The 53,186-nt window shown below is 72.2% G+C and carries 52 protein-coding genes and 1 riboswitch; of the genes, 30 read left to right on the forward strand and 22 right to left on the reverse strand.

Annotated features, from left to right (window positions below; genetic code table 11):
- Window positions 1-537: 537 nt before the first annotated feature.
- Window positions 538-1,371, reverse strand: a complete 834-nt coding sequence (locus ACWED2_RS42610; RefSeq protein ID WP_449696197.1) for an alpha/beta fold hydrolase — start codon at window positions 1,369-1,371, stop codon at window positions 538-540.
- A gap of 71 nt (window positions 1,372-1,442) precedes the next feature.
- On the opposite strand from ACWED2_RS42610, the gene ACWED2_RS42615 reads away from it, so the two are divergent.
- Window positions 1,443-2,222: an enoyl-CoA hydratase/isomerase family protein gene (locus tag ACWED2_RS42615; RefSeq protein ID WP_449696198.1), complete on the forward strand. Its 780-nt coding sequence runs from the start codon at window positions 1,443-1,445 to the stop codon at window positions 2,220-2,222.
- Window positions 2,223-2,224: 2 nt separating this feature from the next.
- On the opposite strand, the gene ACWED2_RS42620 is transcribed toward ACWED2_RS42615, so the two are convergent.
- The 4 genes from ACWED2_RS42620 to ACWED2_RS42635 form a co-directional block, all read right to left on the reverse strand.
- The gene (locus ACWED2_RS42620) at window positions 2,225-2,788 is read right to left on the reverse strand and encodes a hypothetical protein (protein ID WP_449696199.1); all 564 of its coding nucleotides are present in this window, start codon (window positions 2,786-2,788) and stop codon (window positions 2,225-2,227) included.
- 95 nt (window positions 2,789-2,883) lie between these two features.
- Entirely contained in the window at window positions 2,884-3,708 is an 825-nt protein-coding gene (locus tag ACWED2_RS42625) for a LysM peptidoglycan-binding domain-containing protein (protein WP_449696200.1), read from the reverse strand.
- A gap of 75 nt (window positions 3,709-3,783) precedes the next feature.
- Window positions 3,784-4,545: an aminotransferase class IV gene (locus ACWED2_RS42630; protein WP_449696246.1), complete on the reverse strand. Its 762-nt coding sequence runs from the start codon at window positions 4,543-4,545 to the stop codon at window positions 3,784-3,786.
- A gap of 25 nt (window positions 4,546-4,570) precedes the next feature.
- On the reverse strand, window positions 4,571-5,446 hold the full coding sequence (locus ACWED2_RS42635; RefSeq protein ID WP_449696201.1) for a peptidylprolyl isomerase: 876 nt from the start codon (window positions 5,444-5,446) through the stop codon (window positions 4,571-4,573).
- A 148-nt stretch (window positions 5,447-5,594) separates the two neighbouring features.
- Between ACWED2_RS42635 and ACWED2_RS42640 the strand changes: the two genes are divergently transcribed.
- Complete coding sequence (locus ACWED2_RS42640; RefSeq protein ID WP_449696202.1) at window positions 5,595-6,167, forward strand: MBL fold metallo-hydrolase; 573 nt, start codon at window positions 5,595-5,597, stop codon at window positions 6,165-6,167.
- A complete protein-coding gene (locus ACWED2_RS42645) occupies window positions 6,164-6,793 on the forward strand; it encodes a hypothetical protein (protein WP_449696203.1) in 630 nt (209 codons plus the stop codon). Before ACWED2_RS42640 ends, ACWED2_RS42645 begins: the two co-directional genes overlap by 4 nt.
- On the opposite strand, the gene ACWED2_RS42650 is transcribed toward ACWED2_RS42645, so the two are convergent.
- Both ACWED2_RS42650 and ACWED2_RS42655 read right to left on the reverse strand, forming a co-directional pair.
- A complete protein-coding gene (locus tag ACWED2_RS42650; protein ID WP_449696204.1) occupies window positions 6,780-8,528 on the reverse strand; it encodes a YibE/F family protein in 1,749 nt (582 codons plus the stop codon). The genes ACWED2_RS42645 and ACWED2_RS42650 overlap by 14 nt on opposite strands.
- Window positions 8,529-8,687: 159 nt before the next feature.
- A complete protein-coding gene (locus ACWED2_RS42655; protein ID WP_449696205.1) occupies window positions 8,688-9,665 on the reverse strand; it encodes a GlxA family transcriptional regulator in 978 nt (325 codons plus the stop codon).
- Between the two features lie 205 nt (window positions 9,666-9,870).
- Here ACWED2_RS42655 and ACWED2_RS42660 point away from each other — a divergent pair, with 205 nt between their 5' ends.
- The 3 genes from ACWED2_RS42660 (at window position 9,871) to ACWED2_RS42670 (ending at window position 13,851) form a co-directional block, all read left to right on the forward strand.
- A complete protein-coding gene (locus ACWED2_RS42660; protein WP_449696206.1) occupies window positions 9,871-12,771 on the forward strand; it encodes a BTAD domain-containing putative transcriptional regulator in 2,901 nt (966 codons plus the stop codon).
- 98 nt (window positions 12,772-12,869) lie between these two features.
- Complete coding sequence (locus tag ACWED2_RS42665; RefSeq protein ID WP_449696207.1) at window positions 12,870-13,379, forward strand: hypothetical protein; 510 nt, start codon at window positions 12,870-12,872, stop codon at window positions 13,377-13,379.
- 91 nt (window positions 13,380-13,470) lie between these two features.
- The gene (locus ACWED2_RS42670) at window positions 13,471-13,851 is read left to right on the forward strand and encodes an SPW repeat protein (protein ID WP_449696208.1); all 381 of its coding nucleotides are present in this window, start codon (window positions 13,471-13,473) and stop codon (window positions 13,849-13,851) included.
- Here the strand turns inward: ACWED2_RS42670 and ACWED2_RS42675 are convergent.
- Genes ACWED2_RS42675 through ACWED2_RS42690 form a run of 4 tightly spaced genes read right to left on the reverse strand, consistent with a single transcriptional unit; the run spans window position 13,841 to window position 19,369 of the window.
- A complete protein-coding gene (locus ACWED2_RS42675) occupies window positions 13,841-14,908 on the reverse strand; it encodes a DNA polymerase ligase N-terminal domain-containing protein (RefSeq protein WP_449696209.1) in 1,068 nt (355 codons plus the stop codon). The genes ACWED2_RS42670 and ACWED2_RS42675 overlap by 11 nt on opposite strands.
- A gap of 56 nt (window positions 14,909-14,964) precedes the next feature.
- Entirely contained in the window at window positions 14,965-16,977 is a 2,013-nt protein-coding gene (locus tag ACWED2_RS42680) for an ABC transporter ATP-binding protein (protein WP_449696210.1), read from the reverse strand.
- On the reverse strand, window positions 16,974-18,707 hold the full coding sequence (locus tag ACWED2_RS42685; RefSeq protein WP_449696211.1) for an ABC transporter ATP-binding protein: 1,734 nt from the start codon (window positions 18,705-18,707) through the stop codon (window positions 16,974-16,976). The genes ACWED2_RS42680 and ACWED2_RS42685 overlap by 4 nt, the downstream gene beginning before the upstream one ends.
- Complete coding sequence (locus tag ACWED2_RS42690; protein ID WP_449696212.1) at window positions 18,701-19,369, reverse strand: TetR/AcrR family transcriptional regulator; 669 nt, start codon at window positions 19,367-19,369, stop codon at window positions 18,701-18,703. Before ACWED2_RS42690 ends, ACWED2_RS42685 begins: the two co-directional genes overlap by 7 nt.
- Window positions 19,370-19,728: 359 nt before the next feature.
- Between ACWED2_RS42690 and ACWED2_RS42695 the strand changes: the two genes are divergently transcribed.
- The 7 genes from ACWED2_RS42695 (at window position 19,729) to ACWED2_RS42725 (ending at window position 25,016) form a co-directional block, all read left to right on the forward strand.
- Window positions 19,729-20,982 carry a sensor histidine kinase gene (locus tag ACWED2_RS42695; protein ID WP_449696213.1) on the forward strand — a complete coding sequence of 418 codons (1,254 nt, stop codon included), beginning with the start codon at window positions 19,729-19,731 and terminating at the stop codon, window positions 20,980-20,982.
- Complete coding sequence (locus ACWED2_RS42700) at window positions 20,979-21,416, forward strand: roadblock/LC7 domain-containing protein (RefSeq protein ID WP_449696214.1); 438 nt, start codon at window positions 20,979-20,981, stop codon at window positions 21,414-21,416. Before ACWED2_RS42695 ends, ACWED2_RS42700 begins: the two co-directional genes overlap by 4 nt.
- Window positions 21,417-21,508: 92 nt before the next feature.
- A complete protein-coding gene (locus tag ACWED2_RS42705) occupies window positions 21,509-21,877 on the forward strand; it encodes a DUF742 domain-containing protein (RefSeq protein WP_176177465.1) in 369 nt (122 codons plus the stop codon).
- On the forward strand, window positions 21,852-22,478 hold the full coding sequence (locus ACWED2_RS42710) for a GTP-binding protein (protein ID WP_449696215.1): 627 nt from the start codon (window positions 21,852-21,854) through the stop codon (window positions 22,476-22,478). The genes ACWED2_RS42705 and ACWED2_RS42710 overlap by 26 nt, the downstream gene beginning before the upstream one ends.
- A 17-nt stretch (window positions 22,479-22,495) precedes the next feature.
- Window positions 22,496-23,722, forward strand: coding sequence for a styrene monooxygenase/indole monooxygenase family protein (locus ACWED2_RS42715; protein WP_449696216.1), 1,227 nt, complete (start codon window positions 22,496-22,498; stop codon window positions 23,720-23,722).
- Between the two features lie 95 nt (window positions 23,723-23,817).
- Window positions 23,818-24,693 carry a non-homologous end joining protein Ku gene (gene ku / locus ACWED2_RS42720; protein ID WP_449696217.1) on the forward strand — a complete coding sequence of 292 codons (876 nt, stop codon included), beginning with the start codon at window positions 23,818-23,820 and terminating at the stop codon, window positions 24,691-24,693.
- Window positions 24,694-24,806: 113 nt separating this feature from the next.
- Entirely contained in the window at window positions 24,807-25,016 is a 210-nt protein-coding gene (locus tag ACWED2_RS42725; protein ID WP_449696218.1) for a hypothetical protein, read from the forward strand.
- A gap of 360 nt (window positions 25,017-25,376) precedes the next feature.
- On the opposite strand, the gene ACWED2_RS42730 is transcribed toward ACWED2_RS42725, so the two are convergent.
- From ACWED2_RS42730 to ACWED2_RS42750, 5 genes are all read right to left on the reverse strand, one after another.
- Window positions 25,377-25,532: a hypothetical protein gene (locus tag ACWED2_RS42730; RefSeq protein ID WP_004559113.1), complete on the reverse strand. Its 156-nt coding sequence runs from the start codon at window positions 25,530-25,532 to the stop codon at window positions 25,377-25,379.
- Between the two features lie 133 nt (window positions 25,533-25,665).
- Entirely contained in the window at window positions 25,666-27,126 is a 1,461-nt protein-coding gene (ahcY, locus tag ACWED2_RS42735) for an adenosylhomocysteinase (protein WP_449696219.1), read from the reverse strand.
- 80 nt (window positions 27,127-27,206) lie between these two features.
- Window positions 27,207-27,284: riboswitch (S-adenosyl-L-homocysteine riboswitch) on the reverse strand.
- A 31-nt stretch (window positions 27,285-27,315) separates the two neighbouring features.
- Entirely contained in the window at window positions 27,316-27,798 is a 483-nt protein-coding gene (locus ACWED2_RS42740; RefSeq protein ID WP_449696220.1) for an N-acetyltransferase family protein, read from the reverse strand.
- Window positions 27,795-28,499 carry a hypothetical protein gene (locus tag ACWED2_RS42745; protein WP_449696221.1) on the reverse strand — a complete coding sequence of 235 codons (705 nt, stop codon included), beginning with the start codon at window positions 28,497-28,499 and terminating at the stop codon, window positions 27,795-27,797. The genes ACWED2_RS42740 and ACWED2_RS42745 overlap by 4 nt, the downstream gene beginning before the upstream one ends.
- Window positions 28,500-28,555: 56 nt before the next feature.
- Window positions 28,556-29,446 carry an AurF N-oxygenase family protein gene (locus ACWED2_RS42750; RefSeq protein ID WP_449696222.1) on the reverse strand — a complete coding sequence of 297 codons (891 nt, stop codon included), beginning with the start codon at window positions 29,444-29,446 and terminating at the stop codon, window positions 28,556-28,558.
- Between the two features lie 85 nt (window positions 29,447-29,531).
- Between ACWED2_RS42750 and ACWED2_RS42755 the strand changes: the two genes are divergently transcribed.
- On the forward strand, window positions 29,532-30,191 hold the full coding sequence (locus tag ACWED2_RS42755; RefSeq protein ID WP_449696223.1) for a TetR/AcrR family transcriptional regulator: 660 nt from the start codon (window positions 29,532-29,534) through the stop codon (window positions 30,189-30,191).
- A gap of 32 nt (window positions 30,192-30,223) precedes the next feature.
- Here the strand turns inward: ACWED2_RS42755 and ACWED2_RS42760 are convergent, their stop codons facing one another.
- On the reverse strand, window positions 30,224-31,252 hold the full coding sequence (locus ACWED2_RS42760; RefSeq protein WP_449696225.1) for a DNA polymerase IV: 1,029 nt from the start codon (window positions 31,250-31,252) through the stop codon (window positions 30,224-30,226).
- A 15-nt stretch (window positions 31,253-31,267) separates the two neighbouring features.
- On the reverse strand, window positions 31,268-31,531 hold the full coding sequence (locus ACWED2_RS42765; RefSeq protein ID WP_449696226.1) for a DUF3040 domain-containing protein: 264 nt from the start codon (window positions 31,529-31,531) through the stop codon (window positions 31,268-31,270).
- A gap of 263 nt (window positions 31,532-31,794) precedes the next feature.
- Here ACWED2_RS42765 and ACWED2_RS42770 point away from each other — a divergent pair, with 263 nt between their 5' ends.
- Window positions 31,795-32,856, forward strand: coding sequence for a cobalamin-independent methionine synthase II family protein (locus ACWED2_RS42770; RefSeq protein WP_449696227.1), 1,062 nt, complete (start codon window positions 31,795-31,797; stop codon window positions 32,854-32,856).
- Between the two features lie 27 nt (window positions 32,857-32,883).
- On the opposite strand, the gene ACWED2_RS42775 is transcribed toward ACWED2_RS42770, so the two are convergent.
- Entirely contained in the window at window positions 32,884-33,516 is a 633-nt protein-coding gene (locus tag ACWED2_RS42775; RefSeq protein WP_449696228.1) for a LysE family translocator, read from the reverse strand.
- Between the two features lie 99 nt (window positions 33,517-33,615).
- Here ACWED2_RS42775 and ACWED2_RS42780 point away from each other — a divergent pair, with 99 nt between their 5' ends.
- A complete protein-coding gene (locus ACWED2_RS42780; protein ID WP_449696247.1) occupies window positions 33,616-34,227 on the forward strand; it encodes a GTP cyclohydrolase II in 612 nt (203 codons plus the stop codon).
- Between the two features lie 106 nt (window positions 34,228-34,333).
- Here ACWED2_RS42780 and ACWED2_RS42785 read toward each other — a convergent pair whose 3' ends face one another.
- A complete protein-coding gene (locus tag ACWED2_RS42785; RefSeq protein WP_449696229.1) occupies window positions 34,334-34,864 on the reverse strand; it encodes a MarR family winged helix-turn-helix transcriptional regulator in 531 nt (176 codons plus the stop codon).
- A gap of 96 nt (window positions 34,865-34,960) precedes the next feature.
- Between ACWED2_RS42785 and ACWED2_RS42790 the strand changes: the two genes are divergently transcribed.
- Together ACWED2_RS42790 and ACWED2_RS42795 are read left to right on the forward strand one after the other, a co-directional pair.
- Window positions 34,961-35,923: an MBL fold metallo-hydrolase gene (locus tag ACWED2_RS42790; RefSeq protein ID WP_449696230.1), complete on the forward strand. Its 963-nt coding sequence runs from the start codon at window positions 34,961-34,963 to the stop codon at window positions 35,921-35,923.
- A gap of 4 nt (window positions 35,924-35,927) precedes the next feature.
- Complete coding sequence (locus tag ACWED2_RS42795) at window positions 35,928-37,463, forward strand: FAD-dependent monooxygenase (protein ID WP_449696231.1); 1,536 nt, start codon at window positions 35,928-35,930, stop codon at window positions 37,461-37,463.
- On the opposite strand, the gene ACWED2_RS42800 is transcribed toward ACWED2_RS42795, so the two are convergent.
- A complete protein-coding gene (locus ACWED2_RS42800) occupies window positions 37,365-39,575 on the reverse strand; it encodes a discoidin domain-containing protein (RefSeq protein WP_449696232.1) in 2,211 nt (736 codons plus the stop codon). The two genes, ACWED2_RS42795 and ACWED2_RS42800, sit on opposite strands and share 99 nt — an antisense overlap.
- Window positions 39,576-40,036: 461 nt before the next feature.
- Between ACWED2_RS42800 and ACWED2_RS42805 the strand changes: the two genes are divergently transcribed.
- Entirely contained in the window at window positions 40,037-41,734 is a 1,698-nt protein-coding gene (locus tag ACWED2_RS42805; protein ID WP_449696233.1) for a discoidin domain-containing protein, read from the forward strand.
- A 65-nt stretch (window positions 41,735-41,799) separates the two neighbouring features.
- Here the strand turns inward: ACWED2_RS42805 and ACWED2_RS42810 are convergent, their stop codons facing one another.
- Window positions 41,800-42,801, reverse strand: a complete 1,002-nt coding sequence (locus ACWED2_RS42810) for a LacI family DNA-binding transcriptional regulator (RefSeq protein WP_449696234.1) — start codon at window positions 42,799-42,801, stop codon at window positions 41,800-41,802.
- A gap of 269 nt (window positions 42,802-43,070) precedes the next feature.
- Here ACWED2_RS42810 and ACWED2_RS42815 point away from each other — a divergent pair, with 269 nt between their 5' ends.
- The 11 genes from ACWED2_RS42815 to ACWED2_RS42865 all read left to right on the forward strand — a co-directional run.
- Complete coding sequence (locus ACWED2_RS42815) at window positions 43,071-43,826, forward strand: sulfite exporter TauE/SafE family protein (protein ID WP_449696235.1); 756 nt, start codon at window positions 43,071-43,073, stop codon at window positions 43,824-43,826.
- A gap of 29 nt (window positions 43,827-43,855) precedes the next feature.
- A complete protein-coding gene (locus ACWED2_RS42820; protein ID WP_449696236.1) occupies window positions 43,856-46,117 on the forward strand; it encodes a xanthine dehydrogenase family protein molybdopterin-binding subunit in 2,262 nt (753 codons plus the stop codon).
- Window positions 46,114-46,584: a (2Fe-2S)-binding protein gene (locus ACWED2_RS42825; RefSeq protein WP_449696237.1), complete on the forward strand. Its 471-nt coding sequence runs from the start codon at window positions 46,114-46,116 to the stop codon at window positions 46,582-46,584. Before ACWED2_RS42820 ends, ACWED2_RS42825 begins: the two co-directional genes overlap by 4 nt.
- Window positions 46,581-47,393 carry an FAD binding domain-containing protein gene (locus ACWED2_RS42830; RefSeq protein WP_449696238.1) on the forward strand — a complete coding sequence of 271 codons (813 nt, stop codon included), beginning with the start codon at window positions 46,581-46,583 and terminating at the stop codon, window positions 47,391-47,393. The genes ACWED2_RS42825 and ACWED2_RS42830 overlap by 4 nt, the downstream gene beginning before the upstream one ends.
- A 158-nt stretch (window positions 47,394-47,551) precedes the next feature.
- On the forward strand, window positions 47,552-48,166 hold the full coding sequence (locus ACWED2_RS42835) for a flavin reductase family protein (RefSeq protein WP_449696248.1): 615 nt from the start codon (window positions 47,552-47,554) through the stop codon (window positions 48,164-48,166).
- Between the two features lie 264 nt (window positions 48,167-48,430).
- A complete protein-coding gene (locus ACWED2_RS42840; RefSeq protein ID WP_449696239.1) occupies window positions 48,431-49,273 on the forward strand; it encodes an ESX secretion-associated protein EspG in 843 nt (280 codons plus the stop codon).
- 19 nt (window positions 49,274-49,292) lie between these two features.
- Window positions 49,293-49,763, forward strand: coding sequence for a hypothetical protein (locus tag ACWED2_RS42845; RefSeq protein ID WP_449696240.1), 471 nt, complete (start codon window positions 49,293-49,295; stop codon window positions 49,761-49,763).
- Between the two features lie 8 nt (window positions 49,764-49,771).
- A complete protein-coding gene (locus ACWED2_RS42850) occupies window positions 49,772-51,718 on the forward strand; it encodes a hypothetical protein (protein WP_449696241.1) in 1,947 nt (648 codons plus the stop codon).
- 4 nt (window positions 51,719-51,722) lie between these two features.
- Entirely contained in the window at window positions 51,723-52,067 is a 345-nt protein-coding gene (locus ACWED2_RS42855; RefSeq protein WP_449696242.1) for a type VII secretion target, read from the forward strand.
- Window positions 52,064-52,609, forward strand: coding sequence for a YbaB/EbfC family nucleoid-associated protein (locus ACWED2_RS42860; RefSeq protein ID WP_449696243.1), 546 nt, complete (start codon window positions 52,064-52,066; stop codon window positions 52,607-52,609). The genes ACWED2_RS42855 and ACWED2_RS42860 overlap by 4 nt, the downstream gene beginning before the upstream one ends.
- The coding region (locus ACWED2_RS42865; protein ID WP_449696245.1) for a WXG100 family type VII secretion target at window positions 52,603-53,186 on the forward strand (584 nt) is incomplete at its 3' end. The genes ACWED2_RS42860 and ACWED2_RS42865, both read left to right, overlap by 7 nt.

A 53,186-nucleotide genomic window follows, 5' to 3' on the forward strand; every position in this document is an offset into this window, starting at 1 on the left:
CGCGACGGAAATCCGGTCAGACATTCAGGTACGCCTCCAGCCCGGTGTCAAGGCACGCTTTCCCGCCTTGACAAACCCGACCGCCGACTGAAAATCCCACCGGAGGGGCGGGGGAGGTCGGACCCGATCTGCCGCGGGTTCGCTCGGCTGCGGCAGACTCCTGCCGCAGCTTTCCCCTGCCGCGGCAGCCTTCTACCGCAGCAGACTCCTGCCGCGGCAGCCCTCTACCGCGGCCGATGCAAAGACAGAACAAGCCTGGAACTTCTACCGCGGCAAAAAGACAAAAGAATGTCCTCGCCGGACGGCAGGCTCCGGGATGGCCACAACTACCGCTGTCTCCTCGGCTTCTGGAGGTGGGCCGCGGGGTGGTCATCCCGTCGCCTGATTGAGGCCTATCACTTTGAGCCGGGCCCGCAAGCTCGCGTCGTCGGGTCGCGTAAGTCTGTTGGTTGCGGGCCCGGCTCAAAGTGATTTCACGGCCTCAGGCGACGGGATGACCACCCAGCTCCTAGGTCGATGAAGGGCGCGCGGAACCCGCTAAAGGAACTTCCGCAGCAGTTCGTTGACCTCGTCCGGGCGCTCCATCGAGGGCAGGTGGCCGGTGTTGGCCAGCTCGGCGAATTCGGCCTGCGGCAACGATTTCGCCAGGTGCGCCGACAGTTCCACCAGCCCCGGCGCGTCCGACGTGCCGATCACCACCAGGGTGGGCGTGGTGATCTCGGTGAGCCGGTGCCGGGTGTCCGGGATGCTTTCCGTCCACTGTGGAGCCGTCCAGTCGTGGCGGTACACCTGCTCGCACATTTCCCTGACCAGCTCCAGCATCCCGGCCGGCAGCACGGAGACGTCGCGCGCCGGTCCGGCCACCAGGTAGCGGATGTTGGCCTCCGCCATGGCCCGGACGTCCGCCGGATCGAGCTCGCGTGCGCGGGACTGGTAGCGGACCAGGCGGTCGTCGGGGAAGATCTCCGCCGTCAGGCGGGTGATGTCCGCCTGCATGTGGTCCGGCCAGGGGTGCCCGGTGAGACCCGAGCCGAGCAGCACCAGCCGGGTGATCCGCTCCGGCGCGGCGAGGGCCGCGTCCAGCGCGCACGCCCCGCCCATCGACGCCCCGACCAGCGCGGCCCGCTCGATCCCCCAGGCATCGAGCAGGGCCAGCAGGTCCTCGTAGTGGGCGTGTTCGCCGGATTCGCCGCGGGTCTCCCCGAACCCGCGGCGGTCGTAGCGGATCACCCGGTGGCGGGCGGCGAGCTCGGTGAACTGCGCGTCCCACATCCGGCGGTCGCCCAGCGCGGCGTGCAGCAGCACGACGGCGGGCCCCTCTCCCGCTTCGTCGTAGCCGAACGCCGTCCCGCCCACCTCGATCGCCGCCATGGCCCCAAACTAGCCACCCGAACGCGTCACACACCGCCCGTTTCGCTGAGGGCGAGCACTATCGTGCGGGGATGACCGACGGATTCGACCTGACGCGCGACGGCGAAATCGCCCGCCTGACGCTGACCCGGCCGGAGAAGATGAACGCCATCACCTACGGCATGTGGTCGGCGATCCCGGACGTCGTCGCCGAGGTGGAGGCCGATCCGGCGCTGAAGGCACTGGTGATCGCCGGGGCGGGCCGGCACTTCTCCGCGGGCGCCGACATCAGCGAGTTCGGGGAGCTGCGCACCACCGCGGAAGGCGCGGCGAGCTACGACAAGGCCGTCGAAGGCGCGGTCGCCGCCCTCACCGCGATGCGCAAGCCGTCCGTCGCGATGATCCAGGGCAACTGCATCGGCGGTGGCTGCCAGGTTTCGGTCGCCTGCGACTTCCGGTTCGCCGCCGAGGGCGCGCGGTTCGGCATCACCCCGGCGAAGCTCGGCATCGTCTACCACTTCGATTCGACGCGCCAGCTCGTCTCGCTCGTCGGCCCGGCCCACGCCAAGTACTTCCTCCTGTCCGGCGAGCTGATCACCGCCGTCCGCGCCCGGGAAATCGGCCTGCTCAACGACGTCTTCCCAGCCGAGGACCTCGAAGCTTCGACGCTGGCGTTCGTCGAGATCCTGTGCTCGCGCTCCCAGGCGTCCGTTCGCGGGATGAACCGGATCATCGAAAAGATCGTGGCCGGGCAGGAGACCTCGGACGCCGAGGTCGAGGAGATCCGCTCGGAAGCCCTGCACGGCGAGGACTACGCGGAAGGCGTCGCCGCTTTCCTCGAGCGGCGCCCGCCGCGGTTCACCTTCCGCTGACCTCAGCCGTCCAGGTAGGCGTGGAAGTGCTCGGCGACGACGTCGGTGACGCCGGCCGGGTCGAGCTTGCCGTCGATCTCGATGACGCGGATGCCGAGGTCCCGCGCCGCCCGCACGGCGTGGGCGGCGAGCATCCGGTCGCGCGTCAGCCGGGTGCGCTGCTGCGGGATCGCGGGTCCGTCCGGCCGGTGCCGGAGCTGGTGCTGGCGGAACAGCTCGGTCGGCACCAGCACGACCATCCGGCCGGGCGAGTCGACGAGCGGCGCGACGAGCTCCGGCCGCAGCCCCCGCCCTTCGGCGAGGATCGGCCGGGGCGAGGTCAGCGCGCGCAGCTCGTCGAGGGCGCAGCTGAAGCGGTGCCCGAACTCGGCCATCATCGCGGTCAGCTGGTCGCCGGCCGGGAGGTCGTCGGGCAGCGGGGTGCCGGGCCGGGCCCGGTCGTCGTGGTGGTAGGTCGTCAGGCCGTGCCGCTGGGCCAGCAGCCGGGCGACGGTGGACTTCCCCGTCCACGGAGCGCCGCCGATCCACAGCGCCTTGCCCACGGTGCCGAACGGATCCCAGGTCATGAGACGACTATCGCGGGCCCGGCGGCCCGATGGCCAGAGTTCCGGCGCCGGTTGATCCGTTCAGCGCAGAGTGACGCGACTGGCACGCGCCGGGGTCAGGGCCGGTCGCCCTCGCCGTCGACCACGAGCACGGTGGAGGAGTCCGCGAAGTCCGGCTGCGGGCCGATCCGGAAGTGGAACCGCGAGCCGGGCCGGACCGCGGCGATCACCTGGGTGTCGGCCGTGTCGAGCACGATGATCGCGAGCTCGGTGGTCTTCGGCTCCGGGGGCAGCACGACGTCGGGCCGCGGTTCGGGGACCACGACCGGGAGCGGCAGGGTGCCGCTGACCGAGCCGGCGCCGAAGTCCTCGTCGTCGCGCGCGGCCGGCTCGAACGGGGCCGGCGGGAGCAGCTGCGGGCGACGTCGCCACCACAGCCCGGCGAGCAGGCCGGTCAGCAGGCCGCCGGTACCGCTGACGGCCGAAGCCAGCCCGACGCCGAGCCCGGACGTCCCTTCGGCCGGGGGAGACTGTGCGGCCGGGGGAGACGGCGTGACCGGCGCGGGTGGGGTCGACGGCAGCGGGCCGAACTCGACGCCCGGCTGCGGGGCGGCGTCGTCGGGCAGCTGGAGCACCTGGCCGGGCTCGATCGCCGCGGGATCGGTGAACGGCGTGCCGTCCGGCCGCAGCCGGCCCTGGTTCAGCCGGAAGATCTCGGGGAACCGGCGCCCGTCGCCGAGCGCGCGTTCGGCGATCTTGAACAGCGTGATGTCCTGCGGGTTGTCGGCGTGCGGCACGATGAAGTACTTGACCGGTGGCGGCGGGTCGGCCTGCGCGAGCGCGGGACCACCGGCGAGCACGGCGAAGAGGACACCGGCGCAGCCGGCCTGACCGGCCCGCCCGAGGACGCGGCGGACCGCGGGAACCCGGTTTTCGACCATGGTCGGCACCTCTCCCCGGCGACCCTCGGCGGATCTCCGGTGTCGCCCGTTACACGGGCCGGGCGCGACCGCGGTTCAGATCTCGTCCCACGGCACGGTTTCGTACGCCTCGGCGAGCAGGGCCACGGCGCGGCCGGCGGGCGGCAGCACGAGGTCGTCGACGGACGCCACCGCGCGGCCGGACGTCTCGGAGTTCGTCAGGACCATCGCGTCGAAGCCGCGCAGATCGGGCGGCCGGACCTCACGCGTCTCCTGCCGGACGCCGAGGCGGCGCAAGGCTTCCTGCTGCACCAGCATCGTGATCCCCGGCAGCACCGCGGCTTCCGGCCAGACGACCGTGTCCCCGGCGAGGAATCCGGCGTTCCAGATCGATGCCTCGCTGATCCGGCCGTCGTGGTCGACGAACAGCGCGTCGTCGAAGCCCGCCAGGCGGGCCTGGCGGGCTTCGTGGATCAGGCCGAACGTGCCGAGGTGCTTGACCTGCGGCAGATCGCGCTGGTAGCGCACGGTCCGCAGGCGCAGCGGCGCCGGGTCGGGCGGGCGCGGCGGCCCGGTCCGGACCAGGATCTCCGGGGTCATCGGCTCGTCGAACGACCGCGTGAGCACGACGACCCGGACCGAAAGCGCGGGTTCGCCGGCCACCGCCTGCCGGACGTAGGACCGCACGAGGCCGGCGTCGAGCTCGGTGCCGAACAGCAGCCGCGTGCTCGCGGCGAGCCGCTCGAGGTGGAAGGCGAGCCCGCGGACCCGCCCGTCCCGGACCTGCATCGCGGTGAAATGGCCGTAGGAGACCATGCCCGCGAGTGCGGCGTCCGGGCCGAGCGGATCCCCGTTCAGCTCGAAACAGGGGCCGGCGCTGAAACTATTCGACGGTGACGCCCGTGAACTTGACCTGCTTGGTCGGCGCTCCGGTGCCGTCCTGCGGGTTCGGGTTCGCGATGCCGGCCTTCGCCACCGCGTCGAGCACCTTGAGGCCCTCGTCGCTGATGCTGCCGAACACCGAGTAGTCCGCCGGGAGGCCGTCGGCGTTGCCGTAGACCATGAAGAACTGGCTGCCGCCGGAGTTCGGGGCGGACGTCTTCGCCATGGCGAGGATGCCGCGGCCGTACTTGATCTCCGGGAACGCCTCGTCCGGCATCGTGTAGCCGGGGCCGCCCTGGCCGTCCTGGGTCGGGTCGCCGGTGGCGGCCGGGTCGCCGCACTGCAGCATCTGCAGGCCCTCGGTGCCGAGCCGGTGGCACATGGTGCCGTCGTAGAAGTTCTGCTTGGCGAGGCTGACGAAGCTCTCCACCGCGCAGGGGGCGAGCGCCCGGTCGAGCGTCAGCGGGATGTCGCCCGCGGTGCTCTTGAGCGTCACGTTCACCGTGCCGGTCGACGGGACGTTCTTGCCGTCCGGCGGGTTCACCTTCTTCGGCGCCTTGCCCGTCGCGTCGGCCTTGAAGTCGCACGTCGTCGGGTTCGGCAACGGCGTGGCCCGCTTCGGCAGCGCGGTGCGCTGCGTCGGGATCTGGATTTCGGTGGGCGGCGGGGCGGCCGAGGACGACGACGCCGCGGCGTCGGTGCTGTCGCCGCTGTTCGCGCTCACGATCCACACCACGACACCGGCGACGACGAGGACGGCCACGCCGACTACACCAGCCCCGATCATCCGGCGTCGCTTCTGCTGCTCCAATCGGCGCTCGAGCTGCCGCTCGAGCTTGCGCTTCGCAGCTTCGCGGCGCTGCTGGTTGGTCGCCACCCCGTACCCTCCAGGTTTCCGCTCGTCTCACACGTTTGAGGTAGCGGCAGTGTATGGGCACAGCCTGTGAGGACCATGTACAGGGCCCGCTAGTCTCAACCCGATCGTGATCGGCGCCATCCGGCGCGGAAGTCCGGGGAGGCGTTCGGTGCTCGTCGTCGGGTTCGCCAGCGGCCCGCTGCAGGCCAACTGCTACCTGCTGGCGGCAGCCGCCGGCGGGCCGTGTGTGGTCGTGGATCCGGGGCAGGAGGTGGCCGCGCCACTGGCCGCCGCGCTCGGCGAGCACGGGCTGGTCCCGGCGGCCTTGCTGGCCACCCACGGCCACCCCGACCACGTCGCGTCGGCCGCCGCGCTGTCGGCCGAACACGGTGTCCCGCTGCACCTGCACGCGGGCGACGCTCCGCTGTACGAAGGGGAGAGCGTGCCGCTCTCGCCGGGCACTTTCGCGGGTCTGGACGTCGACGTCCGGCACGTGCCGGGCCACACCCCGGGATCGGTGGTGCTGGGCCTGGAGACGCCGGAGGGCGGCCGGCTCGCGCTGACCGGCGACACGCTGTTCGCCGGGTCGGTCGGCCGTGGGGACGTGGCGGCGGCGCTGCGGGGCCTGCTGGCGGCGTTCCCGGACGAAACGGTGGTGCTGCCGGGGCACGGCCCGGCGACGACGATCGGCCGGGAACGCGCGGGCAACCCGTTCCTCGCCGGGACGGGGGCCCGGGGATGACCGAGCGGATCGCGCTGTTCGAGGAAGACCCGCGCGGCCGTCGCCGGCGCGGCATTTCGGGCCTGATCGGCGTGGTGATCGTCGCCGCGGCGTTCGGCGGGGTCGCCGGCCTGATCGGTGGCACGGTGGCCGGCCTGGTCGTCGCCCTGGTGATCGCCCTGCCGCTGCTGTACGTGATGGCGGTCAGCATCCGCCGCCGCGTCTGGCTGGAGGGCTCGACGCTCCTCGTGCGCACGTGGGGGCTGCGCCGAGTCGACTTGACGACCGCGACCCGCCTCGACCTCGTCGTCGGCGACGTCCGGGGCAGCCGCACGGTGAGCCTGCTGGTCAACGCCGGCCGGCGGGGCAAGGTGGCGAAGGTCGACCTCGCGGTGTTTTCCGGAACGGGCGGGCGCGAGCTCGGCATCGTGCAGCTGCGGAAGCTGGCGAACGCGCTGATGAACAACACCGAGGCGAACGGCCTCGTGTTCGGCGAGCTGCTGGTCGCCGAGCTGAAGGCCGAGGCCCGCGGGTCCGGCGTGGCGGAGCGCCCGCTCTACCGGCTGGCGTCGGTGGCGCCGTCGGGCAAGTACGTGCAGCGCTTCACGATGGAAGCCGTCAGCCGGTTCGTCGCTACGCTGGACTGAGTTTCGCCGTGCCGAGGTGTCCCGCGGGCTCGCGGGAGGCGATCAGCGCGGCCAGGACGGTGGTGACCGGGACGGCGGCGACGATGCCGACGCTGCCGGCGAGCGTCCGGATGATCTCCTGCGCGATGTCCTCGCTGCCGAGCAGCGCGCCGAGCCCGACCCCGGAGATCGACGAGTAGAGCAGCACCGGCAGCGCGGCCCCGGCGTAGGCCATCACGAGGGTGTTGACCGCCGAGCCGACGTGGTCGCGGCCGATCCGCAGGCCGGAGTTGTACAGCTCGCGCCAGGTCAGGTCCGGGTTGGCGCGGCGGAGCTCCCAGACCGCGCTGGTCTGGGTGACGGTGACGTCGTCGAGCACACCGAGGGCGCCGATCACCACGCCGGCGAGCAGCAGCCCGCGCGCGTCGATGCCGTGGCCGAGCGAGCCGATGAGCGTCGAGGTGCTGTCGTCGAGCCCGGTGAGCGAGGCCGCGGCGGAGAAGATCGCGGACAGGACGCCGATGAGCGCGAGGCTGACCAGGGTGCCGAGCACGGCCGCGGACGTCCTCGCGGAGAGGCCGTGGGTCAGGTAGAGCGCGATGAACATGATCGCGCCGGCCCCGGCGATGGCCACCACCAGGGGGTTTTCCCCGGCGAGGATGGCCGGGAGGATGAACAGCGCGATGACGACGAAGGAAAGCCCGAGCGCCACGAGCGCGGCGACGCCCTGCCACCGGCCGAGCACCAGCACGGCGACGGCGAACAGGGCGGCCAGCACGAGCAGCGGGGTGCCGCGCTGGAAGTCGACGAGCTGGAAACTGGCGGGATCGTTCGGGTTGCCGTTGTTGTAGGCGAGCACGACGGCGTCCCCGGCGGCGAAGCGCGGGGTGCTGGGCTCGATGGGCACGGTCAGCTTGAGCGGCTTCCCGTCGGCGGGGCCGTCGGTCATGGTGAGCTCGACGGTCAGGCAGGGTTTCGCGTTCGGGTCCGTCTGGTCGCCGACCTGGACCTGGCCCTGGGCGAGGCACGGGCCGGTGACGGTGGTGCGGATGTCGGCGTGCACGGGAGTGCCCTGGGGGACGACGCTCGTGGGGGAGGCCTTGCCCCAGGGGTACAGGACGATCATGCCGACGACGGTGGCGAGGGCCAGCGGGGCGAGCAGCCAGATCAGGAGCAGCCGGACGCGCCGCGACGCCGGGGCGGCGGGCCCGTGGCCATGCCCGTGTCCATGGCCGTGCCCGTGCCCGGCGGGTGCTTCCGGCGTTCCGCCGGCGGCGGCTTTGCGCCGGGGGCCGTTCTCGGCGACCCGCTGCGGCCCGGTGTCCCCGCGGCGGGTGGCGGGGCGGTCGCCGTCGGCCGGGATCGGCTGCGGTCCGGTGTCCCCGCGGCGGGTGCGTGGTGTGGCCGCGTCGGCGACCCGCTGCGGCCCGGTGTCCCCGCGGCGGCGCGGGGTGGCGGGCTGTTCGCCGCCGGGGATCGGTTGCGGCCCGGTGTCGCCGCGGCGGCGTGCCTCGGCGCGGCCGTTGTCGGCCGGGAGCCGCAGCGACCCCGAGTGAGCGGCACGCTGAGGTCCGGTGTCGGTGCGGCGGCGGGCCGGGTCGGCCGCGCGGCGAGCCCCCTCGGCCGGGGTGCGGCGAGCCGGCTTTCGGGGCGTACCCGGCGTTCCGGACGTCCCGTGACCCGGCGAAAGGGACACCTCGTCCGTGATCCGGCGGATCGGGCCGGTTTCGGCGTCGTCGAGGTCAGGGCGGTCCACCCGCACATCCTGACAGCGGGATTCCGCACCCCGCGCGAGGGGCCGCCGACGGCCCGGTTCGTCCCGATGCGCCGATCTCGCGTGATCCGAAGCGGAACTCGCGTGATCGGGCGCGTATCTCGCGTGATCGGAGGGGCTTCTCGCGTGACTGGCGGGGCATCAGCCGTAGGACTGGCGGACGTGGACCCGGCGGTAGGCCGACGGTGGCGTGTCGAAGTGGTCGAGGAAGGCCTGGCGCAACGTCTCCGTCGAGCCGAAGCCGCAGCGGCGGGCGATCGTCGCCAGCGGGAGGTCCGTGCCCGACAGCAGGCGGGCCGCGTGCTCCGTGCGGATCGTGCGGACGTAGCGGCCCGGGGTCGTGCCGAGGTGGGCGTCGAAGAGCCTGGTCAGCTGGCGGGTGCTGAGGCCCGCCCTGGCCGCCAGCGCCGGGGTGCCGAGGTCGGCGTCGAGGTGCTCGGCGATGTACGCCGTGAGGTCGCGGACCTCGCGGTGCTCCGGCGGCGGCCCGGCCAGGAACAGGCTCACCTGGGCCTGGTTGCCCGGCCGCTGCAGGTACGTCACGAGCGCGCGGGCCACCTCGCGGGCCAGTGCCGGCCCGTGGTCGGCCTCCACCAGCGACAGCGTCAGGTCCAGCCCGCTCGTCACGCCCGCCGCCGTGTAGACGTTGCCGTGGCGGACGTGCAGCGGCACCGGGTCCACCGTCACCGACGGGTAGTCCCGGGCCAGCCGCGCCGCGTAGCGCCAGTGCGTTGTCGCGCGGCGGCCGTTGAGCAGCCCCGCCGCCGCGAGCACCTCCGCGCCCGTGCACACCGACGCGACGCGGCGGCTGGTGCGGGCGAGCCGCCGGACCTGGGCCAGGACGCGCTCGTCGGCCGCCGCGGCCGTGCTGCCCAAGCCGCCCGCGACGACCAGCGTGTCGAGGTCATCGGCGACCTGGTCCAGCCGCAGGTGCGGCTGCAGCGTCAGCCCGGAGCCGGTGCGGATGCCGTGGCCGTCGACCGACGCCAGCCGCAGCTCGTACGGCGGCCGCGCGCCGAGCCGGTTCGCGGCCTCGAACACATCGGCGGGGCAGGCGATGTCCAGCAGCTCGGCGTCGGCGTAACCGACGATCGCGACCCGTCTGGGTGAGCCTGGCATGATCGAACGCTAGCAGCCGGAGCGGCGCTCGGACGCGGTTCGCAGGAATCCGGACATCCGGTCCGCCCGTGCTGCCGGCGAAGCTGCTCGCCCGCGCCCGAGGCGAACGTCGTCGGCCATCCGGGTGAGCGGGGTTCCTCCGCCGCGCCGGAAGGTTAGATTCGGCTCGCTCGATCAGGTGATCTCGCGGGTGGGTGGGTAGCCAGTGCGGTTCCAGGTCCTCGGCCCGTTGTCGGCCTCCGTCCCGCTGCCGTCGGCCGCGCAGCCACGGCGGCTGCTCGCCGTCCTCCTCACCCGTGCGGGCCGGTTCGTCGGGCGCGACACCCTGGTCGACGAGCTGTGGCCGGACGGTGCGCCGTCCAGCGCCGCGGCGATCGTGCAGGTCACCGTGTCGAAACTGCGCAAGGCGCTCTCGCCCGGCCTCGGCGCCGCCGAGGCCGGGCAGCGGCTGCGCTCCGGGCCGCGGGGTTACGCGCTCGCCGTGGAGCCGGGGGAGCTGGACGCGGACGAGTTCCTGGCGCTGCTCGCCTCGGGCGCCGACGACCGGGCGCAACGCCGCCGCGCGCTCGAGCGTGCCCTGGCGTGCTGGCGGGGCGACGCCTTCGCCGACGTCGCCGGCGGCCCGCTGCTGGAAGCGCACAAGCTGTGGCTGGAGGACCGGCGTTCGGCCGCGCTGCTGCAACTGGTCGAGCTGGAACTCGCCGACGGCGACGGCCGGTCGGTCGTCGAACGGCTCGACCCGGTGGTCGCCGCCCGGCCGGCCGACGAGCGGTTCGCGGCCCGGCTCGCCGCCGCCCTCGGTGCCGTCGGCCGCCGCGAATCGGCCCTCGAGGTGCTCCGCCGGACCCGCCGGGCCCTGTGGGACGAGGCCGGCGTCCGGCCGGGCGCCGACCTCGTCGCCGTCTACCGCCGGATCGCCGGCAGCGAGTGGACGTCGCCGGGCCCGCCCGCCCAGCTCCCGGCGGCGGTGCCCGACTTCACCGGCCGCGCGGCCGAGCTCGCCGACGTCGCCCGCGCGCTGCGGAGCCCGGCGCCGGTCGTGCTGCACGGGGCGGCCGGGGCGGGCAAGTCCGCGCTGGCGGTCCAGGCGGCCTGGCGGGCCCGCCGCCGGTTCCCCGACGGCCAGCTGACCGCGGTGCTGCGCGCCCCGGACGGGACCGCGGCCGAACCGGCGGCCGTGCTGGCCGGCTTCCTGCGCCGGCTCGGCGCGACCCCGGCCGAACTGGCCGACCGCGCCGGCCTGGCCGGGCTCTGGCGCGGCTACACCGCCGACCGGCGGCTGCTGGTGCTGTTCGAGGACGCCGCGTCGGAGGCCCAGGTGCGTGCCCTGCTGCCGAGCGGACCCGGCTGCGCCACGCTGGTCACCACGCGCCGCGCGCTGCCCGGGCTGTGCGGGGCGCGGGCGATCCCGGTCCCGGAATTGTCCACATCGGACGGTGAGGCCCTGCTGGCGGCGATCGCAGGGGAGGCGCGGTTGCGCGAGGAACCCGAAGCGGCGCAACGGCTTCTCGACCACTGTGCCGGGCTCGCCCTCGCCGTCCGGATCGCCGGCGTCAAGCTAGCGTCCCGGCCGGACCGGCGCGTCGGCGACCTCGCCGCGCGGCTCGGCGACGAGCGCCGACGGCTCGACGAGCTGACCGCCGGCGACCTCGGCGTCCGCGCCGCGGTGACGTCGGCGCTGCGGGAGGTGTCCGCCGCCGAGGTGTCGCTGCTGCGGCTGCTCGGCGCTTTCGGCGTCGCCGTCCCGGATTGGTGCGCCGCGGCGCTGCTCGACCGCTCTCCCCGTGAAGCCGGTGACCGCCTCGACGAGCTGGCCGCCGCGCACCTGCTCGAGCCGGCCGGGCCGCGCTGGGCCGTGCCCCCGTTCGTGCGGCTGGTGCTGGCCGAAAGCCCGGCCGACGAAGCCGCGCTGCGCCGGGCGTGCGAAGCCGTGCTGGCGCACGCCGAGCACGCGCGTGGCCGCCGGGCCGGGCTGCCGAAGCCGGTGGCCTGGACGGCCGAGGAGACCGGCCTGCTCGCCGCGGCCGTCCGGCTGGCGGGCGCGCACGGCTGGCACGAGCTGACCGAACGGCTCGCCGACGCCTGCACCGCGCTGGCGGGCACCCCGTGGCTCGGGCACGCCGCCCGCGCCGTTTCGGTGCTCGGGCTGGCCGCGGCCCGGCGCCGCCGGGACCCGCGCGCCGAGGCCGAGAAGCTCCACCACCTCGGCGCGGTGCACTGGCAGCACGGGCACTGGTACCGGGCGCGGAACTACTTCGTCATGGCCGAGCACCGCTACCGCGCCCTCGACGACCCGCAGGGCACCGGAGTCGTGCTGGCCGCGCTCGCCGACGTCCACCTCGACGGCGGTGATCCCCGCACCGCCGAGGCGCAACTGCGGGAAGCACTCGGCCTGCTGCGCGCGTGCGGCGACCGCCGCGGGCAGGCGGCCGCGGCGGCGCAGCTCGGGTCGCTGGCCGAGGACATCGGCGACGTGCGGCGCGCGGTCGAGAGCTTCGAGGTGAGCATGCTGCTGGCCCAGGACGGCCGCGGGCACGACCAGGCCGCCAAGCGCTACGCCGACGTCCTGCGCCGCCACGGCGGCCGCGACCAGGCGGCCGACCTGCTCACCGGCGCGCTCGGCGGCGCCGTCCGCACCCGGGAGCGGCACTGGGAGGCACACGTCCTGCGCAGCCTCGGCGACCTGCACACCGACGCCGGGGACGTCGCCGACGGACAGCGCTTCCTGACGCGCTCGCTGGCGCTGTTCGAGCAGATCGGGCACCGGCACGCCGCCGCCTACACCCACCGCAGCCTCGCCGAGGCCCGCCGCCGCGCGGGCGATCCGGCGGGGGCGCGGCGGCACCTGCTGCTGGCGCTGGAGGTGTTTCGGGAGCTGCGCGACCGCCGCGGCACCGGGTACGCCCTGCTCGGCCTCGGGCGGACGCAGGCCGAGGAGGGTGCGGCGGGCGAGGCGGAGCGGCTGCTGCGCACCTCGGCCGGGGTGTTCCGCGAGCTCGGGTTCCCGCTGTGGGAGCTGCGCGCGCTGCGCGAGCTCAACGCCGTGACCAGCGCATCCCCGGACCGCGACCGGACTCGTGAAGTCTTGGCGAAGATCAGGACCTGACGGCGTCCCGCCCGGTGGGCGGGACGGCGAGTTTGGCGAAGTTATGGCCGGCCCGATTTGGCTCCCCGGCGATCGGAACTGTCGGAGGGAGACAACTCATGCCGGGACAACGGATGCTGGCGCGGGCGGCACTGGGACTGGCCGCCGCCGCGGCGACGGCGGTGTTCGCCACCATCGGGACCGCGCAGGCGACCCAGCAGGTCACCAAGCTCACCCAGGCGCAGGCCGCGTCGCAGCTGTCCGCCGCCGGTGTCACGCACTCCTCGAGCGGCGGTTGCACCGACCGCAACAACTCGACGTGCACGTCGTACGAGCAGATCAACCAGAGCACGGTCAGCGGGGTGATCACGCTGAAGCGGGCCAGCGGCTGCGCGATCAACATCACCGGCGGCACCGAGACCGGGCACGCGTCCGGCACCTACAGCCACTGGAACGGCTACAAGGTGGACATCTCGCACAACAGCTGCATCGACGCCTACATCAAGAACAGCTTCGGCTACGCCGGCCTGCGCGGCGACGGCTACCCGCAGTGGAAGGCAGCTTCCGGCAACCTCTACTGCGACGAAGGCAACCACTGGGACATCACCTACTACACCTGCGGTTGCTGACCGGACCGGGGCCTGCCGGCACCGAGAGCGGCGGGCAGGCCCCGGTTACCGGGTGCGACGAGCGGGTACCTCTCCGGGTGGAGGTGAGGAGATGACATCCCACCGCACCCCGGCTGTCCGGCCCCGCCCGGCGGTGGTCGGCGCGGCCGCCGGACTGGTCCTGCTCGCCGGGCTCTACCTGGTCTTGGCGCCGTGGCTCACCGGGTTCGGCGGCGCGGGCGTCCTGGCGCTGAGCGACACCCTCGTCGGCCTCGTCCTGATCGCGCTGGCGATCGCGCGCACGGCCACCCGGCGGCTCGCGCTGATCGGCTGGGTCGTCCCGGTGCTCGGGGCGTGGGCCGCCGCCTCGCCGTGGCTGCTCCGCGGCGGCGGGGAGACCCCGCCGTCGGCGGGCGCTCTGGTGGGCAACGTGGTCGCCGGGCTGGTGGTCGTCGTCGCCGGGGTGGCGCTGGCCCGCCGGGTCAGTTCCTGATCAGCAGCCAGTCGCCCGCGCCGCCGCCCGGCCGGTACGGGCTGTCGGCCCGCTTCGCGACGACGCCGGGGAGGCCGTGCTGGCGGCCCGCGCCGACGACGGCTTCGCCGCCGCCCAGGAAGTACCGGGGGACCTGCCAGTGCCGGTCCTCGATCGCCAGGCCGTCCAGCAGTTCCCGGCGCTTCGTGTAGGGCAGGTCGAGCGTCGCCCGGCCGTCGAGGTGCAGGACGTCGGAAGCGAAGTAGAAGACCGGGCAGCCGGTCTTGAGCCGTTTGGCGGCCGCCGCGTCGGCCCGGCGGCGCTCCTCGAGCCCGGCCGGGTAGGGCTTCCCGTCCTTCATCACGACCACTTCGCCGTCCAGCAGCACTTCGGTGGACCCGAGCTGCTCGCCCAGCTTGTGCAGCTCCGGGTACCGGTCGGTGACGTCGGCGCCGGTGTCGTCGTGCGCGGTGACGCGGCCGCCGCAGACCAGCAGCATCGTGCGCAGGCCGCCCCAGGCGAACTCGTAGGCCCACTCGTCGTCGTCCGCCGGCAGCGCACCCGGTTCCGCCGTCATCGGCTCGAGGAATTCGGGGGCGTCCTCGTGGCCGGGTTCGGCGGGGTCGAGGCGCCGCAGGGTCCAGTCGCGGCCGTCCTCCTCGTGCCGGTTCCGGAACAGGTACTTGCCGCGCGTGCGGGCGCCGTGGAAGACCACCTCGACCTTGTGGTCGTTCCAGTGCAGGGTTTCGTACCGGCCGGTGTCCCACACGGTCATCCGGCCGCCGCCGTATTCGCCGGCCGGGATTTCGCCGGAAAAGGTGAGGTACTCCATCGGATGGTCTTCGGTGTGCACCGCGAGCCGGGGCACGCCGGGGGAGAGCGGCAGGCCCTTCGGCACCGCCCAGGAGACGAGCACGCCGGCACGCTCGAGCCGGAAGTCCCAGTGCAGCTGGGTGGCGTGGTGTTCCTGGATGACGAAGAGGTCGTCGTTCCCGGGGACGGGCGGGCCGTCCGGCCAGGGTTCGGGCGTGCGGCTGCGGGCGCGCTTGCGGCGGTATTCCTCGAGTTTGTCGGCCATGGCCGCCCCGGTACCCCTTCCGCTCGAAGAGCTTCCAGGGTACCGGGGTGACGGGCTCAGTCCGTCTCGGCCACGGCTTCGGCGAACTGCGCCGCATACAGCCGTGCGTACGCACCACCGCTGTGCAGCAGCGTTTCGTGATCGCCCTGCTCGACGATGCGGCCGTGCTCCATCACCAGGATCACGTCCGCGTCGCGGATCGTCGAGAGGCGGTGCGCGATGACGAAGCTCGTGCGGCCGCTGCGCAGCGAGTTCATCGCCCGCTGGATCAGCACCTCGGTGCGGGTGTCGACCGAGCTGGTCGCCTCGTCGAGGATCAGGATCACCGGCTTGGCCAGGAACGCCCGCGCCACCGTGATCAGCTGCTTCTCACCCGCGCTGACCGTGCCGCCCTCGTCGTCGAGCACCGTTTCGTACCCGTCCGGCAGGGTCCGCACGAAGCGGTCCACGTGCGTCGCCTTCGCCGCTTCGACGATCTCCTCGCGGCTCGGATCGTCCGCGCCGTAGGCGATGTTCTCCGCGATCGTGCCGCCGAACAGCCACGCGTCCTGCAGCACCATGCCGGTCTGGTCGCGCAGCTCCTCGCGGTTCATCTTCGCGATGTCGACGCCGTCGAGCGTGATCCGCCCGCTGTCGAGCTCGTAGAACCGCATCAGCAGGTTGACCAGCGTCGTCTTCCCCGCCCCGGTCGGGCCGACGATCGCCACCGTCTGACCGGGTTCGACGGTCAGCGACAGGTGCTCGATCAGCGGCTTGTCCGGCAGGTAGCGGAACGAGACGTCCTGGAACTCCACGCGCCCGCGGATCACCGCGGGCCGCTCCGGGTTCGCCGGCTCCGGGGCCTGCTCCTCGGCGTCGAGCAGCGCGAAGACGCGCTCGGCCGAGGCGACACCGGACTGCAGCAGGTTCGCCATGCTGGCGATCTGCGTCACCGGCTGGCTGAACTGGCGCGAGTACTGGATGAACGCCTGCACCTCGCCGAGCGTCAGGTTGCCCGACGCGACGCGCAGCGCGCCGATCACCGCCACCAGCACGTAGCTCAGGTTGCCGATGAACATCATCGCCGGCTGGATCATCCCGGAGATGAACTGCGCCTTGAAGCTGGCCTGGTACAGCGTTTCGTTCTGCTTGTCGAAGATCGCCGCGGACTCTTCGCGCCGGCCGAACACCTTGACCAGCGAGTGCCCGGTGTACATCTCCTCGACGTGGGCGTTGAGCTTCCCGGTCGTCGACCACTGCTTGATGAAGTTCGGCTGCGCCCGCTTCCCGACCTTCGCCGCCACGACCGCCGACAGCGGCACCGTCAGCAGCGCGATGAGCGCCAGCAGCGGCGAGATCAAGAACATCATGATCAGCACGCCGATCACCGTCAGCAGCGACGAGACGATCTGCGACAGCGTCTGCTGCAGCGACTGCGCCAGGTTGTCGATGTCGTTGGTGACGCGCGAAAGCACCTCGCCGCGCGGCTGGCGGTCGAAGTACTTCAGCGGCAGCCGCGCGAACTTCTCCTCGACCTGCCGGCGCAGCCGGTACACCGCGTGCTGCACCAGCGTCGTCGTGAGCCGGGCCTGGATCAGCCCGAAGAACGACGAGATGACGAACAGCGCCAGCACGGTCAGCAGGATCCGGCCGACCTTGTCGAAGTCGATGCCGACGCCGGGCACGAGGTCGACCCGGCTGTAGATGTCGGCGAGCGTGCTGTCGCCCCGGGCCCGCAGCCCGGCGACGATCTGCTCCTTGGTGACCCCCGGCGGCACCTGCTTGCCGAGCACCCCGGCGAGGATGGCGTCGGTGGCCTGGCCGAGGATCTTCGGCCCGATCACGGTCAGGGTGACGCTGGCCGCGCCGAGGACCAGGACGCCGATCAGGGCGACCCGCTGCGGCCTGAGCAGCTGCAGCAGCCGCTTGAGGGAACCCTTGAAGTCCAGTGCCTTTTCGGCGGGCGCGCCGCCGCTCATCCAGCGGGCCGCCGGCCCGGCGGCCGCGGCACCGGTGTTCTTGTGCCGCTCGGCGGTCGGTCGTTCGCCGGCGTCGGTCGTGGCGGCTTCGGGCGATTCGGTGGTGCTCACGCCGCCTCCTGTTCGGTGAGCTGGGACAGCACGATCTCCCGGTAGGTTTCGTTGCCGTCCATGAGTTCGTGGTGGGTGCCGGTGCCGACGACGCGGCCCTCGTCGAGGACGATGATGCGGTCGGCGCCCCGGATGGTGCTGACCCGCTGCGCGACGATGACCACCGTCGCGTCCTTCGTCTCCGACACCAGCGCGCGGCGCAGGGCCGCGTCGGTCGCGTAGTCGAGCGCCGAGAACGAGTCGTCGAACAGGTAGATCTCCGGTTTGTGCACCAGCATCCGCGCGATCGCGAGCCGCTGCCGCTGGCCGCCCGAGACGTTCGTGCCGCCCTGGGCGATCGGCGCGTCGAGGCCTTCGGCCATCGCTTCGACGAACTCCTTGCCCTGGGCCACTTCCAGCGCGTGCCACAGCTCTTCGTCGGTCGCGTCCGGGTTGCCGTAGCGCAGGTTGCTCGCCACCGTGCCGGCGAACAGGTACGGCTTCTGCGGCACCAGCCCGACCGCGCGGGCGAGCACCGCCGGGTCGAGGTCGCGGACGTCGACGCCGTCGACCTTCACCGTGCCGGCGGTGGCGTCCATCAGCCGGGGGATCAGGTTGAGCAGCGTGGTCTTGCCGGTGCCGGTCGACCCGATCACGGCGGTGGTCTCACCCGGCCGCCCGAGCAGCGAGATGTCGCACAGCACCGGCTTTTCCGCGCCGGGGTACCGGAATTCGACGTTCGCGAGCTCCAGGTGGCCGTGCACCTCGCCCGGCCGGATCGGCGACACCGGCGGGCGGACGCTCGACTCGGTGTCGAGCACCTCGCTGATCCGCTCGGCGCTGACCTCCGCGCGCGGCACCATCATGAACATGAACGTGGCCATCATGACGGCCATCAGGATCTGCAGCAGGTAGGACAGGAACGCCGTCATGGCCCCGATCTGCATGCTGCCCGAGTCGATCCGCTGGCCGCCGAACCACAGCACCGCGACACTGGACACGTTCATCACCAGCATCACGATCGGGAACATCAGCGCCATCAGCCGCCCGACCCGCAGCGACACGGTGAGCAGTTCGTCGTTCGCGACGTCGAAGCGCTGCCGTTCGCGGGAGTCGCGCACGAAGGCGCGGATGACCCGGATGCCCATGATCTGCTCGCGCAGGATCTGGTTGATCCGGTCGATGCGCTCCTGCATCAGCCGGAACGCCGGCCGCATCTTGGCGATGATCAGGCCGACCGAGACCGCGAGCACGGGCACGATCACCAGCAGCAGCGACGACAGCGGCACGTCGAGGTTCAGCGCCAGGATGATGCCGCCGACGCACATGATCGGCGCCGACACCATCAGCGTCAGCGTCATCAGGACCAGCATCTGGACCTGCTGCACGTCGTTGGTGGTGCGGGTGATCAGCGACGGCGTGCCGAACTGGCCGACCTCGCGGGCCGAGAAGTCCTGCACCCGGTGGAAGATCCCGGCGCGGATGTCCCGGCCGATCGCCATCGCGGTGCGCGCGCCGAAGTAGACCGCGCCGATCGAGCCGGCGATCTGGGCCAGCGTGACGGCGAGCATCACCGCGCCGATCCGCAGGATGTAGCCCATGTCGCCCTTGATCAGGCCGTTGTCGACGATGTCGGCGTTCAGCGTCGGCAGGTAGAGCATGGCGATCGTCTGCACCAGCTGGAGCACGACGATCACCCACAGCGTGCCCCGGTACGGGCGCAGGTGGCTGCGGAGGAGCTTGACTAGCACAACGATTCCCCCAGTGGAGTGGTGGTGGTGTTCGGTTCGGGTTTCCGTTCGGTGCCGCCGGTCAGGGTCGGCATCCCGGCGGCCAGCTCGTCCAGCAGCCGCTCCAGGGTCGGCAGGAGCGGCTCGCCTTCGGTCGTGAACCAGTTGACGAAGGCGACGCGGACGGCGCTTTCCACCGAGGAGGCCAGCAGCCGGCACAGCAGGTGGTCCACACCGCCCACCCGTTTCGCGATCGTCTCGGCCAGGACCTGCTCGACCGTCGCGTGGGCTCGCAGGAACTCGCCACGCAACGCGAGCTGGCCCATCAGCTCCCGGATACGCGCAACATACGCGCGATCGGGCTCGCCCTCACGCGAATATTGCTCGAGCACCGCGTGCTTGACCGATTCCCAGAGCGGCTCGTCGGGCGGCCGGTTGAGCAGGGCCTCGCGCATCCCCTCGTGCCGGTCGACGACCACCGCGCAGACCGCCTGCTCCTTGCTGGAAAAGTAGTTGTTGAACGTGCGGGGCGAGACGCCCACTTCGGTGGCGATGTCCTCGACCCGGACGTTCTCCAGCCCTCGCTCCAGCGTCAGCCGCAGGGCGGCTTGCGCGAGGGCTCGCCGAGCCTCGCGCTTCTTCCGCTCGCGCAAGGTCAGCTTCGGTGGTTCTTCCGGCGGCATGAGCGGAGTGTAGCGAAAAACTTGCGTGCCCCGCAAAAAATTGCGTGGCACGCAAAGTTGGGACGAATCGGGCACAGCCCTGCGGGTTTGCGGGCAGGGCCTGGCTCAGCTGCGGGTTCGACGCGCGTGTGCGCTCCGTTGCGACCCGCAATTTGCAAAATTGAACCGAATGGCCTAATCCGCTGCGCTCACCAGCGGCGACGCTCCGAAATCACGGTCACGCGCTGCGATCACCCGGGGACCGGCTGTGGACATCCCACGAACCTTTCTGCTTGCATGTCCCGCATCGCCGCCGGGGGTCGGCGCAGCACACGCTTCTCAGGCACAGTCGGTCACGATCAAGGAAGAAGTGGGACCACATGGCGAGCCGGGCCCGGGAACTCCTGGATCGATCACGCGTCCTACTGGACCGTTCGCGCGTCGCCGCCGCGCAGTTCCTCACCGCGCCGCCGAAACACCCGGGATACGCGCCCACGCCGGCGGCGGGGCCGGCGTTCGTGGAGCTGACCCGGCCGGAGCCGGTGGCGGCACCGTCCGAAGAGGGCGTGCTGGCCGAGATCTGCGCCAGCGTCGCCCTGCGCGACCTCAACCTCCTCGACCAGCTCCTCGCGCGGCTGGAGGAGCTGGAGGCGGGGGAGGAGGACCACCACCGCCTGGCCGATCTCTACCAGCTCGACCACCTCGCCACGCGGCTGCGGCGCAACGCGGAGAACCTGCGCGTGCTCGCCGGGCAGGACACCGCGGGCGACGCCGCCCGCGCGACCTCGGTCCTCGACCTCATGCGCGAGGCGATGTCGTCGATCAACCACTACGCCCGGATCACCATCGGCCGCGTGGTCAACCTCGGCGTCGTCGGCTTCGCCGCGGAGGACCTGGGCCGGGTGCTCGCGGAGCTGTTCGACAACGCCGCCAACCAGTCCTCGCCCAGCTCGCCGGTGCACGTGAGCGCGCACCTGACCGAGCAGGGCAGCGTGCTCGTCCGGATCGAGGACGAGGGCATCGGCATCCCCGCCGACCGCATCGGGGACCTCAACGCGCGGCTGGCCGCGGGCGGCGACCTCGACGACGCCGCGGCGCGGCACATGGGCCTGGCCGTGGTCGCCCGCCTGGCCGCCCGGCACGGTGTCACCGTGCGGCTGGACCGGCGCAGCCCGCACGGCACGGTCGCCACCGTGCTGCTGCCCACCGGAATCGTCACCGAACTCGCCGAACACGCGTGGTCCGGCACCCGGACCGTGACCGTCGAACCGGTCAAGACCGGGGCCGGCCCCGAACCGGCCACCGTCGGCGGGCTGCCGCGGCGCCGCGCCGGCACCTTCCCCCGGGAGACACCGGAGCCGCTCGCACCGCGCAAACCCACCCCGCGGCCGCGTCCGGTCGAGGGCGTCGTCGGCGGGACCACGGCCAACGGCCTGCCGCGCCGCGTGCCCGGCAGCATCCGCGGTGCCGCACCGGAACCGCCGCCGCCACCGCCCCCGCCGGCCGAGGACGCCGGCACCACCGGCCACGAACAGCTGCTGGCCGACCTCGGCGCGTTCGCCGACGGCGAGCAGGCGGCCCTCGCGGAGAACCGCGCCCGCCACGACGAAACGCCCGGAGGAACCGCCCGGTGAGCGCTCCCCACTCGGCCACGGCGAACTTCGCCTGGCTGCTCGACGACTTCGTGCGCAAGGTCCACGGCGTCAGCCACGCGCTGATCATGAGCGTGGACGGCTTCCCGCTCACCGCGTCGGACTCCGTCGGCGAGGCCGAGGCCGAACAGCTCGCCGCGATCGCCAGCGGCCTGCTCTCGCTGGCCGGCAACAGCGCGGCGTTGTTCGGCAAGGGCGCCTGCGAGCAGATCATCATCCGGCTCACCCACGGCTACTTCCTGTTCATGGGCATCGGGTCCGGCGCCGGGCTCGCGGTGCTGACCTCGGGCGAGGCGGACATGAAGGTGGTCGCCTACGAGATGACCCAGTTCATCACCAACGCCGGCCACGCGCTCACCCCCGAGGTGCGCGCCGAACTGCGCCAGGTGCTGACCGCGCGCCGGCCCCGGGGTTGATGGCCGTGCCTCACGATTCTTCCGGGGGTCCGGGTGGCGCCGCCCCCGGCCCGGAGCGGAGCTCCGGTACGCAGCACGAGGATGTGATCCCCATGTCCGAAAAGGACACCGCGTTACCGCGCCGGAGCCGCCGCATCCGCGCGTACGCGCTCACCGGCGGCCGCACCGGCACGCGCCACCAGCTGCTGGTCGAGACGCTGATCTCGGTGCCGCAGTACGACCCCGCGCTGAGCGACACGCTGATGCCCGAGTCGCGCTCGCTCTACGAACGCGCCCGGGTGCGCTGCTCGGTCGCCGAGCTGTCGGTCGGGCTGGACCTGCCGCTGGGCGTGGTGCGGGTGCTGCTCGGCGACCTGGCCTCCCAGGGTGCGGTGTTCGTCCACCCCACGGCGCACGCCTACCACCACGACACCAACGTGCTCGAGAGGATCCTTGATGGGCTCAAGCGGCTCCCCGCCTGAGGGCGATCTGCTGACGATCTCCGCGAAGATCGTCGTCGCCGGGGGATTCGGTGTCGGCAAGACCACCTTCGTCGGTGCGGTGTCGGAGGTGCCGCCGATGAGCAACGAAGCGTGGATGACCGAGGCCGGCGAAGGCATCGACGAGATCCCGCCCGGCGGCAAGTCGACCACCACGGTGGCGATGGACTTCGGGCGGATCACGCTGCGCCCGGACCTGCTGCTGTACCTGTTCGGCACGCCGGGGCAGGCGCGGTTCTGGTTCCTGTGGGACGACCTGAGCCGTGGTGCGCTCGGCGCGGTGGTGCTGGTCGACACCAGCCGGATCGACGAGTCGTTCGCGGCCATCAACTACTTCGAGAACGACTCGGAGCTGCCGTTCGTCGTGGCGGTCAACCAGTTCGAGGGCAAGCCGGTGCACGACCTCGACGAGGTGCGCGACGCGCTCGCGCTCGACCCGGCCGTCCCGCTGGTCACCTGCGACGCCCGCGACCGCGCGTCCGCGATCGCCACCCTGACCGAACTGGTCGGTCACACGCTGTCGCTGGCGGTGCTCTCCGGCCCGGCGGGCCGCGAGTTCGCCGGCAGCGCCCCGCACGCCTGAAAAGGAGAACGAGCTCCATGCGCAAGGTCCTGGTCGTGGGCGCCGGGCAGTCCGGGCTGCAGCTGGCCCTCGGGCTGCAGGCGAAGGACTACGACGTCACCGTGATGTCCGCGCGGACGCCGGAGGAGATCCGGAACGGCCGGGTGATGTCGACGCAGTGCATGTTCCACGACGCGCTGCAGCACGAGCGCGACCTGGGCATCAACCTGTGGGAAGCCGAGACGGTCAACGTCGAGGGGCTCGGCGTCTCGGTGGCCGCGCCGGACGGCGGCCGCGCGCTCGACTGGTTCGCCGAGCTCGACCACCCCGCCCAGTCGGTGGACCAGCGGGTCAAGATGGCCGGCTGGCTGGAGCTGTTCGAGGACCGCGGCGGCAAGCTCGTCATCCACGGCGTGATGACGTCCGAACTGGACGCGCTGTCCCGGCTGTACGACCTGGTGATCATCTCGGCGGGCAAGGGCGAGCTGGTCCAGCTGTTCGACCGGGTGCCCGGGCGGTCGCCGTACACGCGGCCGATGCGCGCCCTTTCCCTGGCCTACGCCCACGGGGTGGGCCGCAGGCCGGAGCACCCGGACAAGCTGGGGGTGCGGTTCAACATCGTCCCCGGTGCCGGCGAGCTGTTCATGATCCCGGCGTACACGCTGAGCGGGAACTGCGACATCCTCTTCTTCGAAGGCGTCCCCGGCGGGCCGCTGGACTGCTTCGACGACCACCCGGGCCCGGACGAGCACTTCCGGCGGCTGCTGGACCTGATGCGGCAGTTCGTGCCGTGGGAGTACGAGCGCTGCCGCGACGCGGAGCTGACCGACGGGAAGGCGACCCTCGCGGGCGGGTACACGCCGGTGGTCCGCCACCCGGTGGGCACGCTGCCGGGCGGGGCGATCGTGCTGGGCATGGCCGACGTCGTCGTGGCCAACGACCCGATCACCGGGCAGGGCTCGAACAACGCGAGCCACTGCGCGGCGACCTACCTCGACGCGATCGTCTCCCACGGTGACCGGCCGTTCGACGCGGCCTGGATGGAAGCGACGTTCGAGCGCTACTGGGAGTACGCCCGGCACGTGACCGAATGGACCAACGCGCTCCTCCTTCCGCCGCCCCCGCACGTGCTCCAGATCCTCGGCGTGGCGGGGCAGAACCCCGCGGTCGCCCGCCGGTTCGCCAACGGATTCACCGACCCGGCGGACTTCCAGCACTGGTTCATGGACCCGGCACTCTGGGAGAAGTACCTGGCAGAGGTCTAGATCGCGATCTCCGCGGACTGTCGCTGGGGGACGATTCGGGCTACGGTTGTCACGTAGCGTGAACGCGACAGTGTGGCGTATCGGAGGTAGTTGGCATGCGGGCGATGTGGAAGGGCTCGGTGTCCTTCGGGCTGGTCAGCATCCCGATCCAGATGTACGCGGCCACCGAGAACAAGAACGTCTCCCTGCGCCAGGTGCACGAGGCCGACGGCGGCCGCATCCAGTACAAGCGGTTCTGCACGATCGACGGCCAGGAAGTGCCGTACGCGGAGATCGCCAAGGGCTACGAGCTGCCCGACGGCGAGATGGTGGTGATCACCGACGCGGAGATGGCCGAGCTGCCGCTGTCCACCCAGCGCACGATCGACGTGCTGGAGTTCGTGCCGCTCGAGTCGATCGACCCGATCCAGTACGACCGGACCTACTACCTGGAGCCGCAGAAGAACGCGGTGAAGCCGTACGTCGTGCTGCGGGACGCGCTGCACAAGTCGAGCCAGGTCGCCATCGCGAAGGTCGCGGTCCGCCAGCGGGAGAGCATGGCGGTGCTGCGCGTGCACGCCGACGTGCTGGTGATGACGACGATGCTGTGGCCGGACGAGGTCCGCGAGCCCGACTTCCCGTTCCTGCGCGACGACCCGCCGCAGATCCGGCCGCAGGAGGTCAGCATGGCCGGGTCGCTGATCGACTCGCTGGCCGAGCCGGTGTTCGAACCGGACAAGTACCACGACCACTACCGCGAGGCCCTCGAAGAGATGATCGAGGCCAAGGTCGCCGGCGACGAGACGACCAAGCCCGCCGCCGTCACCGCCAAGGCCGAGGTCGTCGACCTGATGGCGGCGCTGCAGGCCAGTGTGGACGCCGCGAAGAAGTCGCGTCAGTCCTCTTCGGAGGCGTCCGAAGCGTCCGAAGAGGACGCCAAACCGGCGAAGAAGAAGCCGGCCGCCCGCAAGCGGGCGCCGAAGTCCGCCTGAAACCGCTCGGACGGGTGGTTTTGCCGACACGCCGCCCGGCTACCGTGCCGGCGTGCTTCCCGGTCCTACTTTGGGTGGCACGTAGTCCACGAGCGCGGAAAGGCGGTGCGGACATGGAGTGCGCGTCCTGTGACGCCGGGATCGATCACTGCCACGGCACGCTGGTGGTGCACCCGGAAGGCGGGTTCGCCGAATGCACCGAGCCGGCCTGTGCGGACGGAGACCGCGTGCGCCACGGGCTGATCGTCGACTGCCAGGGCGTGGGCGGCGGGTGCGGTTGCGCCGCCGTGCCGCGGAAGTCGTTGCTGCGCCGAGCTTCCTGAGCCTCCCGCCAGGATCCGTGAAGGCCTTCCCGGCCGGGTTCTCCGCCCGCCGGGGAGGCCTTCGCGGCCTTCGAACCCGTCCAGGTGATCACACGATCGTGTATGCAGCTGTGTACAGCGGCTTGGCGATGTGCTAACACTAACGGGGTCCTTCGGCTCTCCCTCCCCCTCGGAGCCGGAGGACCCTTTTCTTCTTGCCGGCGTTCTCCGTTCACGTGACCCGAAAATCCGTCAGTGTGTTTTTCACCGGCGAAATTCCGGCGGAATCGGGCTCGCGGCGATTCATGGTGCAGACGGCCGAACGGCCTGGCGCGGTCGGCAATGCAGCCGACCCGCCAGGCCGTTGGCGAGGTCTCGGGATCAGTACCAGTGCGCCCGGCCACCGATCCGGCGGCCCGTGCCGCCCAGGATGGCCAGTGCCACGCCGGCCACCGCGAGAATGATACCGATGGTGTACAGCACCGGGATGCCCACGATGAACCCGATGACGAGGAGAATCACACCGAGAATGATCACTTGACACACTCCTTCGCATGAGACCCGGCCCGGCTCCGTGCCGTCCGGGCGGATGCGCTCTCGCCGGGAGGATGGCCAGTTTCCCGATAAACCAAACTACGGCGAATGGAGCAATCTCGGAGCAAACCCCGGATCAGTACCGATAGTGATCGAGCTTGTACGGACCCTCGACGTCGACGCCGATGTACTCGGCCTGCGCCTTCGTGAGCTTGGTGAGCTTCACCCCGAGCGCGTCCAGGTGCAGGCGGGCGACCTTTTCGTCGAGGTGCTTCGGCAGCCGGTGGACGTCCGTGGCGTACTCGCCGGGCTTGGTGAACAGCTCGATCTGCGCGATGGCCTGGTTGGTGAACGAGTTGGACATCACGAACGACGGGTGGCCGGTCGCGTTGCCGAGGTTCATCAGGCGGCCCTCGGAGAGCACGATGATCGCGTGGCCGTCCGGGAACGTCCACTCGTGCACCTGCGGCTTGATCTCCTTCTTCACGATCCCGGGCAGCTTGGCCAGCCCGGCCATGTCGATCTCGTTGTCGAAGTGCCCGACGTTCGCGACGATCGCGTTGTGCTTCATCCGGCTCATCTGGTCCGCCGAGATGATGCCGAAGTTGCCGGTGGTGGTGATGAAGATGTCACCGTGGGCCACCACGTCGTCGAGGTCGACCACGTCGAGCCCGTCCATCGCCGCCTGCAGCGCGCAGATCGGGTCGATCTCGGTGACGGAGACCCGGGCGCCCTGCCCGCGCAGCGCCTCGACCGCGCCCTTGCCGACGTCGCCGTAGCCGCAGACGACCACGCGCTTGCCGCCGATCATCACGTCGGTGGCCCGGTTCAGGCCGTCCACAAGGGAGTGCCGGATGCCGTACTTGTTGTCGAACTTGGACTTCGTGACGGAGTCGTTGACGTTCATCGCGGGGAAGAGCAGCTCGCCGTCCTTGGCGAGCTTGTAGAGCCGCTTGACGCCGTTGGTGGTCTCCTCCGTGACGCCGCGGATCTCCTTGGCCATCCGGGTGAAGCGGCCGGCGTCGGCGGCGAGGCTCGCGCGCAGCGTCTCCAGGATGATCCCGTACTCCTCGGGGTCCTCTTCGGACGGCTGCGGCACCGCGCCCGCCGCCTCGAACTCGACTCCCTTGTGGACGAGCAGGGTGGCGTCGCCGCCGTCGTCGAGGATCATGTTCGGGGCCTCGCCGCCGGGGAAGGCGAAGAGCTGGTCGGTACACCACCAGTACTCTTCGAGCGTCTCGCCCTTCCACGCGAACACCGAGGTGCCGGCCGGCGCGTCGACGGTGCCTTCCGGACCGACGACGACGGCCGCGGCGGCCTCGTCCTGCGTGGAGAAGATGTTGCAGGACACCCAGCGCACCTGCGCGCCGAGCGCCACCAGCGTCTCGATCAGCACGGCGGTCTGCACGGTCATGTGCAGCGACCCCGCGATGCGGGCGCCCTTCAGCGGCTGAGCGGCCGCGTACTCGCGGCGGATGGCCATCAAGCCGGGCATCTCGTGCTCGGCCAGCCGCAGCTGGGTGCGGCCGGCGTCGGCCAGGGACAGGTCGGCCACGGCGAAGTCGAGGCCGCCCGTGGTCTGCAGTTTGTCACTCATTCTTCGGTGCACTCCGGAAATCGTCGACGGAACGCTCGGGAGGCGCGAAGTCCTTGTGGACAACGAAAAGGGCACCTCCCTCGCGGGAGGCGCCCTTGGAGTCGTGGTCTCGGGCCGAGCGTGGCGGAAGGATTTCCGTCGCAGCGCCTCTCGGCCCGGAACCAGGATGGCAAAGCCGCGGCGAGGCTGTCAAGCGAGCGAGCGGGCCATGAGAACGTCGTCGACGTCGGTGCCGTCGAGGTGGAATTCGCCCCGCAGCACGCCTTCGGTGACGAACCCGCACCGCTCGTAGACCCGGCGGGCGCCGGTGTTGGGTCCGAGCACCCGCAGCGTCACCTTGCGGGCGCCCCGGCGGCGCGCCTCGGCCACGGCGGCCTCGACGAGCTGCCGCGCGATGCCGAGCCGCCGGCGGTCCGGGTCGACGGCGAGCCCGTCGATCACCGCCACGTGCCGGTGGGCGGGGATGCCGAACCCCTCGCCGAGGCGGACGTACCCGGCGACCACGCCGTCGTGCTCGGCGACCAGGACGTCCTCGGGCCGCGTGCCGTCGCCGAAGAAAGGGGTGCCGGGCGGCGGCGCGGGAGCGGGGGAGACGTCCGGGGTCCAGGTGCGCTCGTCGAGCTTCGCGAGCGCGGCTTCGTCGTCTTCGCGGGCGGTTCGGATGGTGATCACCGGGCGAGTATCGCCCAGGCCTCTTCGACGAGCCCAGCCATTTCCCGCGGGTCGCGGTTGCCTTCGGAGCTCAGGCTCCGCAACGTCACGGTGAGGTCCGGGCCGACGCGCTGGCAGGTCCGGACGGAGGACCCCTCCGGGTCGGGCGTCGATCCGGCGTTCACCGGGTCGTGGTGCACCAGGCACTGCACGTCCCCGAAGCGCACGAGCTCGTTGCTCGGCGTGGCCAGGCCCAGTGCCTCGGGGTCTTCGTACGGCACCACGAGCCCCGGCGAAGGCGCACGGACCGCGAGCAGCTGGAACGAGCGCCGCAGCCGGTCGTCCTGGTACTGCTGCACGACCGCGCCGGCGCCGCCGTAGGCCGCCGACGCGCGGGCCGCGGTCTCCCGGTCGGCTTTCGTGATCCGGTCGATCATGGCCTGCCCCTTGGCCTTGTCGACCTTCGCGATCGCATCCTGGGCGTGGCCGAGCCCGCCGAGGGTCGCCGGGGCGGTCAGCGGTTCGCCGCTCGGGCCGCCGAGCAGGCTCAGCGCCAGCCACGGCACGCCGACCAGGAGCGCGCCGGCCAGGAGGCCGATCAGGCCGGTCACCGCCGGCCGGGCGAGCGGCGAGCGGCGCGGCACCGGGGTCTGCGTCTGCTGCCCGGGTGCGGGTTCGAGCGGGAAGTCCTGCCACGAGCCTGGCGGGGAATCGGCGGTCACCGGGTCATGGTGGCGCAGTCCGGGCCGGCGCGGAACGGCAATTCGGCATTCGACGTTCAGAGCAGGTGCGCGCGCCGCCAGATGCCTTCCGAGCGGCCGCCGATCAGACCCGTGTCGCGCAGGAACGGCACGATCTTCTCCGCCATCCAGCGGCGCGTCTCGTGGAAGTGCGGGTTCGCCAGCGCCGCGGCGCGGCCTTCGCGCGGGGCGATGCCGACGCTGCGGTAGATCCGCGCGTCGACCATGCTGTCGATCACGCCGAAGGCGACCAGCGCGGTCCGCAGCCGGTGCCGCCGCAGCGCCGTCTTCGACAGCTTCGGCGTCTCGCGCAGCACCTCCTCCTTGGCGAACCGGACGTGCCGGGCCTCCTCGACCACGTGGATGCGGTTGACCGAGCGGATCAGCGGCTGGATGCCGTCGTCGTCCATCATCGACCGCTGGAGCCGGTCGGTGGTCTCCTCCGCGACGAGCACGCTGGCGAACATCGACGGCCCGGCGGCGGTCGCGCCGAACACCTTCGCGGCGCGGTGCACCACCTGCGGGACGCCGTACCGCGGCACGCCGAGCCGCTGCGCGGTGCGGGCGAACATCACCGAGTGCCGGGTCTCGTCGCCGATCTCGGTCATCGCGTACTGCGCGTGCTCGGTGCGCGCGTCGAGGTCGAAGACGTACCGGGCGAGCAGCTGCATCAGGACGATCTCGAACCACAGGCCGACGCTCATGATGCTGGCGATCTCGTGCTTGGAGAGCTCGATCCGCTGCTCCGGCGTCAGCTTCGCCCAGAGGTCCGTGCCGTAGAGGGAGACGCGCTCGAGCGGCATGTACGCCTTGCCTTCGGCGAGCGGCGCGGTCCAGTCGACGTCGACGTACGGGTCGTAGGAGTTCTTCGCGGAGCTCTTGAGCAGGCGAGCCGCGGTGACGTCCCGGTCCTGGGCCTCGACGCCCATGGCGGCCTCCAAAATAGGGGGTACGCGGTGTACTAGTTACTTCGGCAGCGTACACCGCCATGGGGGGCGTGAGTAGGCTTTCGCCGTGACCAAGGTCGACGGACGGGCGACGCGCTGGGCGGGCCAGCAGGAGCGACGGCGTGCCGAGTTCGTCGACGCCGCGCTCGCCGCCATCGCCGAGCACGGCCCGGACGTCTCGACCGAGCAGATCGCCGAACGCGCCGGCGTCGCCCGCACCCGCCTGTACCGCCACTTCGCCGACGCGGCCGACCTGCGGCGCGCGATCGCGCAGCGGGCGGCCGAGCTGGTGACGGCCGACCTGGCCCCGCTCTGGCACCCCGAGGGCTCGCCGAACGAGATGATCTCCACGGTGATCTCGACCCACCTGCGCTGGCTGACCGAGCACGCCCACCTGCACCGCTACCTGGCCCGCGGCACACCGGACGGCCCCGACGTCCGCGGCGCGATCGCCCGCCACCTCAGCCGCCTGTTCGCCGGCTACCTGACGGCGTTCGGGCTGGACCCGGCCCCGGCCGACACGATCGCCTTCGGTCTGGTCGGCTACGTCGAATCGGCGACGACCCGCTGGCTCGACCACCCGGGCACGCTCACCCTGCCCCAGCTGACCGCCCAGCTCACGGGCACGATCTGGGCGATGCTGGACCACACGCTGCGGGCGGGCGGGGTCCGGCTGGATCCGGACCGGCCGTTGCCGCTGCCGGAGAACCTCGCGTCCGGCTCGTGAGTGGTAATTCGGGTTCTAACCCGAATTACCACTCACGAGCCGTCGCGCGGGAACTCGGCCCGCACGCCCAGGAGCCGCACCGCCCGGGTGAGCTCGAACATCCCGAGCACCTCCTGCGCCGCGCGCTCGAGCTCGCCGGCGTCCGACGTCGGCTCCGGCAGCGTGACGCTGTGCGTGTGGGTCAGGAAGGGCACGAACCGCACCTTCACCGCCACCCGCGCCGCCGGGCGGCCCTCCTCGAGCACGTCCTGGGCGACCCGCTTCGCCAGTGCCGAGACCTCGGCCGCCATCTCCGCCGGGTCCGTCAGGTCACGCTGGAACGTCGTCTCGCGGCTGCGTGACCGGGCCACCCAGGGGGTCGCGCTCACCTCGGCGTCGCTGATGCCGCCGCCGAGCAGCCGCAGCCACGGGCCGGTCTTCGGGCCGAACCGGGCCGCCAGCTCCGCCGGATCGGCGCCGGCCAGATCCAGCACAGTGGTGATCCCCAACGCGGCGAGCTTCTTCGCCGTCTTGCCGCCGATGCCCCACAGCGCGTCGGTCGGGCGGGCCGCCATCACCTCCCACCAGTTCTCCTGCGTCAGCCGGTAGATCCCGCCCGGCTTGCCGAACCCGGTGGCGAGCTTGGCCCGCAGCTTGTTGTCGCCGATCCCGACCGCACACGACAGGTCCGTCTCGCGCGCCACCGCCTCCTTGATCGCGACGGCCAGCGCCTCCGGGTCGGCCGTCTCCGCCCCGACGAAGGCCTCGTCCCAGCCCAGCACCTCGACCACCACCGGCAGCTCCCGCACCGCGGCCATCACCCGCGCCGAGACCTCGAGGTAGGCGTCCGGGTCACTGGGCAGGAACACGGCGTCCGGGCAGCGCTTCGCGGCGATCCGCAGCGGCATGCCGGACTGGACGCCGAACTCGCGGGCTTCGTACGACGCCGTCGCGACGACGGCGCGCTCGGTGGGGTCGCCGTTGCCGCCGACCACGACGGGCTTCCCGCGCAGCTCGGGGTGGCGGGCGATCTCGACCGCGGCGATGAACTGGTCGAGGTCGACGTGCAGGACCCACTTCACGCCGCCCAGTCTGCCTCAGATCTTGTGCCGCGCCACGTGGGTCCAGACGGTCGCGGTCAGGGCGATGATCCCGCACAGCGTCACGCCCGGATCGGGCAGCACCAGGCCCAGGACCAGCAGTGTCACGGCGGTGATGTCGAAGACGATCAAGACCGCGCTGCGGAGCGTGCGCGACTTCGGCCGCCGGCCGTCGCGCAGCGCGGCGGCCAGTTCCGGGTCGCTGAGCTCGAGACTGCGCTCGATCTTCTCGAGCTCGGTGCGGTCGTGATGACTGAGCATCGGGCCTCCTCCGGCGCCGAACCCGCCGTATCGCCGTAGCGAATACCCAATCGTCCTCCTCGCGAACCGCTGAACGTCTTCCGATTTCGTGCTTTTCTCTGGGCCGACCGGGTGATCCGCGCTCCGTGATCGGCTTTGGCCACGTTAAGTTGCCTTCTGAACGTGGCCGGTGACGGCCGGACGGTGGGTGGGGGCGGCCGGATGGCCACGTCCTGCCGTGCTGCCGGTGGCCGGTCGAGGCCTTCAAACAGCCGGAGGACTTGATGACCCTGCCCACCGAGCCGATCGGCAGCATCCCGCGGCCCGCCTACCTCGTCGAAGGCCTCGGCGAGTTCGCGGCCGGCCGGATCGACGCCGCCGCGCTCGCCGAGCTGGAGAGCCGGGCGCTGGCCGACACGATCCGCCGGTTCGAAGAGACGGGTTCGCCCGTGCTGACCGACGGGGAACAGGGCAAGCCGAGCTTCGCGACCTACCCGCTGGCCGGCCTGGAAGCGCTGGCACCGGACGGCGTCGTCATCCCGTTCGCCGACGGGCACACCCGGCAGCTGCCGCGGCTCACCGCGGGCCCCTTCCGCTACGCGACCCACGCCGCCTCATATCTGACGCGCGCGAAAACGCTTACCGACCGGCCCGTCAAGCAGGCGGTGATCGCCGCGTCCGCGCTGTCGCTGATCTACCCGGGCGACGGCATCGAGGGCTACTCGCAGGAGCAGTTCGTCGCCGACCTGGTGAACGAGGCCGAGGCGGACATCCGCGGCAGCCTCGAAGCCGGTGCGGACAGCGTCCAGATCGACTTCACCGAGGGACGGCTGTCGCTCAAGCTCGACCCGTCCGGCGGGCTGCTGCGGCAGTTCGTCGAGCTCAACAACGCCGTGCTCGACCGGTTCACCGCCGAGGAGCGCGCGAAGATCGGCGTCCACACCTGCCCGGGTGGCGACCAGGACTCCGTGCACAGCCTCGACGTCGACTACGCGGGCCTGCTGCCGGCGTTGTTCGACCTCAAGGCCGGGCGGTTCTTCGTCCAGCTGGCCAGCGAGGCCGACCCGGAGCGGGCGCTGCGGGTGATCGCCGACCACCTGAAGGCCGACCAGCGGGTGTTCGTCGGCGTCACCGACCCGATCGACCCCCGGGTGGAGACCGCGGAAGAGGTCCGGGGCCGGGTGCTCACCGCGGCGAAGTACGTGCCGGTCGAGCGGCTCGGCACCTGCGACGACTGCGGGTTCTCGCCGTTCGCGGACGACACGTCGACCTCGCGTGACATCGCGTTCGCGAAGATCGCGGCCCGGGTCGAGGGCACGCGGCTGGCGGCCGAGGAACTCGGCTGAGCGGGACGGCGTGAGCCCGCTGCGGGCTCACGCCGTTTCGGCGGCGACCTTCAGGCCGAGGGTGACGAGCACGGTGCCCAGGACGGCGTCGAGCACCCGGCGGACGCGGCCGGCGCTGAAGAACCGCTTCAGCGCTCCGACCACGACGGCGAGGGTGACGAACCACAGGACGGTGCCGGCGGTGGCGATCGCGGCGAGTTCGAGCGTCTGCAGGGTGGAGCCGTCGGCGGGCAGGAACTGGGGGAGCAGGGCCAGGAAGTACACGGCCACCTTGGGGTTGAGCAGGTTCGTCACCAGGCCCTGGCGGAACGCGGCCCCGGCCTTGAGCTGCCGGGCCTCGCTTGTCTGGGCGAGGTCGGCGTACCCGCCGCGGCGCACGGCCAGCCACGCCTTGACGCCGAGCACCACCAGGTAGACCGCACCGGCCAGCTTGACGACGGTGAACGCGACCGCCGACGCGGTCAGCACGGCGGCGACCCCCAGCGCGATCGCGACCACCCAGGCGAAGACGCCGAGCGCGATCCCGGTGCCCGCGGCGATCCCGGCCCGCCGGCCACCGGCGAGCGCCGAGCGCGTCACGACGACGAAGTCGGGCCCGGGCGACATCGCCCCCAGCACGACGACCAGCAGGAACGACACAGCGGTGGCACCGGGGATCATGGGCCGAGGATACGACCCGGCCGCCATCGGATTTCCGCTGATGTTCGAATTTGAACCTCGTGTAGGGTCGATCTTGTGGGTGACTCCAGGGGCGAGGACATGACGGCCGAGGTGCGGACGCGGGTGCGGATCCCGCTGCGGCTCGACGGCGGCGTCGCGGTCGACGCCGAAGCCGTGACGTTCCGCGGCCTGGCCGACGGCGGCGAGCACCTGGCCTTCGTGCTGGGCACACCGGGCGAGGTGCCGCTGGTGCGGCCGCACTCGGAATGCCTGACCGGTGACGTCTTCGGCTCGGCGCGCTGCGACTGCGGCCCGCAGCTGGCCGAGGCGGTCGCCCGGATCGCCGAGACCGGCGGGTACCTGCTGTACCTGCGTCAGGAGGGCCGGGGGATCGGGCTGTACAACAAGCTCGACGCGTACGCCCTGCAGGACGGCGGCCTCGACACCTACGCCGCGAACGCCGCGCTCGGCCTGCCCGAGGACGCCCGCGACTACACGGTCGCGGCGCAGATGCTGGGCGCGCTCGGGGTGCACCGGGTCGACCTTTTGTCGAACAACCCGGACAAGGCGGCGCAGCTGCGCGCGGCGGGAATCGCGGTGCGCGACCGGGTGCCGACCGGGGTGTTCGCGACCGAGAACAACGTCCGGTACCTGCGGGCGAAGGCCGAGCAGACCGGGCACACGCTCGCCCTGCCCGGTCTGGCCAGCTGACCCGCGAGCCGGGACCGCCGGCCGGCGTGCCCGGAGGGTCGGATCGTGCACCGGAACGGTCGGTTCGCGTGCCTGGAGGGTCGGGCTGCGTGCCTGGAGGGTCGGTTCAGGTGAGGCGCTGGGCCGCCGCGGCGGCCGGGCTCGTGGTGAGTTTCTCCAGCAGGCCGATCAGGGTGGCCTGTTCCGCGGGGGTCAGGGACGCCACCCAGGCCTGCTCGCGCTTGTTGTGCTCCTGGTAGGCGCCGGTCACCGCCGTGTGGCCCGCCTCGGTGAGCGCCAGCCGCACCGCGCGGCGGTCGTGGGGGACCGGGGTGCGCGTCACCAGGTCGTCCCGCTCCAGGGTCTTCACCAGCGCCGACACCGCGGCGCGGCTCATCCCGGCGAGCCGGGCCACGTGGCGGGACTCCAGCGGGCCGGCCAGCCACAGCACGAACAGCACCCGGAAGCCGCCCCAGCTCCAGCCGCGTGGGCGGTGGACCGTCGACTCCCAGTCGTAGACCAGCGCGCCGGCCAGCCGGTGCAGCGTCAGGCCGAGGCGCATCGCCACCGGGTCGGTCGCGGGCAGCTCGGCCTGCGTCTTCCCGATCGCGTAGTCGACGAACGAGAGGTAGTCGAGGTCGGCCGGTCGGTCGGTCATGCGGCCCAGGTTAGGGGACGGAGGGTTCCGCGCGGCGGTCCCGAGGGCTAACCTGACCGAGGTAGTCAAACCTTTGACGATCAAGGAGCGCTCGCCGTGACGAAGAAAGCCTTCGCCTCTTCGGCCGACCTGGCGGAGAAAGCGCAGACCCTCGAAGTCCTCGCGGACGGCGTCTACGCGCTGACCGCGGAGGGCGACCCGAACATCGGCGCGATCGAAGGCGAGGACTTCCTCGTCTGCTTCGAAGCGCTCGCCACGCCCGTCGCCGCGGGCGAGTGGCTCGCGAAACTGCGTGAGCACACCGACAAACCGGTGCGGTACCTGGTGCTGAGCCACTACCACGCCGTGCGCGTGCTCGGCGCGTCCGCGTTCGACGCCGACGTGATCGTCGCCCACGAGAACACCCGCGCCCTCGTCGCCGAGCGCGGCAAAGAGGACTGGGAAAGCGAGTTCGGCCGGATGCCCCGGCTGGCGAAGGGCGCCGAATCGGTGCCCGGCCTGACCTGGCCGACGCTCACCTTCTCCGACCGGCTCACGATCGACCTCGGCGGCGACCGCGGCGACCTCGTCCTGCAGTACTGCGGGCGCGGCCACACCGAAGGCGACATCGTCGCCTGGCTGCCCCGGCCGAAGATCCTCTACGCCGGCGACCTCGTGGAGGCCGAAGCCGCGCTGTACACCGGCGACGCGTTCCACCGCGACTGGGCTTCGTCCACTTTGGACAGCGTGGCCGCCTTCGGGGCCGAGATCCTGATCGGCGGCCGCGGCGGGGTGAGCCGCGGCCGAGCCGCGGTCGACGCGGCCATCGCGCAGACCCGGCACTTCCTCACCACGATGCTCCGCGAAGTCGGCGCGGTCCGCGACGCCGGCGGCTCGCTCAAGGAGGCCTTCGAGCGCACCCACGCGGCCCTGGCCGACCGGTACGGGCACTGGCCGATCTTCGAGCACTGCCTGCCTTTCGACGTCTCGCGCCTGTGGGACGAGCTGTCCGGGATCGAGCGGCCGGTGGTCTGGACGGCCGAACGCGACCGCGAAGTCTGGGACCAGCTCCAGGGCTAGGACGATGAGAGTTGCGGTCCTCGGCAGCGGCCCGGTCGGCCAGACGGCCGCCCTGCTGCTCGCGCGCCGGGGCGTGCCGGTCGTGCTCGTCGACGAGCACGAGGCGCGTGACCCCGTCGGGTCCAAGGCCATCTGCCACCAGCGGGACACCCTGGACGTCTGGGCGTGGCTCGGCGCGGGGTGCCTCGCCGAGGAAGGCCTCACCTGGACGACCGCGCGGACGTTCCACCGCGACCGGGAGCTGTTCTCGCTGACGCTGCCGGCCGCGGGGTCCGCGCTCCCGCCGTTCGTCAACCTGTCCCAGTCCCGCGTCGAAGAGGTCCTGGACGAGCTGATCGCGCGGCAGCCGCTGATCGACGTCCGCCGCGGCCACCGCGTCACCGGCCTGACCCAGCCCGGCTGCGTCGAAATCCAGTGCGAGACGAAAGCCGGCCCGCGCCGGATCGAGGCCGACTACGCGGTCGCCTGTGCCGGTGCGCGCGGCGACACCGTGCGGCGGGCGCTCGGGCAGCACCTCGGCGGTGTGTCGTTCCGGGACCTGTTCCTGATCTGCGACATCCGCGCCGACCTGCCGGGCTGGGCGGCGGAACGGCGCTTCCACTTCGACCCGCCGTGGAACCCCGGCCGCCAGGTGCTGATCCACCCGTGCCCCGGCTCGCAGTTCCGGATCGACTGGCAGGTCCCCGACGGCTACGACCTCGGGGCCGAGGAAACCGGTGGGGCGCTCGACCGCCGGATCCGCGCGATCATCGGCGACCGGCCGTACGAGGTGGTCTGGCGTTCGGTGTACCGCTTCCACACGCGGCTCGTCGACCGGATGCGCGCCGGCCGCGTGCTGCTCGCCGGGGACTGCGCGCACCTGGTGGCGCCGTTCGGGGCGCGCGGCCTCAACTCCGGCGTCGCCGACGCGGAGAACGCGGCCTGGAAGCTGGCCGCCGTCCTGCGCGGCGACGCGGGGGAGGAGCTGCTGGAGAGCTACCACGCCGAGCGGCACGCGGCGGCGGTGGAGAACGCGGCCGTCACCACCGCCACGATGGACTTCCTGGTCCCGCAGGACGACGAGCGGCGCCGTCGCCGGCTCGACGTCCTCACCCGGGCGGCGCACGACCCCGCCGCCTGCGCGCGGGTCGACTCCGGCCGGCTGGCGGAGCCGTTCTGGTACGTGGACTCGCCGCTGACCACGCCCGATCCGGCACGGCCGTTCGCGGGACGGCCGCCGCGGGGCGCGCTGCCGCCGCCGGGCCCGGGGGTGCTGCTCCCGGACGTCACCGTCGCGAGTGGACGGTTGCGCGACCTGGCCCGGCAGGGGTTCCTGGTGCTCACCACCCCGGGCGTGCGGGCCGAAGGGATGCGGTCGGCGGAGATCCCGCTGGGCGGGGCGCTGGGTGCGCGTCCGGGCGAAGCCTGGCTGGTCCGCCCGGACGCGTACGTCGCCGCGGTGCTACGGGTAGGAGACCAGCGGGCTCACCTGGTGCCCGGTGTTCGCGGCGTCACCCGAGTCGTTGATGACGTGGGCGATCGTGCCCACGCCGCCGAGTGACACCGAAACCAGGTTGTGGAACCGGACTCCGGAGTTGTTCGGCACTTCGAAGGAGTGACTGGCCACAATGGACGGGTTGGTGTCGAAGAAGCAGTAGCTGCCCAAGCCCCAGCCTTCGTGGCTGGTCACCGAGTCGGCCACCTTGTACGCCGCCCAGCCCTGCCGACCGCCGCCGCTGGACCAGGACGCCTGGTCCGGCGGGTCGTAGGGCAGCTCGTTCTGGAAGAAGTACGTCCGCCCGCCGTTGCCGTTCCAGAGCACTTCGTACTGCTGGTAGTGCTCGACGAACAGGCCGTACATCGTCACGTTCGCACCGTTGACGACGAGACCGTTCGCCGCGGTGTTGACGTCCCAGCCGACGCCGTAGGAGTGGTCGCCCCGCCAAAGCCACATGTGGTCGCCGATGACGTTGTTCGAGTTGACCACCAGCGTCTGCGTGGCCTTCCCGACGGCCGCGCCGCCGATCCGGAAGAACACGTCGTGCAGCGACGTCGGGTCGCCCGCGTGGTTCGCGTTCGAGCCCGGCGGCCCGACCTGGACGAGCACCGGCGAGTTCACCCCGCCCGCGTCGACCAGCAGCCCGGCGATCTTCACGCCGTCCACATCGGACGTCGTGATGGCCGCGGTGCCGTTGGTGGGCATCAGCGTGGCCAGGCCGAGGCCGAGCACCACGGTGTCCGGCCGGGTGATGTTCAGGGCCCGGTCGAGGTGGTAGACCCCCGGGGTGACCAGCAGGTTCTTCCCGGCCGCCAGCGCCGCGTTGAGCGTCGCGGCCGAGTCCGACGGGTGCGCGACGTAGAACTCGCTCAGCGAGATCGACTGCCCGGCCGGAGCGCCGTGGCCCCAGCTGGTGCCCTGGGAATTCTGCCGCAGCGCGGGAACGAACACGTGGTAGCTGCCCGAGCCGTCGACGTAGAGGAACGGCTTCTCGCGGACCACCGGGGTCTGGCCGACGACCGTCTCCGGCGGGTTCGGGAAGCTCGCCGGCGGGGTGCCGGTCGAGCCGACGAACACCATGTTCCACACCCCGCCCTGCCAGCCGCCCAGCTCGCTGTTGCGGGTCAGGAACTGCTGCTGGGACCCCGAGACGGCGACGCCGTCGATCTTGCTGTCGGCGATCAGGCCGCCGCTGGCCCAGCCGTCGCCGCCGTTCCACAGCTGGATCTGGCTGCCGCGCAGGTGCATCCGGCGGTACGGCGCGGCCTGCGCGACGGCCCAGCGCTCCACCTGGCCCGCCGGCAGCGTCACCGAGAGGTTCTCGGCGGACCGCCAGAAGTTCTGCGTCGCGTTGCCCTTGTTGTTCGGGTTGTCGCCCTGCTGCAGCCAGTCGGCCTCGACGCGGACGTGGTCGTTCAGGGTGACGTCGTCGGGGGAGAGGCCGAGCCCGGCGACCTGCTCGTAGAAGCCGAGGTTGACGTCGGCGGTGTAGGTGCCCGGCTTGAACAGCACGGCGTACCGTTCGCCGCCGAACTGGTTGGTGTGCTGCTGGTTCGCGATCTGCGTCAGCCGGTTCTGGATCGTCGCGGCCGGCGTCGACGGGTCGAACACCGACACGTTCGGCCCGAAATCCGGGTTGCGCGGGTCGGTCGGCGGGATCGTGGTGTCGCCGGTGCCGTGCGCGGCGACCTCCCACAGCGAATAGCCGTACTGCGTGGCCCGCTGGGTGCCGGTGATCCGGAGGTAGCGCGCGGTGCCGGACAGCGGCACGGCCTGCGTGCCGCCGGTGCCGGCGGTCGTCGAGTACGCCGCGGTCCAGCTGCTCGCGTCGGTGGACAGCTGCACGGTGAACGCGCGGGCGTACGCGGCTTCCCAGGTGAGCACCACGTCGCAGAGCTGCTGCGCGGAACCCAGGTCGACCTGCAGCCACTGCGGATCACTGAACGCGCTCGACCAGCGCGTGCCGGGATCGCCGTCGACCGCGGCGGCCGCGGGTGTCCCGCCGTTCTCGGTCGAGGACGCGGTCGCGGGACGGCCCTGCGCGAGGTTCGTGGTGCCGCACGCGGCGGCCTGGGCCGGCGCGGAGCCGAGCACCGCCGCGGTGGTGGCCGCGGTGACGAAGGTGGTGGCGATGACGAGGAGGCGGTGAACGGGGGAGAGCGTCGTCGATCTCATGAGCCTGCCTGCTGATCGGGGGGAGGGAGGGAACGGCGGCGGACCGGGCGAGCCCCACAGCTCGCGCCGGTGTCGGGTGGTGCGGCGGGTCCGCGCCCGGGCACCCACCCGGCGCCGTGAGCCGGAGGAGCGGTACCGGGATGGGTGTGACGGCGCGAACCGGTCAGCCCGAACAGGTGCTGGTCGCGGCGGAGCCGTCCCGGTCGGCGGTCACGGAACCGGTTCCGTCGGTGAGCTCGCAGTTAACAGCGCGGAGTTCGGTGCAGTCAAGGGATCCGGCCCGGATTCCTTCGCCCGGCCCACCGTCCGGCGCAGCGGCGTTGACATTTTACGGCTCTTTATTTATAGCTTGAACTAAGAGCGTGCCGACGGCCGGGACCCACGCCCGCGCCGGAGACCACGTGAGCCGATCCGCGCCGGGGCAAGGCCGCCCCGGCGCCGGTTCGCCGTGGAGGTGCCCCATGCAACGCCGCACGCCGAGGACCCGGGTGCTCGCCGTCCTCGCCCTGACCCTGGCCGCCCTGCTGACCGCCCCGGTCGCCCGGGCCGCGCCCGTCCTGCTCTCCCAAGGCCGCCCGGTGACGGCGTCCTCGGCCGAGTCCGCCGCCTTCCCCGCGAGCGCGGCCGTCGACGGCGATCCCGGCACCCGCTGGTCCAGCGCCTTCGGCGATCCGCAGTACCTCCAGGTCGACCTCGGCTCGGCCCAGCAGCTGACCCAGGTCGTGCTGAGCTGGGAAGCCGCGTACGCCAAGGCGTTCACCGTCCAGGCGTCCGCCGACGGCTCGACCTGGACGACTCTCTCCTCGACCACCACGGGCACCGGCGGGACGCAGACGCTGAACGTGACCGGCAGCGGCCGGTACGTCCGGCTCACCGGCACCCAGCGGGCCACGCAGTACGGCTATTCGCTGTGGGAGTTCCAGGTGTACGGCGGGGGCGGCACCGGTGACGTCCTGCTGTCCTACGGCAAGCCCGGCACCGCGTCCTCGTACCAGGACGACGGTGCCTGCCCGGGCTGCGTCCCGGCGAAGGCGTTCGACCACGACCCGGCCACGCGCTGGGCGACCAGCGCGACCACCGGCTGGGTCGACCCGGGCTGGATCACCGTCGACCTCGGCGCGCCCGCGGTGGTCCACCAGGTCGTCCTCCAGTGGGACCCGGCCTACGCGGTCGCCTACCAGCTGCAGGTGTCGAACGACAACGCGAACTGGACGACGGTGTACTCGACCGCCGGCGGCAAGGGCTTCAAGGAGACGCTGACCGTCACCGGGTCCGGCCGGTACGTCCGGATGTACGGCACCGCCCGCTCGAACGGCTACGGCTACTCGCTGTGGGGTTTCGACGTCTACGGCACCGGCGGCAACCCGACGCAGCCGCCGCCCGCGCCGCCGGCCCCGCACTTCCCGGGCACGCTGGTCTGGAGCGACGAGTTCAACGGCGCCGCGGGCGCGGCTCCCGACGCGAGCAAGTGGACCGCCGAGACCGGCCCCGGCGTCAACAACGAACTCGAGTACTACACGAACAACAACAACGCCAAACAGGACGGCCGCGGCAACCTGGTCATCCAGGTCCGCCGCGAAGCCACCCCGGGCAGCGCGTGCCCGATCGACCCGGTCAGCGGCAGCGGCACCTGCCAGTACACCTCCGGCCGGATCAACACCGCGGGCAAGTTCAGCTTCACCTACGGCCACGTCGAGGCCAACATCAAGGTGTCCGGCACGCAGGGGCTGTGGCCCGCGTTCTGGTTGCTGGGCGCGAACTTCTTCAGCGGCACGCCGTGGCCGAACTGCGGTGAGATCGACATCATGGAGCACGTCGGCAAGGCGCCGAACCTGGCGTACTCGACGATCCACGCCCCGGCCTACAACGGCGCGGGCGGCGTCGGCGCACCCTACGACCTCGGCCAGGACGTCTCGGCCGGCTTCCACCGCTTCGGCCTCGACTGGGACGCCACCCACATGACGTTCTTCGTGGACGGGACCGCGTTCCAGACGATCAACCGGGACACCGTGGAGAGCACCCGCGGGCCGTGGGTCTACGACCACCCGTTCTTCCTGATCCTCGACAACGCGATCGGCGGCGACTTCCCCGGCCCGCCGGGCGCGGGGACCGTCCTGCCGCAGGACATGGTGATCGACTACGTGCGGGTGTACCAGTGAAGCCACCCGCCATCCGTCCACTGTGTACTCGACGGCCGCCCGGCCGCGGTGCGTGAGCCGGCGGGCTACCGCACCCGGGTCGACTCGCGGAGCACCAGCGCCGTCGGGACGATCAGCGGGGCGTCCGGGGCCGGCGCGCCGGCCAGGCGGTCCAGCAACAGGCCGGCCGCCGTCTCGCCCATCTGCCGCAGCGGCTGGTGGATCGTGGTGAGCGGCGGCTGGGTGTGCGCGGCCAGGGGGATGTCGTCGAAGCCGACCACGGCGACGTCCCCCGGCACCGTGCGGCCCGCCTTGCGCAGACCGGCCAGCACGCCCGCCGCCGTCAGGTCGTTGTGCGCGAAGACCGCGTCGAACTCCGGGCCGGTCCCGAGGAGCTGGAGGATCGCCGCCTCACCGCTCTCGCTCGTGAAGTCGCCTTCGATGATGAGCCGCGGGTCGAGGGTCAGGCCCGCGTCGACGACGACCTGGTGGAAGCCGTTGAGGCGGTCGGTGGTGCAGCCGAACTCGCGGGGCCCGGTGACGGTGGCCAGCCGGGTGCGGCCGGTTTCGAGGAGGTGGCGGGCCGCGGACGCGCCGCCCTGCCGGTTGTCCGTGCCCACCGAAGGGAACGCCGGGCGGCGGCCGCGGTCGTCGATCACCACCACCGGCAGGCCCGAGTCGTGCAGCACGCGCAGGTGCCGCACCGCGTCCGGCGGTTCCACCAGCAGCAGGCCGTCGAACGCCTTGGCCGACACCTGGCGCGAGAACTCGCCCAGGGAGTCGGCGCCCCGGTTGGCGGTGGACAGCAGCAGGCCGTAGCCCTTCGACTCCACGACGTCGGCGACGCCCTGCAGCACCTCGCCCATCCACGGCCAGGTCAGGCCCGGCACCAGCATCCCGACCGTGCGCGTCACCCCGCGCGCCAGGCCGACCGCGCCGGCACTGGGGATGTACCCGGTCGCCGCGATCACCTCGCGCACCCGGATCGCCGTCGCCGCGTCCACGTCGGCCTTGTTGTTGAGCACCCGCGACACGGTCGTCTTGCTCACCCGCGCGCGGCGGGCGACCTCGGCGATCGTGACGCGCATCCGTCCTCCCGATCGGGCGGTGGAGAGCTCCGTGTGTCAAGGTACTCGCCCGCGGGCCCGCCGCGCGGTGTCCGAGATCGATCAAGTGCGGCCGGACTGCCCGGCGCCGGGGCTCCCGTGACCGCTCCAGTCCGATGTGGACAATGCCTGCGTATAACGACCTATACCCGCCGCGTCGGCTCAGTCGGCGTTTCGGCGGCGTCGCCCCGGACCCCGCGCGAACGGTGACGGCCCGGATCGGCCGGACGGCGGCGTGATGAGATGACAACGTGATCATCGACCCGTGGGTGCTGCTCCTGCTCGTGCTGGCCGGCGTCGGGGCCGGCCTGACCGGGGCGACCGCCGGGCTCGCGTCGCTGGTGTCCTACCCGGCGCTCCTGGCCGCCGGGCTGCCGCCGGTGACCGCCAACGTCACCAACACCGTCGCCATGCTGGGCACCACCGTCGGCGCCGCGGCCGGAGCCCGTCCCGAGCTGGCCGGGCAGCGGCGGCGGCTCGTCCCGCTCTGCGCGATCACCACCGTCGGCGGCGCGTGCGGCGGGCTCGTCCTGCTGCTGACGCCGTCCGACGCGTTCACCGTGATCGTGCCGTGGCTGATCGGCGGGGCGTCCCTGGTGCTGATGGCCGGACCGCGGCTGCGCCGGCTGGCCGAAGGCGCCGAACACCACGGCCTCAGCCCGGCGACCGGCGTGGTCGCGTTCCTCATCGGCATCTACGGCGGCTACTTCGGTGCCGCCGCCGGCGTGCTCATGCTCGCGCTGCTGGTCACCGTCTGGAGCCAGCCGCTCGCCCGCACCAACGCGGCCAAGAACCTGGTCACCGGCTCGGCGAACCTCCTCGCCGCGATCGTCTTCGCGGTCACGGGCAAGGTCGTCTGGCCGGCCGCGCTCGCCGTCTGCCTCGGCTCGCTGGGCGGCGCGTGGCTGGGGTCGGTCCTCGTGCGCCGGCTGCCGGCCACGCCGTTGCGCATCGGCATCGGAATCGGCGGACTGGGCCTGGCGGTCGTCCTCGGCCTGCGGGCATGATCGGCGGATATCGGCGAGCAGGAGACCAGATGAGCATTGTCGGGACCAGGGTGGTCCGCCGGGAAGACCGGAGTCTGATCACCGCGGGCGGCACCTACGTGGACGATCTGCGGACGGATGCGCTTTCCGGGGCCGCGCACGCGGTCTTCGTCCGAAGTCCGATCGCCCACGCGCGGATCGGCGGCATCGACGTGAGCGCGGCGAAGGAGGCGCCGGGCGTGCTCGGCGTGTTCACCGCCGCCGACCTCGGGCTCGACCCGCACCCCTCGGGGCCGGTGCCGGAACCGTGGCTGGCCGGCGAGGTGGTGCGCTACGTCGGCGAACCGGTCGCGCTCGTCGTCGCCGAAGAGCGCTACCAGCTGGCCGATGCGGCCGAGCTGGTCGACGTCGACTACGAGCCACTGGACGCGGTCGTGTCGATCGACGCGGCCCTCGCGGGCGAAACGTTGCTGTTCCCCGACCGGGACAGCAACATCGTGCAGGTCAAGGGAGCGGCCGAGTTCGATGACGCGATTTTCGAGGACTGCGAAGTCGTCGTCACCGAGACCATCCTCAACCAGCGCGTCGCGCCCGCGCCGCTCGAGGTGCGCGGCGCGGCCTGTGCGTGGGGCGAGGACGGCCGGCTGACGGCCTGGCTGTCCACGCAGAACGCCCAGATCGCCCGCAGCCAGCTGGCCGGGAGCCTCGGTGTCCCCGAAGAGTCGGTGCGGGTGATCGCGCCGGACGTCGGCGGCGGTTTCGGCGCGAAGATCGGCGCGGACCCCGAGGCGACCGTGCTCGGCTGGGCCGCCAAGCAGCTCGGGCGGGGCGTGCGCTGGGTCGAGTCGCGCAGCGAGAACCTCACGGCCATGACGCACGGCCGCGCCCAGCGCAACACGGTGACCATCGGCGGGAAGCGCGACGGCACGGTGCTGGCGTACCGCCTCGACGTCGTCCAGGACGCCGGCGCGTACCCCCGGATGCTGCTGCTGCCGACGCTGACCGAGCTGATGGCCATCGGCGTCTACCGGTTCCCGAAGGTCGAGACCCGCAGCCGCGCGGTCGTCACCACGACGACGCCGATCGGCGCCTACCGCGGCGCCGGGCGCCCGGAAGCGACGGCCGCCGTCGAACGGGCGATGGACCGCTTCGCCGCCGAGATCGGGCTGGACCCGGCCGAGGTCCGCCGGGTCAACTTCATCCGGCCGGAGGAGTTCCCGTACCAGTCGCCGACCGGGGCGTCCTACGACACGGGCGAGTACGCGGCGGCGCTGGACAAGGTCCTGGACGCCGCCGGGTACGCCGAACTGCGGGCCGAGCAGCAGCGGCGGCGGGCGGCGGGCGACCCGGTCGAGCTGGGCCTGGGCATCGCGACCTACGTCGAGATCACCGGCGGCGACGGCGGCGGCGAGAGCGGCCGCGTCGACATCCACCCGGACGGCTCGGTCGTCGCGTGGACCGGCAGCTCACCGCACGGGCAGGGGCTCGGCACGTCGCTGGCGATGCTGCTGTCCGACCAGCTCGGCGTCCCGCTGGAGAAGATCACGGTCCGGCACGGCGACACCGACGAGGTGCCGAAGGCGGTCGGCACGTTCGGCTCGCGGTCGCTGCAGCTGGGCGGCTCGGCGATCCGGCAGGCGGCCGACGAGGTGATCGCGCAGGCCCGCGAGCTGGCGGCCGACCTGCTGGAAGCGGCGCCGGAGGACCTCGAACTGGACGCCGGGCGCGGTGTCTGGCAGGTCCGCGGCGCACCGTCGAGCACGGTGCTCAGCTGGGCGCAGGTCGTCGAGACGGCCGGCGAGGGCAAGCTCTCGGCCGACGTCTGGTTCGGCGCCGGCGCGCCGACGTTCCCGTTCGGCGCGCACCTCGCGGTGGTCGAGGTCGACACCGAGACGGGCAAGGTGCGGCTGCGCCGGATCGTCGCCGTCGACGACGCCGGCCCGATCGTCAACCCGCTCACCTTCCGCGGCCAGCGCCACGGCGGCCTCGGCCAGGGCGCGGCGCAGGCGCTCATGGAGGTCGTCACCTACGACGACGACGGCAACCCGACGACCGCGACCCTGGCGGACTACTCGTTCGTCACCGCCGCCGAGCTGCCGGACTTCGAGCTGGTCGACATGGCCACCCCGACCGACCGGAACCTGCTCGGCGTCAAGGGGATCGGCGAAGCCGCGACGATCGGTTCGACGCCGGCGGTGCACAACGCCGTGGTGGACGCCCTTGCGGCGCGCGGCGTCAAGCACCTGGACATGCCCACGACCCCGATCCGGGTCTGGGCGGCACTCGAGCAAGCCAAGGAGAGCGCGCAGTGAAGGTCTCGATCGAGGTCAACGGGCGGTCGCTGACCGAGGAGGTGCCGGACCGGACGCTGCTGGTGCACTTCCTGCGCGACACGGCCGGCCTGACCGCCACGAACGTCGGCTGCGACACGACGTCGTGCGGCGCCTGCACGGTGCTGCTCGACGGCGAGTCGGTCAAGTCGTGCACGGTGCTGGCCGCGCAGGCCGACGGCCACGCCGTCACCACCGTCGAGGGACTGTCCGCAGCGGACGGTTCGTTGCACCCGGTGCAGCGGGCGTTCCAGGAGCAGCACGGCCTGCAGTGCGGGTTCTGCACGCCGGGGATGATCATGGCGTCGGTGTCGCTGCTGGCCGACAACCCGAAGCCGACCCGCGACGAGGTCCGTGCCGGGCTCGAGGGCAACCTCTGCCGCTGCACGGGGTACCACAACATCGTCAGCGCCGTGATCGACGCGTCGGGGCAGGAGGTGGACCGGTGATCCCCGCTTCGTTCCGGTACCTGCGAGCGTCCACAGTGGACGAGGCGCTCGCGCTGCTCGCCTCGCACGGCGACGACGCGAAGGTGCTGGCAGGCGGCCATTCGCTGCTGCCGCTGATGAAGCTGCGCCTGGCCGCGCCGGAGTACCTGGTGGACATCGCCCCGCTCGACGAGCTGCGGTACGTCCGCCTGGAGGGCGGCGAGGTCGTCATCGGTGCGCTGTCCCGCTACAGCTCGCTGGCGCAGGATCCGGTGCTGCTGGAGCACGCGCCCCTGCTGGCGCACGTGTCCGGCGAGGTCGGCGACCGGCAGGTCCGCCACCGCGGCACGATCGGCGGATCCCTGGTGCACGCGGACGCGGCGGCGGACCTGCCGGCGGCGGTCCTCGCGTCGGACGCGGTCCTGGTGGCCCGCGGGCCGTCGGGGGAGCGCCGCATCCCGGCGGCGGAGTTCTTCCTCGGCCCGTTCACGACGCCCCTGGAGCCGGCGGAACTGCTGACGGAGATCCGCCTCCCGGCCCAGACGGGGAAGGGCTGGGGCTTCGAGAAGTTCACCCGCCGCGCGATCGACTGGGCGATGGTCGGGGTGACGGTCGTGGACGGCCGCGTCGGCTTGGTGAACATGGGCGGAGTACCGCTGCGCGCCACGGCCACGGAAGAGGCGCTGGCGGCGGGGGCGTCGATCGAGGAGGCGGCGGCACTGGCGGCGTCGGGAACGAACCCGCCGGACGAGCCCCACGCGACGGCCGAGTACCGCCGTCACCTGGCCCGGGTCCTGACGCGGCGGGCCCTGACGCAGGCTGTCCGGTGATCCGCCGGGGGCGGCGCTTTCCGCCGGCGCCGCCCCCGCGGTGATCGCGACGGCCGATTCCCGCCAGCCTCGCGTCCCCTGTGGACGGCAGGATCGGCCGGGTGAAGACTGTTGCGCACACGGCCATCGAGCCGGGGATCCTGTACTTCGGTACACCGGTGGTGTTGATTTCCAGCACCAATGAGGACGGTTCGGCCAACCTGGCCCCGATGTCATCGGCGTTCTGGCTCGGGTGGCGGGCGATGCTCGGGCTGGGGGTGCGGTCGCAGACCGCGCAGAATCTGTTGCGCACCCGCGAAGGCGTGCTGAACCTGCCTTCTTCGTCGATGGCCGCCGAGGTCGATCGGCTGGCGCTGACGACGGGGACCGATCCGGTGCCCGCCGGGAAGCGGGAGCGGGGATATTTCCACGTGGCGGACAAGTTCGCGCGGGCCGGGCTGACTCCGGTCGCTTCTTCGACCGTGGCGCCGCCGCGGGTCGCCGAGTGCCCGGTGGCGATGGAGGTCGTCGTCGAGGCCACCCACCCGGTGGGGGACGACGGGGGAATCGTCGCTTTCGAGGTTCGGGTGCAGCGGGTGCTCGTGCACGAGTCCGTCCGGCTGGCGGGCACCGAGGATCGGATCGATCCGGACGCCTGGCGGCCGCTGATCATGAGTTTCCAGAAGTTCTACGGGCTGGGTGCCCAGGTGCATCCTTCTACGTTGGCTCGCATTCCCGAGCGGCTTTACCGTGGTCCTGATATCGAACGGGCTCGGCGAGTTCCTGCGTTGTAGGGCGGGGCGGGGTGGAGAGCACCTTGCCCCGGCGGGGTCTGCCGACGTGCTCGCCTCCTCCGGGCCTGCGCGGCAGCCGCGCGGCGCAGGCCCCACCCGCAGGCCGTCACTCCTTCGGGCTATACCCCTCTTGCCCGCCTGGTCCAGGGGATCGTGGTCTTTCGGGCATCCGGGTGGCGGTGCCGACGTCCGCCCCGGCCGCACTGCTAATGTTCATCAAGGAACTTGCTTGAAGGTTTGACGAAAAGGATCCGGCGAGGGGAAATGGCGGAGCGGTTCGAGTTCGTCCTCGAGGTCTTCGAAGCACTCGTCGTCGGGCGGGCTACCGGGGGCGATGTCCGGCGGTACCCGCTCCGGGCCGGGAACCTGCCCACCGATCCGGTGCGGTTCGTCCGCGTTGCGCGGCAGGTCTACGACGCGCTCGAGGAACGGCGGTTGTCCGTCTCCGGTGAGCTGCACCCCGGCGTCCGGACCGCCTTCGAACTCCTCGCCGAACCGCGGATATCCGTCGCCGTCAGCGGGATCGACGGGCTCGGGGCCGATGTGGCCGTTCTCGTCGTCAGCGACGGCGCCCAGGCCCTCGGGATCACGCAGGCCCCGGACACCGACGAACTGCTGTTCTCGCTGTTCGCCGACGAGGACCTCGTCGAGGTCGTCACCGGGGTGCTTCCCCCGGCTCCGGCCGCCACCACCGGGACGCACGTCGTCCACCGGGCCGCCGGGCGGGAGGTTTCCGCGATGACCGCGAAGCGGATCGCGGAGGCCGAGTTCGACGAAGAAGAGACCGATGCCTTCGGCATGATCGAGGTCAAAGCCGTCGTGCGGCCCGGGCGGCGGCCGCCGGCTCCGAAGCCCTCCGACGTCGCCGTGCTCGAACGGGTGCTGGCCGAACCGCGGCTGGGCGGTGGGCACATCGCCGTCAGCGCGCAGGGGCGGCGGGGTGAACGGCTCGCCGGCGAGCCGCTGAGCTGGCTCGACACCGCCGACGGCCGGTACCTCGTGCACACCCGCAGCGGCGAGGGCGGGGAACTCACCGCCGAATACGTGCCCGCCGGGCGGGCCGACCTCGCGCGCGCCATCCGCGACGCGATCGCTGCCGTCTACTGACCGGGGAGGAACAGTCCTGATGACGACCGAAGAGACCGCGGCGGTGGCCCAGGCCCTCCAGGCCACCAAGCAAATGGCGTCGACCGCCGACCCCCAGCTCAAGGCGATGGACGCGGTGCGCGTCGGCCTCGCCGGGGCGCAGCTGAAGCGGCTCGCCGAGAGCGGTGGCTTCGCGATCGACGACACCACCGGCAACCAGCTGATCGAGGCCCTCGAAGGCGTGCTCGAGTCGCTCGAACAACGCTGGGCGAACCTGCAGCGGCTGCACGACGCGCCGGCGATGAGCCGGACCGCCGCCGGCCAGTGGGTGTCGGCGCACATGGTGAGCACCGCCGCCGACGAGCACGGCCTCGTCACCCAGCTGCAGGCCGCGCGGCAGGAGTTCCCGACCTACATCGAGGCCATCAAGCTGGCGAAGCAGAACTACAAGTCCCGGGAAGAGACGACGCAGCAGACGTTGACCTCGCTCCCGACCGCCGACCAGAGCTGAGGGAGATCGTGGCACCCACCGCCGAGTCCGTCTCGGACCCGTCGTCCCCGGACTACGACCCGCGCAGTCCGCTCTACGACGTGACCGCCGATTCGTCGTCGAAGTACTACGTCGGGCCGCTGACCACGGACAAGTCGCCGTCGGGCGACCAGATCCGCGAGATGGCCACCAGACAGGTCGACGACGAGATCCGGCGCGGCTGGCTCGGCCCGGTCGTCGACCCGGTGCTGCGCGACAAGAAGATCCAGGAGCTCTACCAGCAGCACCTCAACGACGCCAAGCACGGCCTCGACGAGGGGCTCACCATGCGCGAGACCGGCGGGGCGCCGCGCACGCTGTGGAACAACGCCAGCCACGAACAGATGAACGAAGCCATCACGCAGGACGCCAACCCGGCGACCGTCGCGGAGACCTCGGAAGAGTGGGTGCGGGTCGGCAACGACCTCGGCACCCACCAGAAGACGCTGGCCGACGCGATCAACGCCAGCACCAGCAACTGGCAGGGCGGCGCCGGTGACGCCGTCCGCGAACACCTCGCCGGCGTCGGCAAGTGGCTGGGCGCGACCGCGCAGGGCGCCACCCTCGCCGGCCGCCAGCAGGAGATCCACTCCCAGGCGCTCAACGAGACCCAGCGGCAGATGGCCGCGAACCCGCCGGTCCAGTTCGACCTGCAGTCGACCAACCAGCGGCTGATGTCGATGACCGACCCGGTGCAGTACGCGGCGGCCGCGGGCGAGGCCATGCAGACCTACCGGGCGCAGCAGGCCGCGCGGGAGCACGCCGCGCAGATCATGACCCAGTACGACGAGACCATCGGCGGCGCGGTCGCCACCCCGCGGTTCCCGGCCCCGCCGAAGCTGCCGACCGCCACGGCGACCAGGCAGAACGTCGTCGCGCGAGGCGGCGCCGGTGCGGGCGGCGACGTGCAGCCGCTGCTGGCGCGCAGCCCGCTGGACCCGGCGGCCACCGGGACCCCGATCGACGCGAACGCGGCCGCGCTGGGCGGCGCGGGCGCGGGCGGTGCCGGTGCGGGCATCCCGGGCGACGGTTCGGGTGGCTCCGGCTTCTCCGGCAGCGGCATCCCGGGTGCGGGTGGCTCCGGCAGCGGCTTCTCCGGCAGCGGCATCCCCGGCGGTGGCTCCGGCTTCTCCGGCGCCGGCATCCCGGGCGGCGGCAGCGGTGCCGGCGGCGCCGGCGGTGCGGGCTTCACGCCGCCGAACTTCGACGCCCCCGGCACGCCCGGTGGCGGCAACTTCAGCGGCGCCGGCATCCCCGGCTCGTCGCTGCCGAACTTCGACGACTCGACATCGTCGTCCGGCTTCACACCTTCGGGTATCCCGGGCGGTGGGGGCACGGGCGGCAGCGGGTTCACCCCGCCGTCGATCCCGAACATCCCCGACATCTCCGGTGGGGGCGGCGGCAGCGTCCGCGGCGGCAGCCCGATCCCCGGGTTCACCCCGCCCGGCATCGACCCGATCACCGGGCTGCCCACCGGCGCCGGCGGCCTCAACACCCCCGGTGGCGCCAAGATGCCGACCATCGGGCGCGGTGGCGGGATCAACGGCGAAAGCATCGCCAGCCGGCTGGGCGGCCTGGGCGGCGGCGGGGGCGGCGGCGGATCGCTCGGCGGGATCGGCGGCTCCGGGGCCGGTGGGTCCGGCGCCGGCGGCGCGGGCCTGCGCGGTGCGGGCAACCTCAGCGGCGGGGCCGCCTCCGGCGCGGCCGCGGAAGCCGAAGCGGCGGCGGCGCGCAACGCGATGTCGGGCCGCGGCGCGGCCGGTGCCGCGGGCGCCCCGGGCATGGGTGGCATGGGCGCCGGCAAGGGCAAGAAGGAAGACGACAAGGAACACAAGTCGGCCGACTACCTCGAAAGCGACGATCCCAACTTCTTCGCGGGCGAGCAGGCGGTCGCGCCGCCGGTGATCGGCGACTGGAAGAACCAGGATTGGAAGTGACGCCGTGACGGCACCCGGCTTCGAAGTCGAACCGGACGATCTGGTCGCGCACGCGAGTCACGTCGAGAGCCTGGTGGACCGGCTCAACACGGCGAGCGCGGCGGCCGACACGGCGATGTCGGACCACGCCTACGGGCTGCTGTGCGCCTTCCTCCCGCCGATCATCCGGCCGACGAACGAGCAGGCGAAGGACGCGCTGACGGCGTCCGGGGAAGGCGTGCGCGGGTTGGCGGACAACGTCACGGCGGCCGCGAAGTCCTACCGAGAAGGCGAAGAAGGCAACGCGCAGCCGTTCGAGCGTCAGCTCGCGGCGGCGTCGCCGACTGCGGAAGCGAAGGTGCGGTCATGACCGGCCCCAACGGGCTGGGGGACCTGATGCAGGACCCCGACGAGACGATCCGCCGGATGGACGACTGGGCGGCCGGGTTCGCGGCGAAGGCCCAGCGCTACCAGGCGGCCCAGGAGCAGACCGAACGGCTGCGGCTGACCGCGACCAGCTCCGACGGCGCGGTCAGCGTGACCGTCGGCGCGGACGGCACCGTCACCGACCTCACGTTCTCGAACAAGGTCAAGTCGTTCCCCCTCGACGAGCTCTCGCGGCAGATCCTGACGACGATGCGCCGGGCGCAGTCCGGCATCGCCGAACGCGTCGCCGGGGTGATGGCCGAGCAGCTCGGCGACGAGGACCGCGAAACCCGCAGCGTGCTGCTCGACAACCTGCGCGGCCGGTTCCCCGACCCGGACGAGCCGGACGAGCAGCCGCCGGCCACCCCGCCCGCACCGGTGCCGCCGGCCCCGGCCGGCGGCGCGGCGACCCCGCCCGCACCCGGAACTTCGCAGCCGCCGCGGCGGCCTGCCGCAGCCGATGACGAGGACAACAATCCGTGGTGAATCCGCTGGTCGCGGAAACGAAGGATTCCACGAAAGCCTATTCGGGCATTTCGCTGCTGGAGTCGGCGAACGACCTCAAATCCGCGATCGAGAGTGGCGACTGGGCTGCGGTGGCGCTCGGGGCCGTCGGGACGGCGCTGGATGCGTTGTCGATGGCGATGGACCCGTTCGGTGCGATCCTGGCGGCCGGGGTCGGTTGGCTGATGGAGCACGTCGGGCCGTTGAAGGAGGCCTTGAACGGGCTGACCGGGAACGCGGACGAGATCGCGGCGCAGGCGGAGACGTGGAAGAACATCGCGGCCGAGCTGGGCAGTGTCGGCGAGGACCTGATCGGCATGGTCAAGGCCGACACGGTTTCGTGGACCGGTGCCGCCGCGGACACCTACCGGCAGCGGGCGCAGGACACGGTGACGTTGCTGGAGACGGCCCAGAAGGGCTGTGAAGGTGCGTCCAGTGGTGTCAAGACCGCTGGTGAGGTCGTTGCTGCGGTGCGGGCGTTGGTGCGGGACATCATCGCGGAGCTGGTCGGGCATCTGATCAGCTGGGCACTGCAGGTGTTGTTCACCCTGGGCATCGG

It is taken from the genome of Amycolatopsis sp. NPDC005003 (assembly GCF_053600695.1).

Coding starts and splice junctions, on each gene's coding strand:
- ACWED2_RS42610 (WP_449696197.1), bottom strand. CDS start 1,371: ATGGCGGCGATCGAGGTGGGCGGGACGGCGTTCGGCTACGACGAAGCG.
- ACWED2_RS42615 (WP_449696198.1), top strand. CDS start 1,443: ATGACCGACGGATTCGACCTGACGCGCGACGGCGAAATCGCCCGCCTG.
- ACWED2_RS42620 (WP_449696199.1), bottom strand. CDS start 2,788: ATGACCTGGGATCCGTTCGGCACCGTGGGCAAGGCGCTGTGGATCGGC.
- ACWED2_RS42625 (WP_449696200.1), bottom strand. CDS start 3,708: ATGGTCGAAAACCGGGTTCCCGCGGTCCGCCGCGTCCTCGGGCGGGCC.
- ACWED2_RS42645 (WP_449696203.1), top strand. CDS start 6,164: ATGACCGAGCGGATCGCGCTGTTCGAGGAAGACCCGCGCGGCCGTCGC.
- ACWED2_RS42655 (WP_449696205.1), bottom strand. CDS start 9,665: ATGCCAGGCTCACCCAGACGGGTCGCGATCGTCGGTTACGCCGACGCC.
- ACWED2_RS42665 (WP_449696207.1), top strand. CDS start 12,870: ATGCCGGGACAACGGATGCTGGCGCGGGCGGCACTGGGACTGGCCGCC.
- ACWED2_RS42670 (WP_449696208.1), top strand. CDS start 13,471: ATGACATCCCACCGCACCCCGGCTGTCCGGCCCCGCCCGGCGGTGGTC.
- ACWED2_RS42675 (WP_449696209.1), bottom strand. CDS start 14,908: ATGGCCGACAAACTCGAGGAATACCGCCGCAAGCGCGCCCGCAGCCGC.
- ACWED2_RS42690 (WP_449696212.1), bottom strand. CDS start 19,369: ATGCCGCCGGAAGAACCACCGAAGCTGACCTTGCGCGAGCGGAAGAAG.
- ACWED2_RS42695 (WP_449696213.1), top strand. CDS start 19,729: ATGGCGAGCCGGGCCCGGGAACTCCTGGATCGATCACGCGTCCTACTG.
- ACWED2_RS42705 (WP_176177465.1), top strand. CDS start 21,509: ATGTCCGAAAAGGACACCGCGTTACCGCGCCGGAGCCGCCGCATCCGC.
- ACWED2_RS42710 (WP_449696215.1), top strand. CDS start 21,852: ATGGGCTCAAGCGGCTCCCCGCCTGAGGGCGATCTGCTGACGATCTCC.
- ACWED2_RS42715 (WP_449696216.1), top strand. CDS start 22,496: ATGCGCAAGGTCCTGGTCGTGGGCGCCGGGCAGTCCGGGCTGCAGCTG.
- ku (WP_449696217.1), top strand. CDS start 23,818: ATGCGGGCGATGTGGAAGGGCTCGGTGTCCTTCGGGCTGGTCAGCATC.
- ACWED2_RS42725 (WP_449696218.1), top strand. CDS start 24,807: ATGGAGTGCGCGTCCTGTGACGCCGGGATCGATCACTGCCACGGCACG.
- ahcY (WP_449696219.1), bottom strand. CDS start 27,126: ATGAGTGACAAACTGCAGACCACGGGCGGCCTCGACTTCGCCGTGGCC.
- ACWED2_RS42750 (WP_449696222.1), bottom strand. CDS start 29,446: ATGGGCGTCGAGGCCCAGGACCGGGACGTCACCGCGGCTCGCCTGCTC.
- ACWED2_RS42765 (WP_449696226.1), bottom strand. CDS start 31,531: ATGCTCAGTCATCACGACCGCACCGAGCTCGAGAAGATCGAGCGCAGT.
- ACWED2_RS42770 (WP_449696227.1), top strand. CDS start 31,795: ATGACCCTGCCCACCGAGCCGATCGGCAGCATCCCGCGGCCCGCCTAC.
- ACWED2_RS42775 (WP_449696228.1), bottom strand. CDS start 33,516: ATGATCCCCGGTGCCACCGCTGTGTCGTTCCTGCTGGTCGTCGTGCTG.
- ACWED2_RS42780 (WP_449696247.1), top strand. CDS start 33,616: ATGACGGCCGAGGTGCGGACGCGGGTGCGGATCCCGCTGCGGCTCGAC.
- ACWED2_RS42785 (WP_449696229.1), bottom strand. CDS start 34,864: ATGACCGACCGACCGGCCGACCTCGACTACCTCTCGTTCGTCGACTAC.
- ACWED2_RS42795 (WP_449696231.1), top strand. CDS start 35,928: ATGAGAGTTGCGGTCCTCGGCAGCGGCCCGGTCGGCCAGACGGCCGCC.
- ACWED2_RS42800 (WP_449696232.1), bottom strand. CDS start 39,575: ATGAGATCGACGACGCTCTCCCCCGTTCACCGCCTCCTCGTCATCGCC.
- ACWED2_RS42805 (WP_449696233.1), top strand. CDS start 40,037: ATGCAACGCCGCACGCCGAGGACCCGGGTGCTCGCCGTCCTCGCCCTG.
- ACWED2_RS42810 (WP_449696234.1), bottom strand. CDS start 42,801: ATGCGCGTCACGATCGCCGAGGTCGCCCGCCGCGCGCGGGTGAGCAAG.
- ACWED2_RS42820 (WP_449696236.1), top strand. CDS start 43,856: ATGAGCATTGTCGGGACCAGGGTGGTCCGCCGGGAAGACCGGAGTCTG.
- ACWED2_RS42840 (WP_449696239.1), top strand. CDS start 48,431: ATGGCGGAGCGGTTCGAGTTCGTCCTCGAGGTCTTCGAAGCACTCGTC.
- ACWED2_RS42845 (WP_449696240.1), top strand. CDS start 49,293: ATGACGACCGAAGAGACCGCGGCGGTGGCCCAGGCCCTCCAGGCCACC.
- ACWED2_RS42860 (WP_449696243.1), top strand. CDS start 52,064: ATGACCGGCCCCAACGGGCTGGGGGACCTGATGCAGGACCCCGACGAG.